The sequence below is a fragment of the Methylobacterium sp. AC690 genome (assembly GCF_979256535.1).
This window is the reverse complement of sequence record NZ_CEEDOX010000011.1, coordinates 1-56,211: the sequence shown is the minus strand read 5'-3', so window position 1 is coordinate 56,211 and position 56,211 is coordinate 1. Positions and strand designations below refer to the sequence as shown.

Below are 56,211 nucleotides of genomic sequence, written 5' to 3'. Positions count from 1 at the left end.
GATCTGGCTCGGCATCACCTCCTTGAGGAGGTCGGCATGGTCCTTCGAGACCTCGCGCAGGAGCTTCTGGACCTCGACATGGTTCAGGAGCTCGGAGACGTGCGCCTTGATGATCTCGGTGAGGTGGGTGGAGACCACCGTGGCGGCGTCCACCACGGTGTAGCCCTTGAGCTGGGCCTGGTCGCGCAGGGAGGCGTCGATCCAGGTGGCGGGCAGGCCGAAGGTCGGTTCCAGCATGTGCTGGCCGGGCAGCTGCACCTGTCCGCCCATCGGGTCCATCGCCATGAACTGGCCGGGGAAGATCTGTCCCGTACCGGCCTCGATCTCCTTGACGCGGACCACGTAGGCGTTCGCGTCGAGCTGGACATTGTCGAGGATCCGGACCGACGGCATGACGAAGCCGAGTTCCGCGGCGAGCTGGCGGCGCAGGGCCTTGATCTGGTCCGTGAGACGATCCTGTCCCTCGGGGCCGTTGACCAGGGCGAGCAGGGCGTAGCCCATCTCGAGCTTGAGGTCGTCGAGCTTCAGCAGGTCGGTGACCGTCTCCTCCTTGGCGGCCGCGGCGGCGGCCACCGCGGAGGCATCCATCGGCGCACCGTCGGCATCCAGCGGCGGCGCCTCGCGGGCGACCTTGGCGAAGTGCCAGGCGGCGTAGCCTGAAGCCCCGGCCAGGGCGAGGAACGGCAGCATCGGCATGCCGGGCAGGAGGGCGATCAGCACCATGACGCCCGAGGACATGCCGAGCGCCTTGGGGTAGTTCGCGAGCTGCTTGCCCAGCGCCTTGTCGGCCGAGCCCTTCACGCCCGCCTTCGAGACCAGGATGCCGGCCGCCGTCGAGACGATGAGGGCGGGGACTTGCGAGGCGAGGCCGTCGCCGATGGTCAGCAGGGTGTAGGACTTCGCCGCCCCCAGGAACGGCATGCCCTGCTGGGCGACGCCGATGATGATGCCGCCGATCACGTTGATGAAGGTGATCAGCAGGGCGGCGATCGCGTCGCCGCGGACGAACTTGGAGGCACCGTCCATGGCGCCGAAGAACGAGGATTCCTCCTCCAGGGCGGCGCGGCGGGCCTTCGCCACCTTCTCGTCGATGAGCCCCGCCGAGAGGTCGGCGTCGATGGCCATCTGCTTGCCCGGCATCGCGTCGAGGGTGAAGCGGGCGGCGACCTCGGCGATGCGGCCCGAACCCTTGGTGATGACGACGAAGTTCACGATGATGAGGATCGCGAACACGATGATCCCGATGACGAAGTTGCCGCCCATCACGAAGTTGCCGAAGGCCTCGATGACGTGGCCGGCGGCCGCCGTGCCCTCGTGGCCGTGGCCGAGGATCAGGCGCGTGGAGGCGAGGTTCAGGGCGAGGCGCAGCAGCGTCGCCACCAGGAGCAGGGTCGGGAAGACCGTGAACTCGAGCGGATTGTCGATGAACAGCCCGGTCATCATGATCAGCACCGAGATGATGATCGAGACCGCGAGCAGCAGGTCGAGCAGGAAGGCCGGCAGCGGGAAGATGAGCACCGTGAGGATGCCCATCACGGCGGTGGCGAAGAACAGGTCCGTGCGCTTGGAGAGCGCGTTCAGGTTCGCCCGGTTCGGGATCGCGAAGCTCGCGAACTGTGCGAGGCTCCCCCCGGAACCCCCCGCCGGAGCCGGCGCGGCGGCAGCCGTCTCGCTCATCGTCACCCTCAATGCCCCCGAGGTGCGGGGGCCCGGCAAGTTTTGCCGAGTGCAGGGTTAGCGAAGGGTTAACACTGGGCCGCCGGCCGCCCCCGCGGGCGGCCGAACCGCCTCAGGCGAAGTATTTGCGGGTGACCACCGCGAGCGCGAACGCCAGTCCGGCGCCGCCGGCGATGAGGCTGATCATCAGGAGGCGACGGGGCTCCTGGGAGGATTCGGGCTTCACCGGCTCCACGATCATGCTGAAGAACTCGATCTGGCGCTCCGCGATGATGCGCGCGCGCTCGTTCGCGGCCAGCACCTTGGTGAAGTACTTCTCCGCGTCCGCGCGGTCGGCGTCGTAGGCCTCGAACCGGGTGAGCGCGTTCGCCAGGATGCGGCGCTGCTCCGGGTCCTCGCTGGCGGATTGCCGCTCGATCCGCGCGATGTTGTCGTCGAGGTCCTTGATCTGGGCCTTCATGTCCTGGATCCGGCGGGTCTCCGGCGAGAGATCGCGCTGGCCCTGGATGAGCTGGACCGCCAGGTTGATGCGGGCCGTCCGCAGCTCGGAGAGCACCTTCAGGTTGCTCTCGTTGGTCTTCTGCGCATCGAGGACGCCGTCGCGGTTGCGCAGGGCCGCCACCTCGGTGCGAATCTTCAACATCCGCTCCTCGGCCCGCTTGAGCTCGCGCTGGCTCTCCAGCACGGCATCCTCACGGGCCCGGCCGCTCAGCGCGTTCACCATGCGCTCGCTCTCGGCCAGGATCGCGTTCGAGAGGTTGAGAGCATCCTGCGGGTCGAAGGCGTTCACCGTCAGGAGGATGATGCCCGATCCGGACTCGATCTTGGTATGGACCCGGTCATGCCAGTACTTGACCAGCTTCTCGATCGGCTTCTCGGGATTGAAGCGCGAGAAAAAGTCGATCCCGGGCCGGGAGAACATCTCCCGCAGGGGATAGGTCTTCTCGATGGCCTCGATCATCGGCCGGCTGAGGATGTAGTTGGTCGCGATCAGGCTGTCCTGCGCCACCATCTGCTTCAGCGGCGAGCCCGAATTGGTGCCGACCTGATCGGGCGAGGCCTTGTCGACGTTGCCGAGGGCCGGCCGCAAGGCGAAGCGCGACTCGATCACGAAGCGGTCCGACGCGATTAGGCCGTAATAGACGACGGCCGCCAGGGTCGGGAGCAGGAAGCAGACCACGAACAGGACCGGGATCAGCGGATCCGTCTTCACGTGGCTCTGGTAGGATTGGATGCCCTTCTTGCGGTCGGCGAAGCGCGAGACGCGGGCGATCTGCTTGAGGGATTCGGCGACCGCATTCGAGCGATCGGCCGTGGTCAGCGGCTGTCCCTGCGGGTTGCGGATTTCGATGCTCATGCGCCCCGGTATTCCATGTCGTCCGGCCACCAGGCCGCCCCATCAGACCCTTTGCACCGCCGCCGCGGCAAAACCGTGGCCGCGGTCAGGCCGGCGCATCTCACGCGTTCAGACGGCGATAGACCTCGATGGCGTCGTCGATGCTCTCGTAGACGATCGCCCGCCCGTTGATGATGACGATGCCCTGCTGGCACCAGGTGCGCAGGGTGTCCATGCCGTGGGAGACCATGATCACGTCGGCATTCTCGCGGCGCGCCGCGAAGGCCTCCTCGCAGCGCTTCTGGAAGCGGGCATCGCCCACCGCCGTGACCTCGTCGATGAGGTAGCAGTCGAACGGGATGGCCATGCTCATGCCGAAGGCCAGGCGCGAGCCCATGCCGGACGAGTAGGTCCGGATCGGGACGTCGAGGTAGCTGCCGAGCTCGGAGAAATCCTCCACGAACTCCAGCACCTTGCGCGGATCCTCGCCGTAGATGCGCGCCACGAAGATGATGTTGTCGCGCCCCGTCATGGCCGGGTGGAAGCCGCCGGCGAAGCCCAGGGGCCAGGACACGCGCGTGGTGCGGACCACGCGGCCCTTCGTGGGCATCTCGGTGCCGGCCAGGAGGCGCAGGGAGGTCGACTTGCCGGCGCCGTTGATCCCCAGGATGCCGTAGCTGGTGCCCGGCTTCAGCGTGAAGGAGACGCGCTCGAGGATCGTCCGGCGATGCCCGTCCGTCCGGTAGACCTTGGTCACGTTGTCGAAGCGGATCACGGCGGAGAACAGCTCCCGGGGCCCGAAGGCGAACCCCTCGCGCATCGGCTGCAAAAGCGGCGAATCTGAGAACGACGGCCCGGGTCCGCGGCGGCGCGGGTGGGCCCCGCGCCGAAATCTCGCGCGAATCGCCAGCTTTGCCGTTCTGAGGCTTGCACCCGGCCAAGGCCGCTTGTACACGACGCCTCCCGGCGCAATCGCGAAGCCCGGCCGCCCCGGCGGCTGCGAGACGCGGCGACGGGACCGGAGGGGTGGCCGAGTGGTTGAAGGCGCACGCCTGGAAAGTGTGTATACCGGAAACGGTATCGCGGGTTCGAATCCCGCTCCCTCCGCCAGATCCTGACATTCGACATCTCGGATTGTGCGAGGGCGCCGCGTGGGCGCCGCGCGGTACCTTTGATTCATCTGCGCCCGGTCCGTCGAGGGCTGCGCCCACGCTTCCGCGATCCACCGGGCACCCTGCCATCTGCCATGCCAGCGCATCAGCGCCGCCCGCGACTTAGGGGCCCGCTCATCCTCGTCGCAGGCGGGTGCGCCGGCGCCCCGGGCCGCGTGAGCGCGCAGCGCGCGGCCGAGGCCGGCTGCCGCGCTCGGGGCGGGGCTCCCATTCCAAAATTGGACTCGTCTTGCGCAAAGTCGGTCGCTAAAGCTGCGCTCGTCTGAATTAGCGCGGCTAATTCAGTTCTTCCGGCGCTTACGCAGCCACGCGTCAGGTCCAGGCCCATGCAGCTGACCTATCTGTTCGATCCCCTGTGCGGCTGGTGCTACGGCGCCGCCCCGGCGCTGGCCTGGATCGCCCGGTCGGAGACGGTCAGCCTGCAGCTCGCGCCCACGGGCCTGTTCGCGGGCGATGGCGGGCAGCCGATGGACGCCGCCTTCGCGGAATATGTCTGGCAGAACGACCAGCGCATCAGGCTGCAGACCGGGCAACCGTTCAGCGACGCCTATCACGCCCTGATCTTCGGGACGCCCGGCGTCGCCTTCGATTCGGCCGCGGCCACCCTCGGCCTCGTCGCCATCGGATCGACCCAGACCGGCCGGGAGGTCGAAGGGCTGAGCGCGCTCCAGCACGCCCTCTACGTCGAGGGCCGGGACACCGCGGATCGCGCCGTCGTGGCGGATGTGCTCGCCCGCGCGGGCTTCGCGGAGGCCGCCGCCCGGCTGGCGGAGCCCGACGCGGCGCTGCGGGCGGCGAACCACGCTCGAATCGAGGACGCGACCCGGATGATGGCCCGGTTCGGTGCCCGGGGCGTCCCCACCCTCGTCCTCGCCGACGAGCGGGGCGCCCGACGCCTGCCGGGCGGCATCCTCTTCGGCGACCGGGACAGACTTGCGGCCGAGCTTCGGGCCGGATCGGGGGAAACACCATGACGCAGATCAGCCTCGACGCGACCAGCGCGCTGCCGCCGGTCGGGATGCCCGCGCCCGGGCTGGCCTGGACGCATTTTCCGGCCGGCCCGAACGGCTTCTTCCGCGCCCCGGTGCTGCTCGAAGGGCCGACCGAAGCGATCCTGATCGACGGCGGCTTCACCTTCGCCGACGGCCGGGACGTCGCGGCGGCGATCGCCGCGACGGGCAAGCGACTGACGACGATCTATGTGAGCCAGTCGGATCCCGACTATTATTTCAGCCTGAAGCCCCTCTGCGAGGCCTTCCCGGAGGCCCGGGTGCTCGCCGCGTCCGAGACCGTGTCAGCCATCGCCCGCTCGGTCGACGCGAAGATCGCCGCCTGGGCTCCGCGGCTGGGAGACGAGGGTCCCCGGTCACGGGCCGACGTGGTCATGCCCACGGCCTTCGACGGCGCCGCGCTGGCGGTCGACGGCGAGACGGTCGAGATCCTGACCGCGGCGGGCCTGCCCAACCGCCGCACGCTCTACCTCCCGGCGCTGGACGCGATGTTCGGCGGGGTGCTCGTCTTCTCCGGCGTTCACGTCTGGACCGCCGATATGCCGAGCCCGGACGCCCGCGCGGCCTGGATCGCCGAGCTCGGCCGGCTCGCCATGCGCAGGCCCTCCGTCGTCGTGCCGGGCCATCTCGCCGTGGAGGCCGCCACCGACGGCTCGGCCCTCGCTTTCACCCGCGATTACCTGTTTGCCTTCGAGGAGGCCCTCGCGGCGGGCGGGGATGCCGCCGCGCTGAAGGCGACGATGCAGGCGCGCTTTCCGGGCCTCGGCATGGACATCGCCCTCGACATCGGCGCCAAGGTCGCCACGGGCGAGAGGGTCTGGGGCTGAGACGGGGGCAGCCTGACCGGACGGACCGGCGCCCGACGAAGGCCGGGCGCCGGCCGGTTCAGAACGCGTACCGCACCGTGCAGTACGGCATGCGCTCGGCCAGCAGCGCCTTGAAGCGGGCGAGCCACTTCCCCTTCCAGCCGGTGCGGTAGCGCAGGTTGGCGCCGCCGCCCTCGGAGACCTTCGCCTCCTGGATGTCCGGCCGCCAGAGCAGGTCCTCGGCCTTGGGGTGCCAGCCGAGATTGACCGCGTGCAGGTCGGCGTTGTGGGTCAGCAGGATGATCTCCGCCTTGAGCTGCGCCCGGGCCGCCGGTCCGATCGCATCGTCGATGGCGGCGAACAGGGCCGTCCAGTCGGCCTCCCAGCCCTCGTAGAGGATCACCGGCGAGAAGTTGACGTGGACCTCGTAGCCGGCAGCGACGAAGTCGTCGATGGCGGCGATGCGCTCGGGAATCGGGGCCGTCCGGACGTCGACGATGCGGGCGATGCGCTCGGGCATGAGCGAGAAGCGGATCCGGGTCTTGCCCTGGGGATCGTAGGCGAGGAGATCGCGGTTCACCGCCTTGGTGGCGAAGGACGCCTTGGCGTTCGGGATGTCCCGGAACAGCGCCACGAGGTCCCGCACCGTGTCGCTCACCATGGCGTCCACCGAGAGGTCGCCGTTCTCGCCGAGGTCGTAGACCCAGAGGGCGGGATCGATCGAATCGGGCTCGGGCAGGGGGCCCTGGCGGGCGGCGTGCCGGGCGATGGCGGCGGCCACGGCCTCGACGTTGACGAAGAGCGAGATCGGGTTGGCGAAGCCCTTGCGCCGGGGCACGTAGCAGTAGGCGCAGGCCATGGCGCAGCCATTCGAGGTCGAGGGCGCGATGAAGTGGGCGCTGCGCCCGTTGGGCCGCATGGCAAGACCCTTCTTCACCCCGAGCACCAGGGTCGAGCGCTTGATCCGGACCCAATCCTCCACCGAGCCGGCATTGCCGTGCAGGCTGGGGATGTTCCAGTGCGAGGGCACGACGATGCGCTCGGCCTGCGGGAAGCGGTCGAGGATCGCCTGACCGCGCGGGTAATCCGGCACGGCGGGCTCGTGGTAGATCGTCGAGACGTCGAGGAGGTCGCGGGGTCGGGCCATCAGCCTTGCGGGAGCTCTGCCGCGATCCGCGTCCCGTGCGCGGCGTCGGCCCGAGGCCAACGCGCGCGTCCCCCGGGCGATCCACCCCGCGTCGTTCGGAACCGAGGTGGTTCGGAACCGGGGTGAATCCGAATCGGGCGATCAGAGGCGTGCGAGCAGCTCGGCCTTCTTGGCGGTGAACTCGCCCTCGGTGAGGATGCCCTTGCGGCGCATCTCCGACAGGCGCTCGATCGTCGACAGGACGTCGCTGCCGGCCACCGGCGCGGCGCCGCCCTGAGGCGACGCCTCGCCCTGCGGAGGACCGGCCTCGAACGGTTCGGGCGCGAAGGGGCGGGTCTCGCCGCGCTCGGCCTCGTCGAGGCGCTTCAGGCTGGCGAGGTCGACGGGCCCGCCGGGGCCCGAGAAGCGCAGGCCGGTCGCGCTGCCCTGCTGCTGGGAGACGCCGCTGATCGTGTGGTCGCCGGTATCGTAGATCGCGGCCCGCCCCTCGGATTCGACCACGAGGCGCCTCTGGCCCGGAAAGTAGGCGTAGCGCATCCCGTTCTGCGATCCGGCGGTGGCCGGCGCACCCCATTCCAGGGGCCAGGGCGCCCCGGCGCCGCGCGGCACCTCCGACCAGGCCCCGGCCGGCAGCGCCGCGGCCAGGGTGGTGCAGAGGGCGTCCACCCGGGCCTTCAGGTCGGCGTTGAACATGTCGCCGATCATGGTCATGCCGGCGCCGGACCATTGGCCGAAGCCGCCGAGCTCGGGATGGTTGAACTGCGCCATCCGGCCATGGCCGGACTCGAGCGCCTGGGCGAGATGGCGCACGGCATCGAGGCTGACCCGGTAGCGATCGGCGATTCCCTGCAGGCCGTTGGGCTGATCCGTCATGCGCCGCTCTCCTCGCCCCGGGCGGCCCCCGCCGCCCGTCATTCGCACGCTTGCCACACCCGTTCTGCCGCAAGCGCACGCGGCGTGGAAGCGGTTGCGCAGCGTTGCGCCGTGCGATGCAAAAAGATTTGCCCCGTTGCGGACCTTCCGGCGAAGCGTGAGCGTTCCTGTCCAGGTTTCCAAGACGGGGCGACGCGCATCGCCCTGTCTCGACGCACCCATCGATACCGCCCGGAGCGAACATGGCCGACACGACGAATCCCGCGGACCGCTCGACCCCGCAGGGCCGCGCCAAACGTTCGCGCATCAAGGAAGGCTCGCCCTATCCCCTCGGCGCGAACTGGGACGGCCTGGGCGTGAACTTCGCCCTGTTCTCGGCCCACGCCACCAAGGTCGAGCTCTGCCTGTTCGACGATGACGGCGTGAACGAGATCGAGCGGATCGAGCTGCCCGAGTACACCGACGAGATCTGGCACGGCTACCTGCCCGACGCGCGCCCCGGCACCATCTACGGCTACCGCGTCCACGGCCCCTACGAGCCGAAGGCGGGCCACCGCTTCAACCCCAACAAGCTGCTGATCGACCCCTACGCCAAGGGCCTGGTCGGCTCCATCACCTGGAACCCGGCCCTGTTCGGCTACCAGATGGAGAGCGGCGACGACCTGACCTACGACGAGCGCGATTCCGCGCCCTTCACCCGCCGCTCCCGCGTTATCGACCCGGCCTTCACCTGGGGTCGGGACCGCAAGCCGCACGTGCCGTGGGAGAAGACCATCTTCTATGAGACCCACGTGAAGGGCTTCACCAAGCTGCATCCGGCCGTGCCGGAGAAGCTGCGCGGCACCTATGCGGGCCTCGGCACACCGGCGGTGCTCGACTACATCAAGAGCCTCGGCGTCACCTCGGTGGAGCTCCTGCCGGTCCACGCCTTCGTGCAGGACGACTATCTGCAGGAGAAGGGGCTGGTGAACTACTGGGGCTACAACACCATCTCGTTCTTCACCCCCGCGCGGCGCTACTCGGCCGTGCCGGACTTCGCCTTCTCCGAGTTCAAGGAGATGGTGGCGCGCATGCACGGCGCCGGCCTCGAGGTCATCCTCGACGTGGTCTACAACCACACCGCCGAGGGCAACGAGAAGGGCCCGACCCTCTCGTTCAAGGGCGTCGACAACGCCTCGTACTACCGGCTGATGCCCAAGGAGCCGCGCTACTACATCAACGACACCGGCACGGGGAACACCTTCAACCTGTCGCACCCGCGCGTGCTGCAGCTGGTGACCGACTCCCTGCGCTACTGGGCCACCGAGATGCGGGTCGACGGCTTCCGCTTCGACCTCGCCACCATCCTGGGCCGCGAGCCGCACGGCTTCGACGAGGGCGGCGGCTTCCTCGACACCTGCCGGCAGGACCCGGTGCTGAACAGCGTCAAGCTGATCGCCGAGCCGTGGGATTGCGGTCCGGGCGGCTACCAGGTCGGCGGCTTCCCGCCCGGCTGGGCCGAGTGGAACGACCGCTTCCGCGACGACGTACGCGGCTACTGGCGCGGCGACGAGGGCATGCTGCCGGATCTCGCGGCCCGGCTCACCGGCTCGGCCGACAAGTTCAACAAGCGCGGGCGCAAGCCCTGGGCTTCGGTGAACTTCCTCACCGCCCATGACGGCTTCACGCTGAACGACACCGTGTCGTACAACGAGAAGCACAACATGGCGAACGGCGAGGACAACCGCGACGGCCACTCGCACAACCTCTCGAACAACTACGGCGCCGAGGGCCCGACGGACGATCCGGAGATCCGCGCGGTGCGGCTGCGCCAGATGCGCAACATGCTGGCGACGCTGTTCCTCTCCCGCGGCACCCCGATGCTGCTGGCGGGCGACGAGTTCGCCCGGACCCAGAACGGCAACAACAACGCCTATTGCCAGGACAACGAGATCTCCTGGCTCGACTGGGAGGCCGTCGGTCCGGAGGAGCGGGATCTCGCCGAGTTCACGCAGCGCCTGACCCTGCTGCGCGAGGCGCTGCCGATCCTCACCCGCGGCCGCTTCCTGACGGGCTCCTACGACGAGGAGTTCGGCGTCAAGGACGTGACGTGGCTGAAGCCGGACGGCACCGAGATGTCGCCCGAGAACTGGACGCAGGGCGATGCCCGCTCCCTCGCGGTGCTTCTCGACGGACGGGCCCAGGCCTCGGGCATCCACCAGCGCGGCGGCGACGCCACCCTGCTGCTGCTCTACAACGCCTATCACGACCTCGTGTCGTTCACCCTGCCGGAATCGGTGGGCGGCGTCGGCTGGACCCGGCTCCTCGACACGAACCTGCCCGACAGCCAGGACGTGGTGAGCAAGCCGATCGGCGCGACCTACGAGGTCACCGGACGCTCGATGCTGATGTTCGTGCTGAAGCCGGAGGAGATCGACGGCGTCGAGGCCACCGAGATGGAGCGCTCCTACCAGCACGTGATGCAGGCCTTCGAGCGGGCCAACGTCAACAGCGTCCGCTTCGAGACCGAGCAGCGCTGACCCCCCGAGTCGCCGCGCGCATACCTGCGCGCGGCGCACCTCGCCGAATCGTCATGGTGCGCCGGGGATGCGGGGATGGGGACAGGGAACGATGATGGCGCCGGGTGTTTGACCCGTGTTAGGGGCGGCCTGTCAGGTTTCGCCTGCGAAGCCCCGCCGATGTGATTGCGCGACGATGATCGACACGCCCAAGATTCCGCCGAACGGGGCGCTCGCGCAGGACCCGATCCGATCCTCGGCCGAGACCCCGATCTCGCCGGAAGCGGCCTTCTTCTTCAACGCGGTGGCGGCTTCGCGCATGCCGATGGTGGTGAGCGACCCGCGCCTGCCCGACAATCCGATCATCTTCACCAACGACGCCTTCCTGGAGATGACCGGCTACGGCCGCGACGAGGTGCTGGACCGCAACTGCCGCTTCCTGCAGGGGCCGGACACCGATCGCGGCGCGGTGCGTGAGCTCGCCCGGGCGATCGCGGCCCGCGAGAACGTCGCCACCGAGATCGTCAACTACCGCAAGGACGGCACCCCGTTCTGGAACGCGCTGTTCGTCTCGCCGATCTACGACGCGGGCGGAACGCTGGTGTATTTCTTCGCCTCGCAGCTCGACGTCTCCCGCCGGCGGGACGCCGAGGAGGCCCTGGGCCAAGCCCAGAAGATGGAGGCGCTGGGCCAGCTCACCGGCGGCATCGCCCACGACTTCAACAACCTGCTCCAGGTCATCGTCGGCTACGTCGACATCCTGGGCGCCGGCCTCGACGATCCGTCAGCCGACCGCAACCGCCTGCGCCGGGCCACCGACAACATCCGCACCGCCGCCGAGCGCGCCACCACCCTGACGCAGCAGCTCCTCGCCTTCGCCCGCAAGCAGCGCCTCGAGGGCCGCTCCGTGAACCTGAATGCCCTGGTCCAGGGCATGGCCGACATGGCCGGCCGGACGCTGGGCGAGACGGTGAGCCTCGGGTTCGACCTCAGCCCCGACCTGTGGAACTGCCGGGTCGACCCGAACCAGGCCGAGGTCGCCCTGCTCAACGTCTTCATCAACGCCCGCGACGCGATGCCGGAGGGCGGCCGCCTCACGGTCAAGACCGAGAACCACGTCATCACCGGCGACGTGGCCGGTCCCCTGGCACCCGGGCGCTACGTCACCATCAGCGTGACCGATACCGGCAGCGGCATCCCGACCCATGTCCTCGCCCGGGTCATGGACCCGTTCTTCACCACCAAGGAAGAGGGCAAGGGCACCGGCCTCGGCCTGTCGATGGTCTACGGCTTCGCCAAGCAGTCGGGCGGCGCCGCCCGCATCGAATCGATGCTGGGGGAGGGGACCGTGGTGCGCCTGTCCTTCCCGGCCACCGAGACCGCGGTCCTCGAAGCGGCGCCGTCCACGGTCGGCCCCCAGGAGGGGTCCGGCACCGAGACGATCCTCATCGTCGATGACCGGGAGGACGTGGCCGAACTCGCCCGCACCATCCTGCGGGACTTCGGCTACAGCACCCTGATGGCGCAGAACGGCCGCGAGGCCCTCGAGGTGCTGGAGAGCGGGAACCCCATCGACCTGCTGTTCACCGACCTGATCATGCCCGGTGGGATGAACGGCATCGCGTTGGGGCGCGAAGCCACGCGCCGGCGGCCGGAGCTCAAGGTCCTGCTCACCACGGGCTACGCCGAGGCCAGCCTGGAGCGAACCGATGCCGGGGGTTCGGAGTTCGATCTGTTGAACAAGCCCTACCGCCGGACGGACCTGGTCCGCCGGGTTCGGGCGATTCTCGACGGGCCCGCCGCGGTCGGCTGATGCCTCGCCCGGGCCGTCCAGCGGAGGGGGTTCGCGATGAGCCAGGGCGACAAGTTGAAATACACCGACAAGCAGATCCGCAAGGCGGAGCACATCGCTGAATCCTACGAGGGGCGTGGCGTGCCCGAGAAGGAGGCCGAGGCGCGGGCCTGGGCGACCGTCAACAAGGACGATGGCGGCGGCAAGAAGCCCGGCGGCTCCGGGCGCGGCAAGGCCAGCAGCCATCCGGCGGCGCATCGCGGCGGACGGGTCGGGGGGAAGGCCTCCGCCGCCCGGACGCCGGAAGAGCGCTCGGCCTCCGCCAAGAAGGCCGCCGCCACCCGCAAGCGCAAGGCCGAGGCGGCGCGGCCCGCATCGTGACGGTTCGCCAGGGTCGCAGCGGACGAGCTGCCGACGACCGCCCGATCCGAGCGATCTCCGGTGTCAGTCCGCTGGGTCGATCACCGAGGCCACCGCTCCGTCATCCCGGGCTCCGCGCTGCGGCTCCGGGATGACGCGGTGCTCTGCGTCGGTCTTCATCCAATGACGCGTGCGGGCGGCCTCTCCGACGAGCGAGAGCGGGCGACCGGTGCCGACCCGATCGAAGGATAGGCGGGCGCAGCCGCCGAAGGACCCCGGAACGCTCGATCCCGCGCCCTTCTAAGACCGTGCACGCCCGGGCTCCCTCGAACCCTAGGGCTTCGGTGAACCCCGTCAGGCCATCGCGGTCTTGAGGTGCTGGTCGACCTTGTCGAGGAAGCCCGTGGTCGACAGCCAGCGCTGATTGGGGCCGACGAGCAGGGCGAGGTCCTTGGTCATGAAGCCGGCCTCGACGGTGTCGACGCAGACGGTCTCCAGCGTCGTGGCGAACTTGGCAAGCGCCGCGTTGTCGTCGAGCTTGGCGCGGTGGGCGAGGCCACGGCTCCAGGCGAAGATCGACGCGATGGAGTTGGTGGAGGTCTCCTTGCCCTTCTGGTGCTCGCGGTAGTGACGGGTCACCGTGCCGTGGGCCGCCTCGGCCTCGACGGTCCGGCCGTCGGGGGTGAGCAGCACGGAGGTCATCAGGCCGAGGGAGCCGAAGCCCTGCGCCACGGTGTCGGACTGCACGTCGCCGTCGTAGTTCTTGCAGGCCCAGACGTAGCCGCCCGACCACTTGAGAGCCGAGGCCACCATGTCGTCGATCAGGCGGTGCTCGTAGGTGATGCCGGCCGCGTCGAACTTCGCCTTGAACTCGTACTGGAAGACCTCCTCGAACAGATCCTTGAAGCGGCCGTCATAGGCCTTGAGGATGGTGTTCTTGGTCGAGAGATAGACCGGGTACTTGCGGTTCAGGCCGTAGTTCATCGAGGCGCGGGCGAAGTCGCGGATCGAGTCGTCGAGGTTGTACATCGCCTGGGCGACGCCGGCGCTCGGGAACTTGAAGACTTCCCGCTCGATGACGGTGCCGTCCTCGCCCTCGAACTTGATTGTCAGGCGGCCCTTGCCCGGCACCTTGAAGTCGGTGGCCTTGTACTGGTCGCCGTAGGCGTGGCGGCCGACGACGATCGGCTGGGTCCAGCCCGGCACGAGGCGGGGCACGTTCTGGCAGATGATCGGCTCGCGGAAGATGACGCCGCCGAGGATGTTGCGGATGGTGCCGTTGGGCGACTTCCACATGTCCTTGAGGTTGAACTCCTTCACCCGGGCCTCATCCGGGGTGATGGTGGCGCATTTCACGCCGACACCGTGGCGCTTGATCGCCTCGGCGGCCTGGACGGTAACCTGATCGTTGGTGGCGTCGCGGTGCTCGACGCCGAGGTCATAATATTCCAGGTTCAGATCGAGGTAGGGGTGGATCAGCTTGTTCTTGATCTCGCTCCAGATAATCCGGGTCATCTCGTCGCCGTCGAGTTCGACGACCGGGTTCGCAACCTTGATCTTATCCATCTGCAGCACACCTTCCTGGACCGGGGCGTTCACCGACGTCGCACGCCTGCGGAACGCAAGCCGGATGCCGGTCTGGCGCCGTCCTTAGCCCGGGTGGTCCCGGGGCGGAAGCTGGCGGCTCCCCGAAGGGCCATGACAAATGGTTTGGCCTGTCAGGGACCGGCCACGAGGCGCGCCTTCCGGGTCGCCTGATCGAACATGGCGTTCAGCGCCTCCTGGATCTCGCTGGCCGAACTCGCGGTCCGGAAGTAGCCCGACGAGGCGCAGTTCTGCAGCGTCCCGGGCACGCTGGGGATGAGCCCGTTCACCACGACGTTCTCGTAGCCGACATTGCTGTTGAACGGGGTCGCGAGCGGCACGTAGGGGATGTAGAGCACCGAGACGGTGACGCCCTTGTCCTTGAGGGTCTTGCACAGGGAGGGATCGAGCAGCTTGGCCTGCGATCCGGTCCAGCCACTCTTGTTGTCCCAGTACTGGTTGTTGCCGACCCCATCGGTGATGAAGAACACGAACGGCACCGCCTTGGCGGCGCTGGAGCCGTCGCCGACGACCTTGATCTTGGTGTTGATGGTCGCGAAGACGTTCTCGTAGTGGGTCCCGCCGCTGCCGCGCGGAACCGTCGAGTCGCCGATATCCATGTAGTTCTCCAGGTTCACCGAGGAGAGTGAACCCAGGTTGGTGGTGATGTCGGCCGCCGTCTCGAGGTAGCTCACGAACGGGTACAGGCCGATCCGGTACTGATTGACCAGGGTCTGGTTGGTCTGGGCCTTGGCGATCAGTTGCTGGACCGCGTTGCTCACCGTGGCGATGCGCAGCTCGATGTTGTTGCTCTTGGCGATGTTGAAGCCCTTCGAGCCGGTGAAGTGGCAGGCGAAGGCGCAGTTGTTGCCCTTCGCGTCGGCCATGTCGGGGTTCAGCCTGGCGAACTGCACCTGCGCCGTGCTCGAGGTCGGGAAGCCCATCGAGCCCGAGGTATCGAGGAGGAGGTAGAAATCCGTGTAATTGCCGAGGGTCAGGCTCGAGGTCGAGACGCCCGACACCGCGATCGAGGTCAGGTTGCCCATGGCCCGGCTGAAGGGCGACTCATAGCTCGAGGCATAGCTGGCGGACGCCGACACCACGTTGCCGGTCCGGGTCACCGTCAGGTTCGGCGTCAGGGGCAGGCTGTTCAGCATCGGCCCGGCATTGACCCGGAAGGCGGCCAACCCGCGGGTCCTGGCCAGCGCCAGGGCGGAGGCGGTGGGGTCCGCCTCGTTCTTGGGATTGGTGGAGATGTAGTCGCGGGCGGTCGCGATCGCGGTGATCGTGGCCGCGTCGGATGCGCGGTCGAAATGGGTGCGATAGTTGATGCCGCGGACGTAATCGACGCCGAGCCCGGTCAGGCCGATCAGCGGGATCAGCGCCAGGGCGAAGACCATGAGCACGTTGCCGCCGCGCTCATCGCGCAGGCGCCGCAGCAGGCGCCCGGCTGGAGAGATACGGTGCGTGGGGTCGGCGCGCATGGGACATGCCTCGGGGATCAGGGGCAGGCATTGGCGGAGGTGATCCCGCCGCTCGAATCGAAGGTGATGGTCGTGACGTAGCGCGGCGCGAAGTAGAAGGACTTCGCGATGTCGATCGTGCCGACGACGGATTGCAGGATGAGAGGCTTGTAGCTGAAGACCACGTCGGCCACGACGAGGAAGCCCGGGCCGAAGGTGTCGCTGGGCAAGGTCGTGGGGCTCGGTCCCGCCGTGTTGGGCGCGGCGACTGGCGGCGTCGAGCAGGATCGCTTCTGGCCAGAGGTCCAGGTCACCTTCGGCGCATAGGTGCAGTTGGCGGTGCAGCTGGCGACCGTGGGGGTGAACTGGATCCCCGACAGCGACCATTTCAGCAGGCTCCAGACCGAGACGTTGGCGTCCCTGGCGGCCTGCATGGCCTCCGGGAACATGACCAGCTGGGAGCGGGAGATCGCGAGGATGTCGGTCTGGGTGATCTTGCCGGTGTCGTTGCGCGCCACGAGATCCGCCAGGGTGCTGGCCGCAAGCTCGATCTTGCGCATGTAGATGACGTAACGAACGAGATCGAAGGTCACCGCCGAGAGCGTGATCAGCAGCGGCAGGATCAGCGCGAACTCGACGATGGCGATGCCGCGTCGATCCCGTCCGAAGCGCGTGAGGGTCTGGCAGGTCATGGCGGCGTCAGCACCCGGTCGAGACGCTGGCGGTGGTGAACGGCTCGTTCCGGAACGCCACCGCGGCCCGGGCGAACACGACCGAGGTCCCGTTCCAGGTCGTGTTCAGCTTCAGGGCGATCCAGACCGGGCTGAACACCGGCACGGCGTAGAAGACCTGGATGTAGCCGTAGGTGCCGGGGGCGCCGGTGCAGTACGCCGTCTGCGCGTTGTCCATCGGCACCGGCACGAGGCTCTTCTCGTCCGGGCTGACGAAGACCGAGTAGCCGCCGCCCGACCCGGCCAGGGTGGTGGTCTGCAGGCTGGTGACGATGTTGCCGCAGGACAGGCCCGCGATCAGGTTCCGGCAGACCACGGCGCTGCGGAACCCGTTGGCGGTGGAGGCCGTATCGGTCAGCGCGCCGATCATGATCGTCCGGCTGGAATCGGCGGTCGCCTTCTCCAGGGCCGCGTAGCAGAAGACGTACAGGCCGCCCTGAAGAATTTCGATGAACACCAGGATGAAGAGCGGCATGACGAGGGCGAACTCGACTGCCGTCGCCCCGCCCGAAGATCGGCGAAAGCGGCTGAGACAGCCGTTTTTCTGGGCGCCGCAGGACGTGGGGCAGGACATGGGCGTGCCGAAACCGATCGAGTTCTGATGACGCGGGTCGCTTGGCCTTGCCATCACGGTCCGACGGGAAGGTTCCTCTGATGTCGTTTCGAACAGTCGGTGCCGAGATCCCGTATCAGCCAGCGATGCACGCCAAGCCTTAAAGCCGGATTACTGCATTCCACGAAGCGCGCCCGCATCCCCGCTGCCCTGTGTACCGGCCGCCGGCCTCGACCGACCGGGATGGGAGGATTCCGATCCAGGGGGCAGGGCGGGGCCTCATACGGCCACGGGGCTGGACATTGGCGCCGACACACGGATTCTGCCGGCCACGCGGCCCATGCCTTCGCCGTTCCGTCCTTCGCCGTCGTGAGAGAGTCCCGAGAGTCCCATGAGTGAACGCATCATCCTTCGCGCCGGCGAGGCCCTGGTCGCCGGCGGACCGCCGAATACGGCCTCCGAGCCCGAGGTCATCATCGGCGAACTCGACGGTCCGGTCGGTACGGCCCTCGCCACCCTCACGGGTGACCAGGTCGTCGGCCACAGCCGCGTCTTCGCGCTGCTCAACACCGACATCATGGTGCGCCCGGTGACGCTCTGCGTCTCGAAGGTGAGCGTCACCGAGAGCAAATACACCTCGATCCTGATGGGCACGGTGCAGTTCGCCATCGCCAACGGCGTGCTCGACGCGGTGCGTGCCGGCTACATCCCGAAGGAGAAGGCCAACGACCTCGGCATCATCTGCTCGGTCTGGCTCAGCCCGGGCGTGATCGAGGCCGAGACCGTCGATCACAAGGCGCTGTTCGACATCCAGCGCCGGGGCATGACCGAGGCGATCCGCAAGGCCATGACCAACGAGCCCTCGATCGACTGGCTCCTGGAGAACCAGGACAAGATCATCCACAAATACTACCAGATGGGTCTCGACGGAAAGATCTGATCGGTCCGAACCGCGGCTCCGCCGGATCAGCACGAGCGCACACCCTCGAAGTTCGGCGCGATACCACCCGAGCCGATCAGTCCGGGGGCTCCCGTCACTGCGGGAGACATCGACGACAGCGCTCCGGCCCCCGATCGGGCTGTCGGGGCGGCTGTCATGACCGGATCTCTCGCGGGGGCGCCCCGCCTGATCGGGCAGGGGGAGCCGAGGAGGTCGCGCGTGCACAGGCGGCGCATGCGGGCCGTTCCGGGGGGCGTGGCATCGGCCTGACGGGACGCCCCCTTTGCGGAGGCGCCCCGGTCATGCAAGAGGGCGCCGATGAGCCCGCTTTCGTCCGATCCCACCCCGGCAGACCCGATGGACCCGACCCGATCCCCGGCCGGGCCCGTGATCATCCTGGTCCAGCCGCAGCTGGCCGAGAACATCGGCATGACCGCCCGCGCCATGGCGAATTTCGGGCTGTCGGAGCTTCGCCTGGTGGCGCCGAAGAACGGCTGGCCGAAGAAGGGCGTGCGCGAGGCGGCCTCGGGCGCCACCCATATCCTCGACGGCGCGGTGGTCTACGCCACCCTCGGCGAGGCGATCGCCGACCTGCACTACGTGCTGGCGACGACGGCGCGCGAGCGCGGGCAGATGAAGCGGGTCTTCGCGCCGGACGAAGCCATGCGCGACGTCGTGGGCCGGGCCGGCCAGCGGGTCGGCATCCTGTTCGGGCGGGAGCGCTCCGGCCTCGACAACGACGAGGTCTCCCGTGCGGACGCCATCGTGACCTTCCCGGTGGATGCCCGCTTCTCCTCCCTGAACCTCGCCCAGGGGGTGCTGCTGATGAGCTACGAGTGGCGCCGGGCGGCCGGGCTCTCGGTGCTGCCCTTCACCGGCGAGATGCTGTCGCCGCCGGCGACCCGGGAGGCGATGGCCTCGCTGTTCGCGACGCTGGAGGACAATCTCGCCGCCGCCAACTTCTATCCGCCGGAGAAACGGGACATCATCGCCCGCAACATGCGCGACATGCTTCATCGCATGGCGATGACCGAGCAGGACGTGCGCACCATGCGCGGGGCGCTGCGAGCCCTGACGGCCGGTCGGCCACGCCCGGTGAAATAGAGCCAAGCACAGGCAGTCTTAACCCCTGCGCGAGAATTGCATGTCACGGTCGTTCGCCATGACGACCGATCGGCTCATCACGCCTGCAGGCGAATTCGCCACCCGTGCCCACGAGACGGCATTCCGGACGGAGCGGCTGCCGCGAACGCTGCGCCACACCCGGGCCGTCCTCTGCGCCTGCCTCGCGATCGACCTCCTGCTCCTCGTCAACGACCTCAGCCTGATCGAGACCCTCGGCGCGATCCGGGCGCTGCTGGTCGCGCACCTCGCCATCCTCGCGGCGACGCTCGGCGGTCTGGTGGCCCTGCGGTCGGTCAAGACCTTCGCGTCGCTGCAGCGATGGCTCCTGCCGTGGCAGGTCGTCGTCGGCGTGGGCCTCGGCGCCCTCTGCGCCGCGCGCCCCGAAATCCCGGTCCTGGCGGCCCTGCTGGTGCCGACCGTGTTCATGCTGGTCGTGCCCCTCAGCTTCGTCCGGACGGCGCTCACCGGCACCGGTTCGGCCCTGATCCTCGTGGCGGGCATCCTCGCCCTGCGGTCCCCCGGCGAGGTCAGCCTCGGCCTCGCGAGCGAACTCGCCCTCGGCCACCTGACGGTCCTGCTCTACATCGCCCGGACGAACCGCCTGCGCCGCCTCGAATGGTCGGCGGCCGACGTGGAGCGCCGGGCGAGCCTGGAGCTCGCCGAGAGTCGGGAGCTGTTCGAGACGATGTTCCGGGCCGTGCCGGTGCCGATCGTCGTCTCCCTGGCCGCCAACGGGCAGATCGTCAGCACCAACGATGCCGGCGTCCGGTTCTTCGGCCTCGCCCCCGGCGATACCCTGGCGAACTACCAGAACCGGAACTTCATCGGCGCCGCCGACCGCCGCCGGATGCAGGCGGTGCTGGAGCGGCGCCAGGCGATCCGGGACTGGGAGACGAGCATCGTCGTCCTGTCCGGCGAGCGCCGGGACGTGCTCCTCTCGATCGAGAGCGTCCAGATCGACGGCACCGCCTGCCACGTCTCCAGCCTCGTGGACATCACCAGCCGCAAGGCCGCCGAGGCCCAGATCCGCTCGGCCGCCCATCACGACGTGCTCACGGGCCTGCCCAATCGCGCGCTGTTCCAGGCCACACTGGAAACCGCCCTGTCGAAGGCGGAGAGCCAGGCCACGCCGGTCGGCCTGATCCTGCTCGACCTCGATGCCTTCAAGGAGATCAACGACACCCTCGGGCACGATTCCGGGGACGCCCTGCTGAAGGAGGTCGCCCTGCGCCTCTGCGGCGTGATCGAGCCGACCGACCTGGTGGCCCGCCTCGGGGGCGACGAGTTCGTGGTGATCTGTCCCGGTCGCGATGCGGCGGGGCACTCCCGCATCCACGACCTCGCCCGGCGCATCCTCGACGTGCTGCACCCGCCGATGCCGATCAGCGGGCGGATCGTGGCGCCGCGGGCGAGCCTCGGCCTCGCCCTCTATCCCGACCATGCCGGGAACTCGGCCGACCTGTTCACCAACGCGGACCTCGCCCTCTACGCCGCCAAGGCCTCCGGGCGGAACCGCGCGACCCTGTTCGTGCCGGCCCTGCGGGCGGACATCGAGGAGCGGGTGGCGATGACCCGCGAGATGCGCGCGGCCCTCGACGGCGGCGGCGGGCTCGAGCCGCACTACCAGCCGAAGATCAACCTGGTCTCGGGGGCGGTGATCGGGTTCGAGGCCCTGGCGCGCTGGCAGCACCCCACCCGCGGCCTGCTCGCGCCCGGTGCCTTCTCGGCCATCTTCGACGATCCGGAAATCGGCGTCGCGGTGGGCGACGTCCTGCGACGGCGGATCATCGCCGACCTCCTGCACTGGACCAGCCTCGGGCTCGATCCCGGCCGCGTCTTCCTCAACCTCTCCTCGGCGCAGTTCGCCCAGGGCGACCTGGCCGGGACCTTCCTGGACGACGTCGACGAGGCCGGCCTGGCGCGCAGCCGGATCGGCGTCGAGGTGACGGAGACCGTCCTCCTCGGCAGCCACGGCGACCGGGTCAGCGACGTGCTGGCCGCGCTGCACGGCTCCGGCATCCGGGTCGCCCTGGACGATTTCGGCACCGGCTACGCCTCGCTCACCCACCTGAAGCAGTTCCCGGTGGACGAGATCAAGATCGACCGCAGCTTCATCCGCGACCTGGAGCGCGACGCCAACGACGCCGCCATCGTCACCGCCGTGCTGCAGCTCGGCCGCAGCCTCGCCCTCGACGTGACCGCGGAGGGCGTCGAGACGGCGGAGCAGGCCGCCTTCCTCCGGGACGGGGGCTGCACCAACGCCCAGGGCTATCTCTACGGAAAGCCGATGCCGGCGAGTCGCGTCCCCTGGTTCCTGCGCAACCGTCCGGACCTGCTCGGGGATGCGGATGCGGAGCCCGCCCTGCAGACGGCCTGAGTCGGGCCGTCGCCCCATGCACGGTTTGCGCGCCCGCGCGCGGTCGCCACGGGCAGCGCTGGCGCGGCGGCAGGTTCCTGCACAATCGGACACGACCGCGACGCCCGTCGCCCTGGAGCGGGCGGACTTGGCGATGCATCGTCCAGACGTCGCGGCCGGGGGTCGAGACTTCACGGGCCTCTCCGCCCGCCTCGAGGCCGCGGACACTCGAAACGCGTCGCGCGTTCGCGCCCGAATTCACGCGAGCCCGTGGCCTTGCGTGCCGATACCAGTCGCAGTGACTAAAAATCGTCCCGCGATAAGGGTGCTTGTGGGGCGACAACGGAGATTTCAGAAGTAGAAAGGCTGTTTGAGATCAGGAAGAGCCAAATTCGTTCACTTGTGGTTGCATGTATTCGTGCCTCATCTGATTTGCGGACCCGCTCGATTGATGACATTATCATTTGAAAGTTTTAGCGGGCCATGAGGATATGCACGTCGACAATCTCAAGTTCTCTCCAGCCCAGTTTTTAAACCTCATCGAGAGCCACGGTCTGACGGGCACCTGGGGGTGGCATTTCGCCGAGAACCAGCACGTCTGGTAGTCGGGCCTGTACCATCTCCTCGGCGTCGATCCCCGGACCACGCGGCCGAGCTACGACCTACTGGTCGGGCTCGTCCTGCCGGAGGATCGGGGGAAGCTGGAGAGCGGCACCGACCTGATGCAAGGCACCTCCCTCGGCAGCCAGACGGTGCGGTTTCGCCGGCCCGACGGGGCGATGCGGGTGTTGTCGGTGCGAAACGAGATCTACTTCGACCCGGACGGGCACCCGCGCGGGGCCGCCGGCGTCGTCCTGGACGTGACGGACCACGAGAGCCTGCGGCAGGCGCGCCTGGCCGACCAGCGCCGCAGCCGGGTCCTGTTCGGGGAGGGGGGCGCGCAGAACCAGTTTGGCGAGACCGCACGTCCGTTCACCGCGTCGTTGGACTCGAGCCTCGCAGAGCCGGATTGGGCCGGATTCACCCCGCCGCTGGAGGCGACCACGCCGGCGCCCGGCATGCCGTTCGACGAGGGCCTCGACCCGCCGATCGACGGGCGCCACCTGCGCGCCGCCCGCGCCCTGCTGGACTGGTCCATGTCCGATCTCGCCCAGGCGTCCGGCCTGTCCCTCTCGACGGTGAAGCGCATGGAGGAACAGCTCGACGCCACGGCCCAGCAGTCCCGGCAGAAGGCGGTCGAGACCCTGCGCAAGGCCGGGATCCGGTTCTCCCGCCTGGATGGCGGCGTCATCGGCATCGGGCTGCGGGAATCCACGCCCTCCTGACGGTGCCCGGGCGCCGCCGACACGGCCAAGGGGCCCCGGCGCACCGGGCGGCGCTTAACCTTGCGCGAACCATGTCGACAATCGGCATGGAACCATAAGGGACCTGACAGATCGCAGCCGTTAAGCTTGGCCCCAGACAGGCGAAGCGATGCAGATCGATCTCCAAACCCTCTGGTACCTGACGGTCGGGACGCTGCTGGTGTCGACGTCCCTCCTGCTCTGGGAACGGCAGGCCCACCCGGCGCGCGCGCGCGGTCTCGCGATCCTGGCCGCCGGGCTCGTGGCCTTCGTCCTGGGCTGCGTCGTCGCCATGAACCGCCGGCACGTACCCGTCGCCGTCGGCATGGGAGCGACCAACCTCCTGATGATGTCGGGCTACCTCCTGGTCCTCAACGCGGCTGCGAGCCTCGACGGTCGGCGATACCTCCGCGCCTCCCTCGTCGCCCTGGTTGCCCTCGCGGTCCTGTGGGCGGTGGCCGGAGCGCACTTTCCCACCGCCTTCTGGAACCACGTCTCGGCCCTGCCCATCGCGCTGGCCTCCGGCCTGACCGCGTGGCTTCTCCTGCGCAGCCGCACGGCCCGGGGCTTACGATCCCGGCCGGTGGCGGTCTCGATCCTGACCTTCCACGCCGCGTTCTATCTCGGCCGCGCCTTCATCGTGCCGCTCGTGGTCCAGTGGTCCGGGCCGGAGATGCTCGCCATCGTGGCCAAGGCGACGATGTTCGAGGCCGTGCTGTATGCGGTGGCGATGCCGATGTCGTTCCTCGCCCTCGTGCGCGAGGAGGAGAAGCAGCACCTCCTGCGCCTGTCGCACACGGACCAGCTCACGGGCCTGGCGAACCGCCACGCCTTCTTCGACCAGGGGGGGCGGATCCTGCGGGAGCGACAGGGCCGCCCCGTCGCGCTCCTCGCCTTCGACCTCGACCACTTCAAGGCGATCAACGACCGCTACGGCCATCCGGCCGGGGACGAGATCCTGAAGCTGTTCGCCGAGACCGCCCGTGCGGGCGCGGGCCCCGACGCGCTGCTGGTCCGCCTGGGCGGCGAGGAATTCGCGGCGCTGCTGCCCGACTGCGACCGTCACCAGGCGCTGAGCCGCGGCGCCCTGATCGCCAGCCGCTTCACCGCGGCAGCCGGGCGGGCCGAGGGCCCCGGCATCCCCGCGACGGTCAGCATCGGTCTCGCGGCGCCGGACCGCAGCGACCTGAACGCGATGCTGGCCAGCGCCGATGCGGCCCTGTACCGGGCCAAGGGTCTCGGCCGCAACCGAATCGAGGCGGCGGCCCCGCAGGCGCTCTCCGCCGCGGCCTGAGACCCGGATCCAGCGCCAAAACCGCCGCCCTCGTCCGTCGTCCGTGACACCGCCCGGCCTCGGCCGGCGGCCAATTCCTGTCCCGGAACGCGGGACCGGGACCGGGACCGCTCTCAGACGCAGCCGGCATGCCTGGCCGAGCCGCGGCGGCGGTCAGCGACCGGTTTCGCCAGGGCCGCGAGCCGGCGATCGACGACCGCCCCCTGCGCGCCGCGCACGCGCTGGCCTGGTCGATGACCGACTTCGCCGTGGTGGACGCCCCGCGCCGGTGCGGCATCCGCGTCTCCCCCAATGGAGGGCGGCGTCATCGGCGTCGGCGCGACCTGAGGCGCAAGGCCCTCCGAAGGGGAGGGGCCGGCCTCAGCCGAGTGGTGCCAGGGCCTGCTCGACGTCGGCGATGAGATCCTCGACGCTCTCGAGGCCGATCGACAGGCGCACCGTCTCGGGGCCGACCTTGGCCGCTGCCTTGTCGGCGGGGGCGAGCTGGCGGTGGGTCGTGGTGGCCGGGTGAATCGCCAGGGACTTGATCTCGCCGATGTTCACCAGGTGCGAGATCAGCTTCAGCCCCATGATGAACTGGACCGCCGCCGCCTCGCCGCCCTTGAGCGCGACCGTGAAGATCGAGCCCGGACCCTGCGGCACGTAGCGGGCGGCCATGGCTTCGCCCTCCTGGCCCGGAAGGGCGGGGTAGCTGACCCAGGCCACCGCCGGGTGGTCCTTCAGGAAGGCCGCGACGGCGCGCGCGTTCGAACAGTGCCGCTCCATGCGCAGCGGCAGGGTCTCGATGCCGGTGAGCGTCAGGAAGGCGTTCATCGGCGACAGGCCGGGGCCGAGCTCGCGCATGCCGAAGACGCGGCAGGCCGAGGCGAAGGCGAAGTCCGGGAAGCGCTCGGTGAGCACGAGGCCGTCATAGTCGGCCCAGGGCTCGCTCATCAGGTTGTAGCGACCGGGGATCGCGGCCCAGTCGAAGCGGCCCGCATCGCAGATCACGCCGCCGATGGTCTGGCCGGAGCCGCCGAGGAACTTCGAGGTCGAGTGGATGACGATGTCGGCCCCGTGCTCGATCGGCCGGATCAGGGCCGGGGAGGCGAGGGTGTTGTCGACGACAAGCGGCAGCCCGTGGCGGCGCGCGACCTCGGCAATCCCGGCCAGGTCCATCACGGTGGCGCAGGGATTGACGATGGATTCGCAGATGATCGCCCGGGTCTCCGGGGTGATCTCGGCCTCGAAATCGGCCGGGGTCAGGCCCTTGGTGAATTGCGGCTTGAGGTCGTAGCGCCCGTCAAGGCGGTTCATCAGGCCGAGCGAGCCGCCGAAGAGCCGCGAGGAGGCGACGTAGGCCTCGCCGCTCTTCATCAGGGTCATCAGCACCATGAGCACGGCCGACTGGCCCGAGGCCACCGCCACGGCGGCCTTGGCGCCTTCCAGGGCGGCGACGCGGCGCTCGAGGGCGGCCACCGTCGGGTTGGAGCCGCGCGAGTAGGAGAACCCGGTGCGGCGCATGGCGAAGATGTCCGCCGCCTGCTGGGTGTCCTCGAAGACGAAGCCGTTGGTGAAGTAGATCGGCTGGGCCCGGGCGCCGGTGGCGGGGTCGGGGGCGGCGCCGGCATGGATCGCCTGGGTCGCGAAGCGATGGGTCTGGGTCTCGGTGGCCATCGGGGCCTCCCGTCTGTGAAGGTCGGGGGAGTGGTCAGGCGGCGCGGCGGGCGAAGGCGCGCAGGGTCCGGACCAGGGTCGAGGGCTCGTAGGGCTTCGGGATGAAGCGCGCCCCGTCGGGCATGTCGTGCGGGCCGGGCGTGCCCATGCCGGAGACGACGAGGACCGGGATGCCGGGCCAGCGATGCGCCACGAGGCGGGCGAGGGCGAAGCCGTCCATGGAGCCGCGCGGCATGTCCACGTCGGTCATCAGCACGTCGACGTCGCCGCGGCTCTCCAGCACCGAGAGGGCGTTGTCGGCGTGGCTCGCCTCCAGCACCTCGAACCCGGCATCCACGAGGGTGTCGGCGGCTTCCATCAGAAGCAGGCCGTCATCTTCGACGAGGAGCACGACGGGCAGGTCTGTCGACGCCTGCGGCTCCGGGGAATCTTGCCTCTCTGGCGGGTTCTGCGTCATCGGCGGCCGGACGATCTCGCGACAGGGGTGAGACGGGGGCCTATGCCCCGCCGACGGTGTCGTCAATAACGGCCGGTGTCGCGCGTCCGTTTCACCGGGGCGGCCAGGCGCCGCTCCGGCATCCCGGGGGCGAAGGCCACCGCGAGCCCGACCAGGGCCGCCAGGATGGCCAGGAACGCCAGTCCGTCGTTGATCTGTTCCACGTACGCCCAGTCCATCGAAGCCAAGGCCGACATCGCCACCTCCGGTGATCGCGACCCGAGCCTCGGCCCAACGTGGTAAAGGGAAGGTTAACACGGCCCCGCTCAGGCGTTGAGCGCGGCGTCGAGGTCGGCGATCAGATCCTGTGGATCCTCCAGGCCGACCGAGAGGCGCACCACCTCGGGCCCGGCGCCGGCGGCGATCCGCTGCGGATCGGTGAGCTGGCGGTGGGTGGTCGAGGCCGGGTGGATGATGAGCGAGCGGGTGTCGCCGATATTCGCCAGGTGCGAGAACAGGGTCAGGTTCGAGACCAGCTTGACGCCCGCCGCGTAGCCGCCCTTCAGCCCGAGGGTGAACACCGCGCCGGCGCCGTGCGGCGTGTAGCGCCGGGCGAGCTGATGATACCTGTCGGTCTCCAGCCCCGGATAGCTGACCCAGGCCACCGCCGGGTGGCTCTGCAGGAAGGTCGCCACCGCCAGGGCGTTGTCGCAATGGCGCTGCATCCGCAGCGGCAGGGTCTCGATGCCCGACAGGAGCAGGAAGGCGTTGAAGGGCGCCAGCGCCGGCCCGAGGTCGCGCAGGCCCAGCACCCGCACCGCGATGGCGAAGGCGAAGTTGCCGAAGGTCTCGGCCAGCACCTTGCCGGCATATTCGGGCCGGGGCGCCGACAGCATCGGGAAGCGCGCGTCGCCCGCCCACGGGAAGGTACCGCCGTCGACCACGAGGCCGCCGATGGAGTTGCCGTGGCCGCCGAGGAACTTCGTCGCCGAGTGCACGACGATGTCGGCCCCGTGCTCGAAGGGGCGGATCAGGTAGGGGCTGGCCATCGTGTTGTCGACGATGAGCGGCAGGTTGTGGCGCTTGGCGATCTCGGCGAGCGCCGCGATGTCGGTGATGACCCCGCCCGGATTGGCGATCGACTCGCAGAAGATCGCCTTAGTGCGCGGCGTGATCGCCCGCTCGAACGAGGACGGGTCGTCGGTCTGGGCCCAGACCACGTTCCAGCCGAAGTTCTTGTAGGAATGGTTGAACTGGTTGATCGAGCCGCCGTAGAGCCGGTCGGCCGCGATGAACTCGTCGCCCGGCTGCATCAGGGCGTGCATCACCAGGAACTCGGCGGCGTGGCCCGAGGCCACCGCCACGGCGGCGGTGCCGCCCTCCAGGGCCGCGACCCGCTCCTCCAGCACCGCGTTGGTGGGGTTGGTGATGCGCGAGTAGATGTTGCCGAAGGCCTCGAGCCCGAACAGCGAGGCGGCGTGCTCGGCATCGTCGAACACGAACGAGGCGGTCTGGTAGATCGGCGTGGCGCGGGCGCCCGTGGTCGGGTCGGGCACCGCGCCGGCATGGATGGCCCGCGTGTTGAAGCCGGGCAGACGATCGGTCATCGAGAAAAACCTCCCGGGCCCGCCGGCCCGCACACGCCTGTGGTCTCGTGCCCGTCCTCTACGCCCCGCCGGACGGCGGCGGAAGAGGACAGTATCCGCTGAAACGAACGATGGTTCTTTATGCCGGACGTGCCGGAGGGTCAAGGCGCGACGGGCCGGCGCGACGCCGCGTCCCGGGCACGGAAGCGTCCGCTTTCACACGGTCATCGTGCTGCAATGCAAAAGCTTTGCCGCAGAACGAATACAGTCCTTCATTGATCTATTTTAATATTCGGCGCGAACAGAGGTACAAAACATCGCAGCGGAATAGAAACCACGCGAAAACAGCCATAGGTTAATGCGGGCCACAGGGTGGGTAAATCTAGTGACTCCTCCCGCATGGAGGAAAGCCCATGGCAACGAATACTCAGAACAACACAAGCTCTGCCATAAACGCCGCCCTGATCGACGAACAGAACCTGCTCTCCCTGCTCGCCCCCTACACCCTCGCGCCCACCGGCACCGGGCCGCTCGCCCCGGAGAACCCGGCGATCAACGCCCTGGCGGAGGCCACCGGGACGGTGGTCGCCCAGCTGGTGCCGTCGAACAATTCGGGGGTCAGCGGCGAGGCGATCCTCCACCTCGACCGGGCGGCCGGCCGCGTCAGCCTCGACGTCATCGCCAGCGGCCTGACCCCGGGCCAGATCCACCCGCAGCACATCCACGGCTTCGACAACGACGCGCCGTCGCTCCTGCCCAACATCACCCTCGATGCCGACCGCGACGGCTTCGTGGAGGACCCGGAGGGCGCGCCGGTGGTGGCGCCCGCGCTCCTCAGCGGCACCGCCTCCGGGGCGGTGACCGACGTGGAGATCTCGCCCGACTTCCCCACCGCCGACGCCAACGGCAACCTGCGCTTCCACCAGGACTACCAGTTCAACCTCGCCGACCCGAACCAGGCGGCGATCTTCGAGAACCTGGAGCAGCGCCTCGCCGGGCGCGAGTTCCAGATCCACGGCCTCGCCGTGGCGGCCGGGGAGGGCGCCGGCACCGGCAACGAGGTCGACGGCAGCGCCGGCTACAAGATCGCCCTGCCGGTGGCCAACGGCATCTTCCTGCCGCTGGCGGCGGTGGAGCAATCCGTCGCCGACCTCAGCGAGACCTACCGGTTCTACAACGCCACCAGCCAGGACCACTTCTTCACCAACAGTGCGGCCGAGCGCGACCAGCTCCTCCTCGGCGCGTCGGGCTACCGCTACGAGGGGGTCGCCTGGGAGACGCCCGCCGACGGCCTCGGCACGGTGGACGTGTTCCGCTTCTACGACACGCAGAACGGCACGCACTTCTACACGGCGAGCACCGCGGAGCGGGACCAGCTCCTCGCCAGCGCGCCGAGCTTCCACCTGGAGGGCGTCGCCTTCCAGGCCTATGCCGACCCGGCGGTCGCCGGCGCCGGGGCCGAGACCGTGGAGCGCTTCTACAACACCGGCTCGGGCGCCCACACCTTCACGGCGGACCCGGGCGAGATCGCCGCGATCCGCGGCGGCCAGGCTGGGGCGAACTGGGTCGACGAGGGCCAGGCCTTCACGGTCCACGCGCCCCTGAGCGAGCTGCACGCCTGAGCGCCGATCCGGCGGGCGGACCCGTCCGGGCCCGCTCGCCCCCGGAAGGCAAGTGTTCCGCGCCCGATCCCCAGCATTCGGCGCTATCCTGCCGGTCGAAGCTGAGCTATGGCCCCACGCCATGAGCCAGACCGCGACCCGCCCGACCCTCGCCAGCCCGACCGCGGCGCCCGAAACCGTGCCGGCGGCGCGGATTCTCATCGCCAGCTTCGTCGGCACCGCGATCGAGTTCTACGACTTCTACGTCTACGCCACCGCGGCCGCCCTGGTGATCGGGCCGATCTTCTTCCCGCCCGGCGATCCGGCGGTGCAGACGCTGGCCGCCTTCGCCACCTTCTCCATCGCCTTCATCGCCCGGCCCCTGGGCGCAGCCTTCTTCGGCCATTTCGGCGACCGGGTCGGGCGCAAGGCGACCCTCGTGGCCTCGCTGATGATCATGGGCCTGTCGACGGTGCTGATCGGCTGCCTGCCCTCCTACGCCACCGCGGGCTGGTGGGCGCCGCTCGCCTTGTGCGTCCTGCGCTTCGGCCAGGGCGTCGGCTTCGGCGGCGAGTGGAGCGGTGCGGCCCTGCTGGCGGTGGAGAACGCGCCGCCGGGCCGGCGCGCCCTCTACGGCATCTTCCCGCAGCTCGGCGCCCCCGTGGGCTTCATAACCGCCAATCTGGGCTTCCTCGGCCTCGCCCTGGCCCTGAGCCCCGCCGACTTCCAGGCCTGGGGCTGGCGCATCCCGTTCCTGGCCTCGGCCGTGCTCGTGGGCGTCGGGCTCTATGTCCGCCTCAAGCTCACCGAGACCCCGGTCTTCAAGGCCGCCCTGGCGAAGGCCGCCCCCGAGAAGGTGCCGCTGGCGGTGATCTTCACCAAGTACCTCCGCGCGACCCTGCTCGGCACCTTCGCGATGGTGGCCTGCTACGCGGTGTTCTACCTCTCCACCGTCTTCGCCCTGAGCTACGGCGTCTCGACGCTCGGCTTCACCCGGCCGACCTTCCTGCTCTTCGAGTGCGTGGCCGTGCTGTTCATGGGCCTCGGCATCCCGCTCTCGGGCTGGGCCGCCGACCGCTTCGGACGCCGCCCCATCCTGCTCTCCGGCCTCGTCTTCACCGCCAGCCTCGGCCTGCTGATGGGCCCGATGCTCGGCAGCGGCCAGGGCGGCCTCGTCCTCGGCTTCCTGTGCCTGGGCCTGTTCGCCATGGGCTGGCTCTTCGGCCCCATGGGGGCGCTGCTGCCTGAACTCTTCCCGACCCGCGTGCGCTACACCGGCGCCAGCGTGACCTACAACCTCGCCGGCATCCTGGGCGCCTCCGCCGCGCCTTACTTGGCGCAGCGGCTGTCGGAATGGGGCGGTGTGGGTTGGGTGGGGCTGTACCTGGCCGTGGCGGCGGGGATTAGCTTTGTGGCTGTGGCGTTGATGGCGGAGACTGGAAGGTCGGCAAATATTACAGATTAGGATCCCGCCTGAGATCGAACGTTAAGCAAGTCTCCCAATGTGTTGATAGAGGATTTATTTATTGCAAGAAGACCATTGATGTCAGCTACGAATCTCTGATGAAAATCTCCGGGTAATTTACCCGCTCGTACAAGATATTCTGAGGTTGCGAATAAAAACTGCCTTGCCCGATTGTTTTTGATAAATAAGTCTGTGATTCTTATCTCCGCGAAAGCATTTGGGGTTTGCGAAACAGATCGGAAAGCAAGCTCTTTGGCTAGAAACGAAAGGCTTTTAAGCGCCTCCGGCGCATCAAGCATACTGCGTACCAAATGCAGAAACTTTTCCCACTCAGGTAGCTCGAGCTGAACATCTTCAGCATCCCCACGAGATCTTTGTATGGCTGCCCTCATACTCTTTCTGAGATAATAGTTTTCCTTGCCGTCCCAGACATAGAACCGGAGCGTACGCTCGAAGGTTTCTTTAGTCATAGAGAAATCGAAGACATCTTTCATGCCGTTAATCGTTATCGACATAGAAATTAGGAAGCTAGACAAAAACACACCAAAGAGCAGCCGGTGGTTCGATTTGCTCGGATTCAGTTCGGGAGAAGCTTTTAAAAGTGCAGACAGGCCATGCCGCAAAGATTTAGGACCGGAATCTTCCATCGCTGCATAATTTGAAACATAATATAAGATGTCTTTGCAGGGAACGATTGAGCCAGTTTTTGATAGACTATCCCACGCCTCTAAATCATCGAGATATGTACTACCTTGCGCAAAGAGACTTGAGGTACTCTCGGCATATTTGACGAACGAACTTTCAGAGTGAATATGGACGCCCATCGTGTTCGCAGCAAGTTTATGACTATATACAGCTTCTTTTTGTTGGATAATATATGCGCTGTTTGCTTGCACAAATTTACAAAGACCACTAGCCCAAAGCGCCCGATTCACGGGACTCATTTGCTTAGTGCCACTTTTGCAGTCAAATAGGGTTCTTATAGGAAGCCCCGAACCTCCCAAGTCATGACCAAGAACATCTATATCAGTTATATCGACTGAAACTTCCTCTAAACCAGTCTCAGAGTGAACGAGGACCTCCATAAACGGCACAATTTCCTGTGCAGCACAGAAACGTACAGCCAACTTCTTTTGCGGAAGATCTTTCATCATAGCTTCAACATATATTGATCAATTTCAGCTTCTGCTCGCGAGGATAATACCGTTTTTGGTTTTCCGATACGCATCTTCTGAGAAGCAAGGTGTGATTTTACATAATTTTCATCGTGATTGAATAGCAGGCGTGCGGATTTATCCAATTCGAGATCTTCTGGACGCTCGCCTGCTAGAAGCTTCTTAGCGATATCAACGGCCTCCAAATTTTCCGGAACATCAATCAAATGAAATCGGAACTGATCTCCTGAAATATGCTCAAGCCGACCCAAACCTAACACCGCAAGATTTTTGTACTGATGGGACGCCTCACTATTTGCTCCAATCCATTTTCGGTCTCCAAGTCTATAAAGGAGTGCTTGTGGATTCTTGATTCGATAAGCCTCTGGTAGTAGTTGCCCTTTTCTGACAGCAGCGGCGAGGGCCATACCTTTTTCGTAAATTTCACGATTGGCGGCACTCATACGGACTCGACCGGGGGCAGGCGTGAAGATGAACTGTTCACGCGTCTTATTGGGTCGATCGATTCCTGGAGGCTTTATGATTCCCTCCTCGGCTAACTTTTGCAGCAGATCGACCTCGTGGGGAGTTATTGAATTTCCTCCAATATTCCCGCCGGAGACAATCGATGAGAAGGGCATCCCTTGGTTCTTTTGAACAAGAGTAAGAAGCTTATGAAGGCTCGGCGTATCGCCCCGAGCAGCAATATCGATTAGATTGTCTAAATTGCCACTAAAATACATTGGACTCGCGATAATATCTTTTCCTCTGCTTCTCTGATCCACAATCAATCCTGCGCCCTGGCCTATTTGTAGACAAGTTTCAAAATCGTCTTTGTTAATTCCCAGCTTCGAAATAAGAGAATCTCGATTTACGGGAGTTTCGTAAAGTTTATTCAATATTGTAATCGTAGTCATCTCAAGTTCATTGAGTGGCTTTTGCTCGACATACTCGCCGACTTGATCGTAAACGTTTTCAAAATGAGGAACGTTTGGGATAACACTGTTGATGGTCGATCCAGTACTAGCCAATCTAATTAATTCAAGATCAGCAAGTACAGTTAGAACATTATCGATTACATCCGACCTTATATGAAAATATCGAGAGGAGACAAGCTTTAGGACTTTATAGTCTACCTCGCCAAGTCCCCGAAGATTTGTTGCCAGTACGGCTGCCATCCCTAGCGTTTTCGCAGCATCATACTCAGGGACATCAGCACCTTCCAATCCAACTTGAATATCGAAAGAATACTCAGCAATTTCCTTCTTCGTTACCATCAATTTATACTCCAAACGTATTTATTTACTGCAAACAATCTTTATGGTCGAACCATCCTTCGATTAGGACTTCAATCAGACCATGCATTGGTCAACGCTAAAACAACTTTTGGAGGAAATCTACCGTTTTGATTTAAAGTTGCAGAAATTATCAATTGATATTTTGTGTTTAAGACCTGCAATGCGAGCGCTGCAGTATTCCTTTTCAGACGATTTACCGAAAAATCTCGATCTTTGGACATCGGTCCATCACCACAACCAATCCCGCCGCCTCAGCACGCGAGGCGGCGGAATCATCCCGCACCCCGATCTGCATCCAGATGAAGCGCGGCGGCTGGGGGAGGGCGAGGGCCTCGTCCACCACCCCACCCGCCGCGTCGGAACTGCGAAAGATCTCGACCATGTCGACGGGCTCGGGCAGGTCGGCGAGGCGGGCATAGACGGGCTGGCCCTGGAGCGTCTGTCCGGCGAGCCCGGGATTGACCGGGATCACGCGGTAGCCGCGCGCCAGCAGGAAGGCCATGACGTGGTGGCTCGCCCGAGCCGGGTTGGGTGAGGCGCCCACCAGCGCGATGGTCCGGGTCTCGGTGAGGACCCGGCGGATCAGGGCGGGGTCGTAGGCATCGTGGGACTGGCGCATTCATGATCTTGTCGGGCAAGCGGCGGCGTGCTGCAAGGCTTCGCGGGTCGTCGATCAGAGTCCCGACCAAGATGCGCCGAGCGTCCGCAAGTCGTCGCGCGGTCGTCCCGCCGCATCGGGGCGGTGGCGGCCCGGTGAACCGGAGTGTCCGTCCATGTCCAAGACCCTGCCGCAGACGCTCTCCCTGGAAGAGACCGTGGCCTTCCTCGAATCGGCCTTCCCGCAGATGGAGGCCGGGGGCCGGACCTACCACCTCGTCGAGGTCGGCCCCGGCCTCGCCCGGATGCGGATGGACCACCACGAGCGCCACCTGCGCCCGGGCGGCACGGTCTCCGGCCCTGCCATGATGGCTTTGGCCGACTACGCCCTCTACGCGGCGATCCTCGCCAGCCTCGGCCCGGTGGCGCTCGCCGTCACCACCAGCCTCAGCTTCAACTTCCTGCGCAAACCCGGCCCCCACGGGCTCCTCGGCAGCGCCCGCCTGCTCAAGCTCGGCCGGCGCCTCGCCGTCGGCGAAGTCCACATCACCGGCCCGGACGGCGACCCCCTGGTCTGCCACGCCACCGGCACCTACGCGATTCCGCCCGGCGCCTGACTCCGTTGCCGGCTCGGCGCACGGACCTTCGCGGGTAGCGCGGCTCCCCCGTCCCGGCCGGAGCGGGCGCCCGTCGCGTCGGGCCCGAGTTCGCCGGAGCCCCCATCCGGCGACTCGCGCCGCCTCACGGCTGCGCCAGGACCCGGCACAGGCGCTCGGTCATGGTGTCGAGCCGGCGCCGCAGCCGGGCCGTCTCGGCGGGGTCCCCGGTGGCCCCGAGGGCCAGGGTCAGGGCCCCGACCTGGAACGCGAGGTAGCACGGGGTGAGGCACGCGATCAGTTCGGGGTCGATGGCCCGATCCCCCGCGACCTCGACACGACCCGCGAGGTATACACGGGCGTTCTCGGACAGCCCGAATTCCTCCGCGGCGCCGACCACATCCCAGGCGATGTCCTGGCAGCCCACGAGGTCGTGCCCCGCCGCATGGTCGAGGGCATCGGCCTTGAGGAGCCGCCCATCGGGCAAAGCCAGCCATTTCCAGGGCTGCATCCGGTTGTCGGTCTCGACCCGGCGCACGCTCCGCTCCAGGGCCGCGAGCCGCCCCGGGGTCCAGCGGTCGAGGGTGGCCGCAGCGGGTTTTCCCAATGCGGTCAGCACGTTGTGCCGGGCCATCGCCATCAGGGCCTGCAAATTTGCCCCGTTCTCCGCCCCATCCTCAGCCCCTGCCGGGAACGTGCGGGCCCGGTACCCGAGATAGTCCCCGATCCGCTCGAGCCAGGCAGACCCGTCCGCCGCCTGCAGGGGCATCGCCGTCCCGTGCCAGCGCTCCACCAGGAAGCCGTGCCGCAGGCCCACCACCGCGGGGATGAACCCCGCCGCCGACAGCGTCCGGGCTCGCGCCAGCTTGGCCTCGGCGGGGGCCCCGAGCCCGGCGAATTTCAGATACCAGGTGCGATTGTCCTGCCGCCACAGGAACTTGCGCCGCTCCTGCCAAGCGTTCACCGGCGGCCACTCCGCCGTGTCGGCATAGAGGCGCCGGCGCCACGCGCCGCCGGAGACCCCCTCCAGCGCCGCCCCGGCCCCCTCCGAGACCCAGGCCGCGAGCCCCTGCTCCGGCGCGCCGATCACCGCGTCGGCGCTCACGATGTGCCGCCGCATCCGGTCCCAGCGCCGCCTCTGCGCCGCTCCCGCCTGCGCCCCCGGCGCCCCGTCATGGCTCGGGAACAGGGTGATGCGCTCCTCCACCACCCCGAGCCGATCCAGCGCGTCCAGCACCGCCCCGAACGAACTGCCCGACTGGCCCGGCCCCTCGTCGACCACCGCCACCGGCCCCGTCCACGCCCGGATCTCGGCCGCCAGGGCCTCCGACAGGGCGAGTTCCCGCCCGAAGGGGTGCCCCACCGGCCGAACGGTGATGATGCGCCGGCTCCCCAACCCCGCCGCCACCATCGCGGCCAGGGGCGCGCCGATGCTGCGGATGCCGATCACCAGGGTCTCGGGCCCGAGGCCGGAGCGCCGGGCCGCCATCGCGTAAGTCTCCGGGTAGGTTGCGTAAAACGCGAAGCCCTCGCACCAGCGCGCGGTGATCCGCGCCGGCAGCGCCAGGGCGGCGAGGGTGGACATTGCCGGCTCGCCATCCGGCACTGGCCCGCGAAACCCGCTCACCCAGGAGGCATCGACCGCCTCCGCCAGGGCGAGCATCAGCGCCGTCGCGGCGTCCTGGTCCGGCGCCGGGGCATCGGCGCCGGCTTCGGAAAACGCCGCATCCGCAAGGCCTTGCAGCAGCATGCCGGCCGCGATCAGGGCCGCCGCCAGGGCCTCGTGCCGGGTCCGGTCCCGGCCCGCCGCGGCCGCCCGCAGCCGGGCGGCGACGTCGCCCAGGAGATCGCGCGGGTCCGTCGCGCGGTCCCGCTTGCCGAAGACGATCACGCGCCGGGGAGGCTCCCGCCGGGGGCGTAGCGGCGCACCATGGCGGCGCAGAAGGCCGCGTATTCCGCGGGGTCGATCGGCGGGCTGGTGTGGTGCGGGGACAGCCCGCGATGCTCCGGCGTGAAGCAGAACGTCACGGTGACGTCGAACGCCTCCAGCGCCCGCATCTGCCGGTCGAACCAGTCCAGCGCGTTGGGCCGGAAGCTGTCGGCCCAGGACAGGCCGGTGCGCAGGTAGGTGACGCCCAGGCGCTTCATCCAGGCCACCGCCTCCTCCAGCCGATGGTCCTCGTAGTGGAACCACTGGCACAGGCCCAGGGCCGGTGTATGCCGCGCGAACGCCTCCAGGGCGCGCTTGGGCGTGCCGTCCTGGTTCAGCAGCCCCATGTGGAAGTGGCGGTAGTAGGAGGAGCCCTCCGCCTCCCGGTGCCGGGTGGTCGCCTCCCATTCCCGGGGCAGGTCGTAGAGGCTGTACCAGTGGATGCGCGGCGTCTGCCCGATCAGCAGTTCCGCCGTCCGGTCGACGCCCCAGAGCTGCACCTCCTCGGCGCCGAAGGTCGAGATGCCGACCTCCGAGACCCAGACCGGCAGGTTCGTGACCGCGCGGATCTCCGCGATCTTGGCCGGCCATTCGTGGATCTGCCAGAGATTCCAGTCGAGGGGAAAGCCGTGCACCGCCACCGCGTCGACGGCGTCGAGGGCGCCCGCCCGCTCCATGCGCTGGATGAAACCGGGGTCGATCGGCGAGATGCCGCCGAGCACCCGCGGCAGGGTCGGGTTCTCCGCCCGGATGGCGCGGCCCGCGGCCGTCACCATCGCGGCGAAGCGGTGCCAGTCGGGGTCGAGTTCCGGATCCCAGTGGGATTTGTTGTTGGGCTCGTTCCAGAGCATCACGGCTTCGATCACGCGGGCATCTCCTGGGCGCGCGGCGGCGCCGGATAGACGGCCCCGGGCTCGGGCTTCTCGGCACAGCGGCAGAGATAGACCTCCTCCTCGGGGTGGCCGACGATGGCGAAGCCGCTGGCTCGCAGCATCGCCTCGGTGCAGGCGCGGTTGGGCACCCACCAGTTGGTCGGGTCGCCGGAATACCGGTGCTCGATGAAGTGCAGCTTCGGGTAGCCCGGCTCGGCGAAGGGCGCCGTGGCGAAGAAATCGTAGTCCTCCGCCACCGGGGCGACCGTGGACGCCCCGCGCTGCATCGACTGGAAGACCAGCAGGTCCCCCGCCACCGTCTCGCGAATGAGGTCCAGCGCCAGCAGCGGATGGCGCAGGTGGTAGAGCACGCCCATGAACAGCACGATGTCGAAGCGCTCGCCGAGCGACCCGACGTCGTAGACGGAGCCCTGCACGAACGCGATGTCCTGCCCCGTCACCTGCGCGGCAAAGCGCGCCTGGGCGAGGTAGCGCTCATCGGAATCGAGGCCGAGCACCCGTGCCGCGCCCCGGCGCTTCATCTCGATGGCGTAGAATCCGCCGTTGCAACCGATGTCGAGGACGCTCCGGCCCGTCAGGTCGGCTGGGATCGCGTCGGCGAAACCCCGCCACTTCACGGCCGGGTAATCGCCGAGAAAGTGCTCCGGGGCGGTCCAGACGCCGTCGAGGTTCATGTTGTGGAACCAGGGACCGAGCGCCTCGATCTCGCGGCGCAGGGCATCCGTCCCGCCGCGCGGGTGTTCCTCGGGTCTCATCATGGCGAACCCTTCATCGCAGGTGGGCCGTGCCGTTGACGCTGCAGACTCGGCCGCCCCCGGGCCAGAACTCGACGACGCTGATCGAGGCCGGCTCGACCACGAGGCGATCGTAGGCGGAGACGGAGAGGCCCAGGATGCCGAGGAGGACGGCCCGGATGACATCGCCGTGGCTCACCGCGATCAGGCACTCCTCCGGTCGCGCCAGGAGGGTCGCCAGGGCGCGGGCCTGCGCCTCGCCCATGCTCTCGCCCCCGGGGGGCCGATGGTCCGCCCGGTGCGTATTCCAGGCCTGCCAGGCCGGGTCGCCGGTGAGGTCGGGCAGGGCCAGCCCGGTCCAGTCGCCGAAGTCGATCTCGTCGAGGCCCGGCTCCTCGCTCAGTGCCAGCCCGAGCGCCGCGGCGATCGGCGCGGCGGTCTCCCGGGTCCGCGACTGGGGACTCGACAGTAGCGCGGCAGCGCCACGGCCCCGCAGGGCCTCGGCGAGCCGATCCGCCTCGTCACGACCCTGCGCACCGAGGCTGACGCCGGGCATGCGCCCGCACAGGATGCGGTTCAGCCGGTCGTGGCTGCCGTGGCGGACCAGAATGACCCGGGTCACGGGGCGCCCACGGTCGAGACTTCGGGCTCGCCGGTGATGAAGGCCCGCGTGCGCGCCCGCGCCTCCGCGTCGGTGAACTGCTGGGGCGGCGCCTTCATGAAGTAGCTCGAAGGCCCGACCAGCGCGCCGCCGATCCCACGGTCGAGGGCGAGGCGGGCGCAGCGTACGGCATCGATGACGATGCCGGCGGAATTCGGCGAATCCCAAACCTCCAGCTTGAGCTCCATCGACAGGGGAACCCCGCCGAAGGCCGTGCCCTCCAGGCGGATCTGCGCCCATTTCCGATCGGTCAGCCAGGGAACGTGGTCGCTCGGGCCCACATGGATGTCATCGGGATCGAGGGGTACGTCGAGCTGGCTCGTCACCGCGCGGGTCTTGGAGATCTTCTTCGATTCCAGCCGCTCACGCTCGAGCATGTTCTTGAAATCGGCGTTGCCGCCGAAATTCAGCTGGTAGGTTCGATCGAGGCGCACCCCGCGCTCGCGCATGAGGTTGGCCAGCATCCGGTGCACGATGGTGGCACCGACTTGGCTCTTGATGTCGTCGCCGAGGAGCGGAAGGCCGCGCTGCTCGAACCGTGCCCGCCAGGCGGGATCGGAGGCGATGAAGACCGGGATGCAATTGACGAAGGCACAGCCGGCTTCGAGCGCGCAGCGGGCATAGTGCTCGGTGGCCGCCTGCGATCCCACCGGCAGGTACGAGACCAGCACCTGCGTTTGCGTACGCTCCAGTTCCGCCGCCACGTCGACCGCCGGGCCGTCCGCCTCGCGGATCTCGGCGCTCAGGTAGCGCCCGAGACCGTCGAGGGTCGGCCCCCGCTGTACGATGATGCCGGTGCGGGGCACCTCGGCGAAGCGGATGGTGTTGTTGGGCGGGGCCGCAATCGCGTCGGCGAGGTCGCGCCCGACTTTCTCGGCGTTCACGTCGAAGGCCGAGACCACCGCGATGTCGCGGACGTGGTAGCCGCCCAGCGACACGTTCATCAGCCCCGGCACCGTCTCCGAGGGGTCGGCGTCGCGGTAGTAGTGCAGACCTTGCACGAGGGAGGAGGCGCAGTTGCCGACCCCGACGAGGCCGACGCGGATCGGGCCTGTGCTCATGCGCGAGCCTCCGCCAGGGGATGCAGCTCGGCCGCCGCGCCCTGCATGGCGATGGTGGCGCGCAGGATCTCCTCCAACTCCAGGGCGCGTTGCACGGCGCTGTGCCGGTCCAGCACCCGCGCGCGCGCAGCCCCGCCGATGCGCCGGCGCGACGTCTCCGGCTGCCGTCGCAGGATCGACAGAACCTCGTCGGGCGCCTCGGCGGTGATGATCTCGGAGCCCGGAGTCAGGATCGTGGCGAGGCCATCCCAGCTGTCGCTGATGATCGGCGTGCCGACGCAGGCGGCCTCGAACAGGCGCACGCTCGGACTGTAGCCGGCGCGGATCATGTCGGCACGCGTGACGTTCAGGGTGTAGCGGCTCGCCGCGTAGAATTCCGGATGCTGGTCCGGTGGACAATGCGCGATCCGAGTGACGTTGGCCGGCCAAGCGATGGTGTCCGGGTATTGTGGGCCGGCGACGCAGAAGCGCAGCTCGGGCGCGCGCCGCGCCGGCTCCAGCAGCAGGCGCTCCAAGGTCGGCTGTCGGTCAGCACTGTAGGTGCCGAGATACGAGAGGTCGTAGGCCGGGGCGCGCTCCAGCGGCGGGTAAGCCTGCGGGTCGACGGAGCAGTAGAGGGCGCGGGCCGCCGGCGAGCCATAGGCCTCCTCCAGTAGGCGCAGGGTCGGACCACCCGTGAAGGACAGGTAGAGGTCGTAATCCGCGATCTGCCGCCGTGCCAGGTAGGCGCAATCCTCCGCTTCGAGGCGCGCCAGGGTGACGGGCGTATCGATGTCGTAGAAGGCGGCGCGGCTCTCGGCCCAGGCCAGCACGCGATCTCCGACCGCGATGCCGTCGGGCACGTAGGACCCGACGATGACGGCGTCGGCTCCTGCGATCTCGTCGCGCCAACCGTCGAGGGCCGCGAGATCGGGATAGAGCGCGAAGCGGCAGAAGCCGGGCTCCGGCAGATCCCGATGCTCCGCGTACCAGGGCACATCGCGCTCGAGGAACAGGACGTCGTGGCCACGGGCAGCGAAGGCCTTGAGCAGGGCCCGATAGGTGGTGGCGTGCCCATTGCCCCAGGACGAGGACAAGCTAAGGCCGAGTACGACGAGGCGTAGGGGGCGGTTCATGCAACGCTCCGGACCGGGGCAAGGGTCCCCTTGCGAGCGGCCTCCTCCTTCAGGATCAAATCGACCTCGGCCCCTCGGCGGGCGTAGGTGTGGTCGGAGGTGATGCGCGCGCGCGCCGCCTCGCCGATCCGCCGGGCCCGCTCCGGCGTCAAACTCGCGAGGTGCTCGGCGACCTCGCGACCGTCCCGGGCGACCAGCACCTCCGCGTTGGGCGCAAGGAACAATTCGATTCCCTCCCAGGCATCCGTGATGAGGCAGGCTCCGGCCCCCGCCGCCTCGAACACGCGCGTCGCCGGCGAGAACCCAACGGCTGCCATGCTGTCGCGCGCGATGTTCAGCACCGCCAGCGGCGAGGTGTTGAAGGCGTTGTGCTCGCGCGTATAGACGTGCCCGAGATGGTGCACGTTGCCTGACAGGCTCCGGCTCTCCCAGCCGCTGCCGCCGATGAGGAACCGACGCTCCGGCAGGCGCGCCGCGGCATCGAGGAAGAACGCCTCCACGCGCGCTTCACGGTCCGGCAGGCGGTTGCCCAGGAAGGCGAGGTCGGCGGCGAAGCGCGGTTCCGGCGGCACCGGGTGATGGGTCGCTGGATCGAGGGCATTGTAGATCGGGATGCAGCGACGGACGCCGAACCCCTCGTAGGCGGTGATCACCGGGGGGCCGCCACCGTAGGTGAGAACGAGGTCGAGATCCGGCATCGCCCGGTGCAGGACGTGCTGCGGATCCGCGCGCATCTCCGCCAGGGTCGCGGGCGCATCGACGTCCCAGAAGATGCGGATCGCCTCCGGGCGCGCCGCGGCCAGGACGCCGTCGAGGAGTTCGTCGTCGAATACGCCGACGCCGCTCGCCTTGACGACGACGTCGGCTCCGGCGGCCTCCGCCACGACGGCGCGCATGGCCTCCACGGTGGCCGGATAGACCTTCACCTCGGCATAGGCGGGCGGGTCGATGTCACGATGCTGCTGCCGGTCGAAGGCGTCCGGCTCGTAGAAGATCACCTGATGCCCGCGGGCGGCCAGATCGCTGAGGAGGCCGCGATAGTAGGTCGCCGCCCCGTTCCAATAGGAGGACAGCAGGCTGGAGCCGTAGAAGGCGATCTTCATGCGGATCTCTCCAGGGATTCTGTGCGGCGTTCGGGGGTCCGAAGGGCTGCGACGATGCCGAGCAGTTCGTTCGCCCGGTGCGCGCAGGTGTGACGGGCCGCGATGGTCGCAAGCCCCTGCGTACGCAGGTTTGTGCGCAGGGCATCGTCCTCCCGCAGCGCCCGCAGGTGACGCTCCATCTCGGCTCCGTCGCGGGCGATGAGGTAGTCGATCCCTGGCCGGAAAAGTCCCTCCGCATCCTCCCACGGCGCAGAGGCCAGTGGGATGCCGCAGGCCAGCGCCTCGAACACCCGGATCGTCGGGATGCCGGGCAGGAGGCGGACGTAGAACCGGCGCGGCACGTGGACGGTGGCGAGATGCTGCGCGAACAGGGTGGGTGCAGCGGCGTTCGGCGCCCAGCCTCGATAGCGCGCACCGTAGCGTGCCAGGGTTCGGATCGCCGCCTCGGGATAGCGTACGCCGAAGATGTCGAGATCGAGCCCTGCGGCGCGCGCGGGCGCGAAGAGGTATGTCTCCAGCTCCTCGCTGCGCTCGTCGTCGCCCCAATTGCCGATCCAGATCAGTCCCGTGCGAGCGCCTTCGGTGGCAGGCGGACGGAACAGGCGGGTGTCGGCGGCTTCGTGCCAGACGAAGGCGCGCCGACCCCAGCCCCAATCGCGGTAAACCGCCGCCAGGGTCTCGCCGAACGCCAGGATGCCGTCGAAGCCGGAGAGATCGAAGCGACGCATCTCGTCCGGCGCGCTGACGGCCCGGTGATGCGTGTCATGAAACAGCAACGTGTAGCGCGCGCCGGCCTTCCGTCTCGCACCGAGGGCCGCGGCGAGGGCGGGGTCATTCCATTCGTGCACGATAACGACGTCCGCGTCCGCGGTACGCTCGACCACGGCATCGATCGCGCCGTAGGGATCCGACGTCAGGTCCGGATAGGCCTCGCGAAAGCGATCCAGGCCCGCAGGTCCATGGTCACGAAGCAGATTCTCCAGGCTCCAGGCCCCCTCCGGCTCGTAGGCCTCGACGGTGTGGCCGAGGGCGATCAGCTCGCGGAGGACGCCACGCAGGAAATGCGCGTTGCCGTGGTTCCAGCACGAGGCCAGGGAGTGGGTGAAATAGGCGATCCTCATGCGGCCGCCCCGGCCAGGGCACGGACAGGCGTGTCGGTCCAGCATGCGCGAAAGACGGCGAGGACGCCGTCGGTCATCGCGTCGACGCCGTAGAGCTCGGCGCGGGTCCGCGCCGCCCGGCCTCGGCGGACCCGCTCGGCGGGATCGTCGGCCAATTGACGGATCGCCGCCGCGGCGCCCGCAGCATCGGAGGAATCGACGAAGAGCGCCACGCCCTCCCAGAGTTCGCGAAAGCTCGCGAGGTCGGAGAGAACGAGGGCGCAGCCGACGCTCGCTGCTTCGAGCACGGCGAGCCCAAAGGGCTCGTAGCGGGCCAGCGAGAGGAAGACCGGGCGCGCGCCGAGTTGGGCGGCGACCCCCGCATCGTCGAGACGCCCGAGGCAGTCGAGATGCGGCGCCAGCACCCGCTCTCCCGCCGGGCCCTCCAGCGGACCCGCCGCCCGCAAGGGCCAGTCGATGCGTGCACCGACCTGATCGAGGGTCGCCGCGTTCTTGGCCCGATCCCAGAGGCGCCCGGCGGTAAAGACGTAGGATGCCGGCGACGTCATCTGTGTCGGCGCCGCCGGGGTCCGACGCCCGTTGCGCACCACCCGGGGTGGCTCGGCCAAGCCGTAGACCCGCTGTGTCGCAACGGCGAACGCCTCCGTCGGCGCCAGCAGGGTATCGACCTGGGTGCACCCCTCGGCCACGCGGTCGCGACGCCAGGCAAGGTCTCGCGGCAACGGACCGGTCTCGACCGCGTCCCACCAGGTGCCGACGCAGGAATGGCACACGGCCACAACGGGCACCGGAAAATGCGCGGAGGCGAAGGCCGGGGAGTGGAGATGGACGATGTCGGCCTTCAGGCTCGCGGCGAGGCGTACCAGGGCCTCCGCGGCGGCCCGTACTTCCGCCGGGTCCTTCGCCAGCCATTCGAGGGCCAGGTCGGTGGCATGGATGCGGGCGCCGCTGGCGCTCTCGGCGGCGGCGATCTGCGCGGGGCGCGGCGCCGGCCCGAGCACGGCGATGGTCACGGTCAGCCCGCGTCGCACCAGGCCCTGCGCGAGATCGAGGCTGTACTGCCACACCCCACCGAGCGCATCGGCCGTCATCAGGACATGCGGATGGGTCTTCACCGGCAGCCGCATGCGGCCTCCAGTTCCCGGAGTGGTAACGGACGCTCCTCCTGGATCTCGCTGAAGCGCTCGAATTGTCCGAGGTAATGGGCATGGGCGCGTTCCCAGGCCTGATCGTCCGGCTCACCCCAAAGGCGGCGATAATCCGGTGAGCTGGGGTAGGGGTAGAGTGGGACCGGATCGTTGGCCCAGACCCCTTCCCGACGCAGGCGGTCGCGCCACTCGGCGACCAGTGCGGGGTCGTCACCCGCCATGGCGATAAGGTTGGCTTGGACGAAGGGCACGCTCCGCCGCGCATAGACGAGACGCTCGGCGAGATCGTCGGTGGACGCACGGCATTTCTTGTCGAGGGCAGCCCGCCCGGCTTCCGTCAAGCTCTCGATCCCGGCTTCGATAGAGACGCATCCGGCGGCGCCGAGGAGATCGAGCATCTCGGGCTTCCACAAGTCGATGCGCGTCTGAACTCCGAAACGGACGTCCCGGGTCACCAGCGCTTCGAGGAGAGGCTTCTGCGGCAGGAAGATCTCGTCGATGAAGTACAGGTAGGTGGCCCCCTGGGCGATCAGCCCGTCGATCTCGTCGAGGACGATTCCGAGGTCGCGGCGGCGGTAGGCATCGCGGAAGTCGATCTTCGCGCAGAAGCTGCAATGGTACGGACAGCCGCGCGAGGCTTCGACCTCCGCTCCGGGTCCGTCGGGGGCGGTATCGAAGCGATGATGGTGGTGTGAGTGTCGCGCGATCCACCGCTCCGGCCAGCGCAGGGCAGGCAGATCGGTGAACCGGCTGGCATGGGGCGGGCCGGTGACGACGAGAGCCCCGTCCTGCCGGAGGGCGAGGGCCGGCACGGCCTTCAAGTCGTCGCTCTCGGCGAGGCGCGCGACGATCTCCTCGCACTCGCCGCGCACGACCACGTCGCAGGCGAGCTTGTCGAGGGTCGGGCCGGGGGTCGCGGAGCCGTGCGGGCCGACCGCGACGGTGCGGCCGCCACGCCCCGCGAGGGCGTCGAGAAACCCGCGCGGGATGCGCAGTTCCGGCGGGGCGCAGCGCCAGAACAGGTAGGTCGGCGCCGTCGCCACGACCGTCATACTGGGTGCGAAGGCGGCGACCGTCTCGGCCGCCTGCGCCATACTCAGGGCGTCGAGATGCGCGTCGACGATCAGCGTCGCGTGGCCGGCCGCTTCAAGCAGTGCTGCGCTGTAGGCGAGCTCCAAAGGAAGGTGCGGGGAGCGGCACCCGAAATAGATGCTGTTGCGGTAGTCCCAGGGCGGGTTGACGAGGGCGACTCTCATTCCGCAGCGCCGGCCCAAGGGGCGGCTCCCGACGTCAGCCCTCGCTCGCTGGCGAGCCAGGTGGCGAGGTCTGCCACGCCCTGGCGCCAGTCCGTGGCGGGGCTGAGGCCGAGGGCGGCGCCCGCCGCCCGGGTGTCGGAGACATAGTAGCGCTGATCACCCGGTCGCCACGCGCGAAAGACGCGTTCGACGGGGCGGCCGGTCAGCGTGGCAATGTGGTCGAGGACCTGAAGCAGGCTGACGGCATTGGCCGGTCCGCCCCCGAGATTGAAGGCGCGCCCGCGGATCGTATCCATGCGGGCCAGCGCGGCGCGATAGGCTGCCACCGCGTCGCGCACGTGGAGGATGTCGCGCACCTGAGCTCCGTCGCCGTAGAGCGTGATCGGCTGGCCCTCGAGGGCCCGGATAAGGAAATGGGCGACCCAGCCCTGATCCTCGGTTCCCATCTGCCGCGGCCCGTAGATGCAGCTCATGCGGAACACCGCCGTCGGCATGCCGAAGCTTCGGGCGTAGTCGAGGACGTACTGGTCCGCCGCTCCCTTGGAGCAGCCATAGGGCGTGTGAAAGTCGAGCGGTCGGTCCTCACCGATGCCCCGTTCGCGAAGGGTCGCGTCGGCGGGGCGGTAGGCGTCCCCCGCACGGTCCAGGGCGATGTCGGGCAAGTCGCCGTAGACCTTGTTGGTCGAGGCGAAGAGGAGAGGGATGGGCCGGCCCTGCGCCCGCACCGCCTCGAGAAGGTTGATCGTTCCGACGAGGTTGATCTCGGAATCCGTCCGGGGCGCCTCGAGGCTGGTGGTGACAGCCACCTGGGCGGCGAAATGGAACACCGCGCCCGCCTCCGCGACCGCGAGGTCGAGGCTCCCGGTATCGCGGATGTCGGCCACAACCGTGGTGATCCGATCGGGATGGCGGCCTTCCAGCCAAGCGAGGTTCCGGGCGACGCCGGGCCGGACCAGGGCGTCGTAGACGATGACGTGTTGCCCGTCCCGAGCCAGAGCATCAGCGAGGTTGGCACCAACGAACCCGGCACCGCCGGTGATGAGTACGGGACGGTTCGTCACGCCACGAGACCTCGCGCTTCGAGTTCACGCCGCGCCTCCGCCACGCGATCGACCGCTTGCTGCTGGGCGACCCAGCCGGCGAGTTCCGCCAAACCTTCGGAGAAGTCGCGCTGAGGCCGGTAGCCAAGTTCGCGTTCGATGCGCGTGATGTCGGCGATGCAGTGCCGGATATCGCCTGCGCGCGCCCTGCCGGAAACCTCCGGCGCGATATCCGACCGCCCCATGGCATCGGCGAGGAGCCGGGCGACCTCACGCACCGAGCGGTCGGCTCCGCTGCCGACATTGTAGACCCGGCCGGCCGCGGCGGGATGTTCGAGGGCCAGCACGAAGGCCCGGGCGACGTCCTCCACGTGCACGAAGTCGCGACGCTGCTCGCCATCCTCGAAGATCATCGGCGGCTGCCCGTTGTGGATTCGTGCCGCGAAGATCGCCAAGACGCCCGTGTAGGGATTCGAGAGCGCCTGTCCGGGCCCGTAGACGTTCCACAGCCGCAGAGCCACCCCCTCCATCCCGTAGGCGGGCGCGAGCGTGAGGGTCAGTCGCTCCTGCATGTACTTCGTCAGGGCGTAGACCGAGGCGAGCGACGGAAGCTTGGTTTCCGGCGTGGGAACCGGCTCCAGGGCTCGCCCTGTGGTATCGACGGGATCCCAGGGCTCGTCGGCGCGGCGAGGACGCCGCTCGGCGTTCTCGACAAGGTCGCCGTCGGCGGTTCGATAGAGGCCTTCGCCGTAGACGCTCATGGAGGACGCGACGACAACCCGTTTCACCGGGTGGTTGATCAGCGCCTCGAAGAGCACGGCCGTCCCGCAATCGTTGACCGAGACGTAGCGCTCGACCGCATACATGCTCTGGCCGACCCCCACCTCGGCAGCGAGGTGGACGACGCGATCGACGCCCTTCACGGCCATCGCAACCGCCTTGGCATCGCGGACATCGCCGATGATCACCTCGACGTCGCGGGGCAGCTGGTCCGGCTTCGCACCGGCTCCGTGTACCTGCTCGATCAGACTGTCGAGCACCCGTACACGGTAACCCCTGTGCAGGAGTGCTTGCGCAAGATGGCGGCCGATAAATCCGGCTCCGCCGGTAATCAAAATGGTTTCCGTCACTAAGCTACCTGGCTCCAATCTAGGAATTCAAGCATTAACTTGCGTTAATTAGGCTGAATAACATAGGTTGTCGGTGTCGACGGCTGAGTTTATGTCTCGGTGTTCAGTCGAAAGCCTATTCGACCCGAGAACCGTAGGTTCTCAGCTTTGTTCCTCGAAAAACGAAGGTCTCCCGATGTGACTGGCAGGCACGGCCGTCGGCTCATATCCGTCGGCTGGCCGCACGGCTTCCAAGACGGGTTCGGTGTGGCCCGGTACGCGCGTTGCTGGTAGAGATCCGGCGCTGACCAGAGGAGACGACGATTTCCGACGATGTATGGGTGACCGGCCTGGGCCTCCTCGCCGTTTTTGCCCTCGTGCTCGCCAACGGGTTCTTCGTGGCGGCCGAATTTGCCCTCGTCTCCGTGCGCAAGAGCCGGGTCGCCGAACTGGTTTCCGAGCGACGGACCAATGCCCGATCTCTCCAGCGCGCCACGGATCAGCTCGACGCCTATCTGGCCGCGACGCAGCTCGGCATCACGATCTCATCCCTGGCCCTCGGTTGGGTCGGTGAACCGGCCCTCGCGCACATCATCGTGCCGGCGCTCAGCTTCCTGCCGGATCCCGTCGGCACCACGGCAGCCCACACCATCGCGGTCGTCATCTCGTTCGTCATCATCACGGCGATGCACATCGTCCTGGGCGAGCTCGCCCCGAAGAGCCTCGCGCTTCAGCGCAGTGAACGAACCTCCCTCGCGGTGGTCCGGCCCCTGGGCGTCTTCCTCTTCGTGTTCCGCCCGGCGATCCTCTTCCTCAACGGCCTCGGAAACGGCGTCGTCCGGATGTTCGGCCTGCAGACCGGCCACGGCGAGGGCTCGCTGCACTCCACCGCCGAGCTGAATCTCCTCGTTCAGGCGAGCCAGGAAGCGGGCCTGATCCGGGAGGCGCAGCAGGAGGCGGTGCAACGCATCTTCTCCATCGGCGAGCGTCGCGTGCGGGACATCATGACCCCGCGCCACGAAGTCGAATGGGTCGATGCCGACGAGGAGCCGGAGGCGATCCTGAAATCCGTGCGCGAATGCGATCACGCTCAGCTGGTGGTGAGCCGCAGCGAAGTCGACGAGATCGTCGGCGTCGTCCGCAAGCAGGACCTGCTCAACCAGTTGCTCGACGGCAAGCCGGTCAACGTCCTGGCTGTGACCCAGCCGCCGATCGTCGTGCACGAGAGCATGTCGATCCTCGCCGTGTTGGAGACCTTCCAGGCCAAGCCCGTGCGGATGGCGGTAGTGGTCGACGAGTACGGCAGCCTCGAGGGAATCGTGACCCAGACCGATCTCCTGGAAGCGATCGCTGGAAACATCCCCGAGGTCGGCGACGAACCGAGCGTCATTGAGCGAGAGGATGGATCGCTCCTCATTGATGGCATGATGCCGGCCTCCCAGGCCTTCGATCGACTCGCCTTCGCCGAACACCCCGATTCAGATGATTTCACGACGCTGGCCGGCTTCGTGATCTTCCGCCTCGGGCGTATCCCCGGGACGGGCGACCACTTCGAATCCCACGGCTGGCGTTTCGAGGTAGTCGATATGGACGGGCGCCGTATCGACAAGGTTCTGGCGACTCCCCTGTCCTAAGGCTCGGGCGGCTCAGGTGGCCGCCGCGCACGGTCGACGGATATCCGTGGATCCCGGAGCGGACCGCCGGACACCCAGCAGACCGCAGTGACGTCCGAGTGCCGCCTTTTCCACGAAGACTCGGTGGATTCACCGCTTGCGTGAGCGACCGGCAGGCGCCCGCCCGAAGCGTCCGAAGTTAACGCGGATCTTGCGCGGTCTCCCGCTCGGATCGCGAAAACCCAGGCTCGGTGCGCGGGCAGCGCTCGGACCGAAGGCCGATCGACGACGACAACACCCGAGCAGCGTTGGGGGGCTAAACCGCCACGCTGAGCCCCACACCGGCGCGAGCAGGACACCGGTGGACTCTCCGCCGGGCCCGCGAAACGAAACCGGGAGAGCGCCCGCCCAGAACGCGACTCCAGGCGGACGCGATGGCTGAAGGAAAGAACGCGTACCTCGCCATCGCGAGCCTACGGCGCCCTCAGCGCTCTGCGACCCATGCGGATGAGCCCTGCGGACGATCCACGAAGGCGCACGCGCGTGAGCGCACAGAAGCGGCCTGACAGCAGGATTGTCGGCGGTTTTGTCGGGGCGGAGCGGAGTGCTTCCTGCATGACGCCACAGCAGAGCTGCAGCGGGCCGATGACGGCGCAGCACACGCCAAACGACCAAGTGCCAATGATCAGCGACTGGAAACCAGACAGACCCGTGCCGCGGCAATGCGGCTGCAGCACCATGCCTGAGATGGGTGGTCGAGCGATCGCTCGCTCAAGACACACCCGCATCGGAACGGCTGACAACGTAAGCGTCGACGCAAGTGTTGCCGAACGGGTGTCACCCCGGACGACGCACACTCTGCATCGAAAGCAATCTTGAAAGTGGTCTGCACGTACCTGGGTGCGTGCAGACCTAGTAGAAACCTAGGCGTCTGCCTTCTTGCGCGGACCGCGACGCTTCTTCTCTGCCTGCGGAGCCTCGGTGGCCGCCTCCTCGGGCGGCGCAGCGGACACGGTCTCCTCCGGCGCGGTCTTGGCCACGCCCTTCCGGCGCTGCTGACCAAGGCCGAGGGCGCGGGCCAACTCGGAACGCTGCTCCGAGTAGCTTGCCGAGGTCATCGGATAGTCGGGCGCCAGGCCCCACTTGGCGCGATACTGCTCCGGCGTCAGGCCACGCAGGGTCAGGTGGCGGCGCAGCGTCTTGTACTGCTTTCCGTCCTCGAAGCTGATCAGATAGTCCGGCGTGATCGAGCGGCGGATCTCCTGGGGCGTCGCCTTGGGCGGCCCGGCCTCGGCCGCCGGCGTGCCGCTGGCAGTGACGCCACGGATCGCCTCATGCACATCACTGAGCAGCTTAGGAAGCTCCGCGCTCTGTACATGATTGTTGCTAACGTAGGCCGAGACGATGTCGGCGGCCAGGGTGATGAGTCGAGCTGCGTCGTTGTCTGTTTCGGTCATGTTTCGTGGCCAATCTGCATAAGTGCCGATGTTGTCTTCAAGCGTAGGCTGAGATCTTTTTGCAAGCAAGATGATACATCACAGGATCAGCGATTTTTCATCGTGTCTGTGTGGATCATTTATCAATTTTTCGCGTATCGCCTGCAGAGTTTGCAACAGTCGCGTTCCGGTTGCCCAACAAGACCGTCACCGATCGTGCAGGCGTGGAAATTTATGGGTGATTCAGAGAACGATGCTGGAAAAACCACCTCGTTAGCGCAGCAAGATCAGCCCTGAACCGAATCCGCTCTTCCGATCGACCGTCATTCCTGGCGTAACCGCCATCGGAGGCTTCACCCAAACGGACCGAAGGAAACTCGCGCCTCTTCATGAGCATCAAATGCTGCCTCGATCGCCTCCGACTAGATTCGGGCCGATCATCGGACATAACATTGCGTTCGATAGAACAATTTTATGGTGTTCGCAATGAATGGACGAGAGTTCGTACAGCATCAACGAGAAATGCTTGGGGAAGGCGGTGCGAGCGCTCTGACCGGAGGTCATTGGCGAGGAAGCTGGGTCGCCATTTTCTGGTTTGCCCATAGCTCATCTTCGCGAACGCCTCTGCGATCGCGATGGGAGGAGAACCGAGCTATGATTTGTGGGACGTTTTGTCGATCAAGGCTTCGGTACAGCGTCGCACCGCTCAGTGCAGGGACGTCTGTCGGTGCTCGATCGCGGTGTCGACACGCGCACGCATCACGTGTCGGGCAGGGCACCCTCGACGGACCGTCCCATATCGAAGAGCACCCCCACCAAACAGGGCGGGGGCGCAAGGGCGGGTGATCAGTCGAGCCCAAGCATCAGGGTGATATTTTGTACGGCAGCCCCCGATGCGCCCTTCCCGAGATTGTCGAGGCGCGCGACGAGGACCGCCTGACGATGCGCGTCTTTGCCAAAGACCCGTAATTCGAGCCGGTCGGTTTCGTTGAGGGCTTCCGGCTCGATCCGCTCCTCTTCAGCGGCGGGGATCACCCGGACGAGATCCTGTCCCTCATAATAGGCACGCAAGACGTTCTCGAGATCCGCGACGGTCGGTGAGCCCGGCAAGGTATCGAGGTGGAGCGGCACGCTCACCAGCATGCCCTGCCGGAAGTTTCCGACCGACGGGATGAAGATCGGGCGACGCGTCAGGGCGGAATAACGCTGGGTCTCGGGCAGGTGCTTGTGGCCGAGACCGAGACCGTACAGCAGGAAGGGCTCCCCCTGGCCTGCCTCGTAAGTCTCGATCATGGACTTGCCGCCACCACTGTAGCCGCTGACCGCGTTGATGCTGATCGGGTAGTCCGACGGAATCAGACCGGCCTCCACCAGGGGGCGAAGCAGGGCGATGGCGCCGGTCGGGTAGCAGCCGGGATTGGCCACGCGCCGGGCCTCCCGGATCGCCTGCGCCTGCGCGGGTTCGAGTTCAGCAAAGCCGTAGACCCAGGACGGATCGACCCGGTGGGCCGTGCTGGCGTCGAGGATGCGGGGGCCGCCGCCCGGCAAGGTGTCGGCGAGGGCCACAGTCTCCTTGGCGGCGGCATCGGGGAGGCACAGCACGACGAGGTCGACCGCCTGCAGGAGCTCGCGCTTGACTGCGATGTCCTTGCGGCTCTCATGCGGAATGCTCTTCAGGGCGACGCGACCGTCGCGCTCGAGGCGCTCGCGGATCCCGAGACCGGTGGTCCCTGCCTCGCCGTCGATGAAGACCGTGGGCTTCCGCCCGGCACCGTTCTCGCTCATGGACACCTGACATCCTTTTCGGCGGATCGACGAAGACGCATCCCGCATCGACCCGTGCGCGCCACGTGGCCGGGACGCTTCCTCAAGTCAATGTCTTCGCGATGCACGAATAAGGCCTGATGACGCTCGATCAAGCCTGTGTATCGTTTCCGCTCGCCTGGAACGGCGCCGTTGACTGGCCGGTTATGGCCCGAAGAGAGCTGCAACACAGACCTGCAGCACAGACCCGCAAATGAGGAACAGCGGATGTCAGCCAGCGCGGAAAAGACTGATCCCAAGCTCTGGGAGAAGGTGAAGAAGGAGGTCACGGCCTCCGACAAGGGCGGCAAGCCGGGGCAGTGGTCGGCACGCAAGGCCCAGGCTGCGACCAGGGCCTACAAGGATGCCGGCGGCGGCTACGAGGGCAAGAAGACGGACGACAACCACCTGAAGCAGTGGACCGAGGAAGAGTGGGACACCAAGTCCGGCAAGAAGAGCGGCGAGACCGGTGAGCGTTACCTGCCGAAGAAGGCCCGCGAGTCGGTGTCAAAATCCGAATACGATCGTTCGACGAAGAAGAAGCGTGACGATTCGGCCAAGGGCAAGCAGTTCTCGAAGCAGCCCGCCGACGTCGCCAAGAAGACCGCCGCCGCGCGCAAATCCGGCTCCGGGACGACGAAGGCCGACCTGCTGAAGGCGGCGCGCGCGAAAGACATCCCGGGACGCTCCAAGATGTCGAAGGGCGAACTCGAGCGCGCCCTTCACGCCTGACCCGTCAGGCGGTCAGCGTACCCCAGGAGGGCTTCCACAGGTCCTGCGGGTCGATCACCACGATCTCGCGGTCGCTCTCGTTGGCGAGATGGACCGCGATGCCGAAGGCCTGGGCGATGGGAAGCACGCCGGTGGTGCTGAAGAGGCGACCATCGGCGAGCTTCACTTCCCCCGTCGTCGCGCCGTCCGCCTGCGCGAGACAGAGGGTCACTGCGGAAGCGTCGGGTTCGGTGACGCGTCGGAAGGGCTTCGCCATGGGAACTCGTCTCTCTGCAGCCGAAAAAGGAAAGGGCGGCCGAAGCCGCCCTGTCCAGACATAGATCGAAGGAGGCGCTTAGCGCTTCGAGAACTGGAAGCTGCGGCGGGCCTTCTTGCGGCCGTACTTCTTGCGCTCGACGACGCGGCTGTCGCGGGTGAGGAAGCCCTCACGCTTCAGCGGCGAACGCAGCTCGGGCTCGTAGTAGGTCAGCGCCTTCGACAGGCCGTGGCGCACGGCGCCCGCCTGACCCGAGAGACCACCGCCATGCACCGTGACGGTGATGTCGTACTGGTCGACGCGGTTCGCGATCTGCAGGGGCTGACGCAGGATCATGCGCAGGACCGGGCGGGCGAAGTACGTCTCGACGGCGCGACCGTTGACGACGACTTTGCCGGTGCCCGGCTTGATCCAGACGCGGGCCACCGCGTCCTTGCGCTTGCCGGTGGCATAGGCGCGACCCTGGGCGTCGAGCTTCTGCACGTGGACCGGGGCGGCGTTCTCCGGCGACTCGACGTTCGCGCGGTTCAGGTCGGAGAGGGACTGAAGGGTCGCCATGATCAAGCGCTCACGTTCTTGCGGTTGAGGCTGCCGACGTCGAGCGCCTGCGGCTGCTGGGCGGTGTGGGGATGCTCTGAGCCCTTGTAGACCCGGAGATTGCCCATGATCTGGCGGAAGAGCGGGCCGCGCGGGAGCATGCGCTCCACGGCCTTCTCCACGACGCGCTCGGGGAAGCGACCGTCGAGGATGAACTTGGCCGTGCGCTCCTTGATGCCGCCCGGGTAGCCGGTGTGGTGGTAGTACACCTTCTGCTCGCGCTTGCGGCCGGTGAACTTCACCTTCTCGGCGTTGATGACGATGACGTTGTCGCCGCAATCGACGTGGGGCGTGTACGCGGCCTTGTGCTTGCCGCGCAGGCGCATGGCGACGATGGAGGCGAGCCGGCCGACGACCAGGCCCTCCGCATCGACGATGATCCACTTCTTGTCGACGTCGGCGGGCTTCAGAGAAAAGGTCTTCATCCCGTGGCGTTCCGTATGGTGTCTGGACAAAACGATGCGCCGCCGCGTGCAGGACGCGACGGCGTTGCCGGCTCCATTAGGCCGACGGGTGTGTTTCGTCAAGCCGTAAAGGCACAGTTCGGCGATGCGCGGACGCCAGAAAGCGCAATCCGTTGAACCGTTTCGTGCCTACGGTATCCAGATACCGTAGGCACTTTCGAGGGTGTGGGATCGCGGCGTTTCCCTCATCGCGAAAGCCGACAATCGACCGAATCGTCGACGGGATGACACGGATGTCCTCGTCCGGACGCGCCCCGCGCGACCAGATCAGCGACCGTTCCGGGCGATCGGTACGCTCAGACGAGCGACCCGGTAGATCCGGATCAGCGATCGGCCTTGTCGCCGGCGGTGGTCAGTTCGACGTAGCGCAGGGTGGTCGGACGCACGAGTTCACGCACCTTGCGCGCCATCGCCTCTTCCTCGCGCAGGGATTGCTGGAAGCCCGTGAGCGCCGTCTGCTGACCGGCCGCCTCCGCGATGGCGAGAAGCGACTCGTAGGCCGCAATCTCGAAGTTCTCGAAGGCGTGGTTGGCGTAGGCGTTCTTCAGGATCTCGTCCTGGGCGGGCGTATGCCCGAGCGCCATCATGTTTCCGACGAAGCCGAGCACACCTTCCTTGAGGGTCGAGGGGCTCTCCGAGAGGCTGTGCAGGGCTTCCTCCAGGCGGGTCCTCTGTCCGTGCGTCTCCTCGATGTGACGGCGCAGGGCCGCTTCCATCTCGGGGTAGCGCTGCAGGCGCTCGACCTGCCGCTCCATGATCTGGAGCGCCTGCATCTCGAGTGCATGCGTGTTCTTCAGAGCCGTCACATAGATTTCACGAGTCTCAATAGCCACGTTTCTTCTCTCCTGATCGGTAGCGAAGGGGTTCGCTGTCGTCACGAGAAGGTCTCCGTGCCGGGTCATGTTCCGGTGCAGCCTGCGACATCTATGGGTGCTACGGCCGCGACATAGCAGCACCGAGGCACGCCGCTTCTGCAAGGTGCTGACTTCAGGGCAAGCCGAGAACGGCCGGGCTCAGCGTCGCTTCACCTGTTCCAACTCCGCCTCGGCGGCCAGCGCCCGAGCCTTCCACGTGTCGCGATCGGCCTCGGCGGCCCGCGCCGCGGTCTCGGCACGCTGCGCGCGCGCCGCCTGGGTCGCAGCCAGGGCCTGAGCCCGTTCGCGGGCACGGGTCTCACCCGCCATCTGCACCTTCAGGTCGCGGGGCGTGGCCATCGCGGCAATCCTTCATCCGGGTCCGTCGGGCTGCCTTCCCGCGCCGGCGACGCCGGGTCAAGGTCCACGGGACGGCCACGCCAAGCTGAGACGTTCATCGCGGTAAAAGGCTGAGGCAACCGCGCGGATCAGCAGGTTGGCCAGGAGCCGCCGAGGCACCAGCGTCGGCCAAACACAGCGTCTGACGATGCCCGACCCCGCTCCAGCGGCGCGAGGCCGAGTTTCGGCACGGCAACCCTGCAGGACAGCAAAGCGGGATCCCGCGCGAAGCACGAAGCCGGTACCACCCGTTCGTCGGCGGCGTGAGCCCCGGGGGCGTCCGGGTGATCAGTCGCTCGCGTACCGGGCCAGGCCCCCGCGCGCCGGGCGGGCTCCGACCACCAATCGCTGCGACCCGAGTCGATGCCGCCGATCGGCCCCGCGCCGACAGAGGCACAGCCCAAACACGCCGTCGAAGGAGGGGGGAAGTGGGAGGG

Annotated in this window: 50 protein-coding genes and 1 tRNA gene (1 of these 51 only partly in view); 16 read left to right on the top strand and 35 right to left on the bottom strand. The window is 67.7% G+C overall.

What is annotated here, in order from left to right:
- The 3 genes from flhA to AC0IY1_RS14095 all read right to left on the bottom strand — a co-directional run.
- Positions 1–1,677, bottom strand: the 5' portion of a protein-coding gene (gene flhA / locus AC0IY1_RS14105) for a flagellar biosynthesis protein FlhA (RefSeq protein ID WP_471770288.1). Its footprint begins 489 nt before the window's first position; the window shows 1,677 of its 2,166 coding nt (coding positions 1–1,677); it begins with the start codon at positions 1,675–1,677; its stop codon lies beyond the left edge, outside the window.
- A gap of 112 nt (positions 1,678–1,789) precedes the next feature.
- A complete protein-coding gene (locus tag AC0IY1_RS14100; protein ID WP_055952056.1) occupies positions 1,790–3,034 on the bottom strand; it encodes a KpsE/RkpR family capsule polysaccharide export protein in 1,245 nt (414 codons plus the stop codon).
- Positions 3,035–3,134: 100 nt separating this feature from the next.
- Positions 3,135–3,788: an ABC transporter ATP-binding protein gene (locus AC0IY1_RS14095; protein ID WP_055953674.1), complete on the bottom strand. Its 654-nt coding sequence runs from the start codon at positions 3,786–3,788 to the stop codon at positions 3,135–3,137.
- Between the two features lie 245 nt (positions 3,789–4,033).
- Here AC0IY1_RS14095 and AC0IY1_RS14090 point away from each other — a divergent pair.
- From AC0IY1_RS14090 to AC0IY1_RS14080, 3 genes are all read left to right on the top strand, one after another.
- Positions 4,034–4,123, top strand: a tRNA-Ser gene (locus AC0IY1_RS14090).
- Positions 4,124–4,511: 388 nt separating this feature from the next.
- A complete protein-coding gene (locus AC0IY1_RS14085; protein ID WP_471770286.1) occupies positions 4,512–5,159 on the top strand; it encodes a DsbA family protein in 648 nt (215 codons plus the stop codon).
- Positions 5,156–6,022: an MBL fold metallo-hydrolase gene (locus tag AC0IY1_RS14080; RefSeq protein ID WP_471770285.1), complete on the top strand. Its 867-nt coding sequence runs from the start codon at positions 5,156–5,158 to the stop codon at positions 6,020–6,022. Before AC0IY1_RS14085 ends, AC0IY1_RS14080 begins: the two co-directional genes overlap by 4 nt.
- A gap of 58 nt (positions 6,023–6,080) precedes the next feature.
- Here AC0IY1_RS14080 and AC0IY1_RS14075 read toward each other — a convergent pair whose 3' ends face one another.
- Entirely contained in the window at positions 6,081–7,148 is a 1,068-nt protein-coding gene (locus AC0IY1_RS14075; RefSeq protein WP_471770284.1) for a spore photoproduct lyase family protein, read from the bottom strand.
- A gap of 141 nt (positions 7,149–7,289) precedes the next feature.
- The gene (locus AC0IY1_RS14070) at positions 7,290–8,021 is read right to left on the bottom strand and encodes an SHOCT domain-containing protein (protein ID WP_471770283.1); all 732 of its coding nucleotides are present in this window, start codon (positions 8,019–8,021) and stop codon (positions 7,290–7,292) included.
- 242 nt (positions 8,022–8,263) lie between these two features.
- On the opposite strand from AC0IY1_RS14070, the gene glgX reads away from it, so the two are divergent.
- The 3 genes from glgX to AC0IY1_RS14055 all read left to right on the top strand — a co-directional run bounded on the left by glgX (position 8,264) and on the right by AC0IY1_RS14055 (position 12,692).
- Positions 8,264–10,540 (top strand): glycogen debranching protein GlgX, encoded by a 2,277-nt coding sequence (glgX, locus tag AC0IY1_RS14065; protein ID WP_471770281.1) that lies wholly within the window; start codon positions 8,264–8,266, stop codon positions 10,538–10,540.
- A gap of 175 nt (positions 10,541–10,715) precedes the next feature.
- A complete protein-coding gene (locus tag AC0IY1_RS14060; protein WP_471770279.1) occupies positions 10,716–12,332 on the top strand; it encodes a histidine kinase famiy protein in 1,617 nt (538 codons plus the stop codon).
- A gap of 36 nt (positions 12,333–12,368) precedes the next feature.
- On the top strand, positions 12,369–12,692 hold the full coding sequence (locus AC0IY1_RS14055; protein ID WP_471770278.1) for a plasmid stabilization protein: 324 nt from the start codon (positions 12,369–12,371) through the stop codon (positions 12,690–12,692).
- A gap of 333 nt (positions 12,693–13,025) precedes the next feature.
- On the opposite strand, the gene AC0IY1_RS14050 is transcribed toward AC0IY1_RS14055, so the two are convergent.
- From AC0IY1_RS14050 to AC0IY1_RS14035, 4 genes are all read right to left on the bottom strand, one after another.
- On the bottom strand, positions 13,026–14,237 hold the full coding sequence (locus AC0IY1_RS14050; RefSeq protein WP_471770276.1) for an NADP-dependent isocitrate dehydrogenase: 1,212 nt from the start codon (positions 14,235–14,237) through the stop codon (positions 13,026–13,028).
- Between the two features lie 152 nt (positions 14,238–14,389).
- Entirely contained in the window at positions 14,390–15,739 is a 1,350-nt protein-coding gene (locus AC0IY1_RS14045) for a pilus assembly protein (protein ID WP_471770275.1), read from the bottom strand.
- Between the two features lie 17 nt (positions 15,740–15,756).
- Positions 15,757–16,410, bottom strand: coding sequence for a TadE/TadG family type IV pilus assembly protein (locus AC0IY1_RS14040; RefSeq protein ID WP_471770274.1), 654 nt, complete (start codon positions 16,408–16,410; stop codon positions 15,757–15,759).
- A gap of 7 nt (positions 16,411–16,417) precedes the next feature.
- A complete protein-coding gene (locus AC0IY1_RS14035) occupies positions 16,418–17,023 on the bottom strand; it encodes a TadE/TadG family type IV pilus assembly protein (protein WP_471770273.1) in 606 nt (201 codons plus the stop codon).
- A 370-nt stretch (positions 17,024–17,393) separates the two neighbouring features.
- On the opposite strand from AC0IY1_RS14035, the gene AC0IY1_RS14030 reads away from it, so the two are divergent.
- The 5 genes from AC0IY1_RS14030 (at position 17,394) to AC0IY1_RS14010 (ending at position 24,060) form a co-directional block, all read left to right on the top strand.
- Positions 17,394–17,942 (top strand): formaldehyde-activating enzyme, encoded by a 549-nt coding sequence (locus AC0IY1_RS14030; RefSeq protein WP_055952093.1) that lies wholly within the window; start codon positions 17,394–17,396, stop codon positions 17,940–17,942.
- Between the two features lie 357 nt (positions 17,943–18,299).
- Entirely contained in the window at positions 18,300–19,046 is a 747-nt protein-coding gene (locus AC0IY1_RS14025) for an RNA methyltransferase (protein WP_471770438.1), read from the top strand.
- 40 nt (positions 19,047–19,086) lie between these two features.
- On the top strand, positions 19,087–21,444 hold the full coding sequence (locus tag AC0IY1_RS14020; RefSeq protein ID WP_471770272.1) for a putative bifunctional diguanylate cyclase/phosphodiesterase: 2,358 nt from the start codon (positions 19,087–19,089) through the stop codon (positions 21,442–21,444).
- 590 nt (positions 21,445–22,034) lie between these two features.
- The gene (locus tag AC0IY1_RS14015) at positions 22,035–22,748 is read left to right on the top strand and encodes a PAS domain-containing protein (protein WP_471770436.1); all 714 of its coding nucleotides are present in this window, start codon (positions 22,035–22,037) and stop codon (positions 22,746–22,748) included.
- 148 nt (positions 22,749–22,896) lie between these two features.
- Positions 22,897–24,060, top strand: a complete 1,164-nt coding sequence (locus AC0IY1_RS14010) for a GGDEF domain-containing protein (protein WP_471770270.1) — start codon at positions 22,897–22,899, stop codon at positions 24,058–24,060.
- Between the two features lie 360 nt (positions 24,061–24,420).
- Here AC0IY1_RS14010 and AC0IY1_RS14005 read toward each other — a convergent pair whose 3' ends face one another.
- The 4 genes from AC0IY1_RS14005 to AC0IY1_RS13990 all read right to left on the bottom strand — a co-directional run bounded on the left by AC0IY1_RS14005 (position 24,421) and on the right by AC0IY1_RS13990 (position 27,759).
- Complete coding sequence (locus tag AC0IY1_RS14005; RefSeq protein ID WP_055952109.1) at positions 24,421–25,716, bottom strand: O-acetylhomoserine aminocarboxypropyltransferase/cysteine synthase family protein; 1,296 nt, start codon at positions 25,714–25,716, stop codon at positions 24,421–24,423.
- 34 nt (positions 25,717–25,750) lie between these two features.
- Positions 25,751–26,173, bottom strand: a complete 423-nt coding sequence (locus AC0IY1_RS14000) for a response regulator (protein ID WP_055952112.1) — start codon at positions 26,171–26,173, stop codon at positions 25,751–25,753.
- A 62-nt stretch (positions 26,174–26,235) separates the two neighbouring features.
- Positions 26,236–26,409 carry a hypothetical protein gene (locus AC0IY1_RS13995; protein WP_471770268.1) on the bottom strand — a complete coding sequence of 58 codons (174 nt, stop codon included), beginning with the start codon at positions 26,407–26,409 and terminating at the stop codon, positions 26,236–26,238.
- A 69-nt stretch (positions 26,410–26,478) separates the two neighbouring features.
- The gene (locus tag AC0IY1_RS13990; RefSeq protein ID WP_471770267.1) at positions 26,479–27,759 is read right to left on the bottom strand and encodes an O-acetylhomoserine aminocarboxypropyltransferase; all 1,281 of its coding nucleotides are present in this window, start codon (positions 27,757–27,759) and stop codon (positions 26,479–26,481) included.
- Between the two features lie 392 nt (positions 27,760–28,151).
- Between AC0IY1_RS13990 and AC0IY1_RS13985 the strand changes: the two genes are divergently transcribed.
- Together AC0IY1_RS13985 and AC0IY1_RS13980 are read left to right on the top strand one after the other, a co-directional pair.
- The gene (locus AC0IY1_RS13985) at positions 28,152–29,360 is read left to right on the top strand and encodes a hypothetical protein (RefSeq protein WP_471770265.1); all 1,209 of its coding nucleotides are present in this window, start codon (positions 28,152–28,154) and stop codon (positions 29,358–29,360) included.
- 121 nt (positions 29,361–29,481) lie between these two features.
- Positions 29,482–30,804: an MFS transporter gene (locus AC0IY1_RS13980; protein ID WP_471770263.1), complete on the top strand. Its 1,323-nt coding sequence runs from the start codon at positions 29,482–29,484 to the stop codon at positions 30,802–30,804.
- On the opposite strand, the gene AC0IY1_RS13975 is transcribed toward AC0IY1_RS13980, so the two are convergent.
- From AC0IY1_RS13975 to AC0IY1_RS13965, 3 genes are all read right to left on the bottom strand, one after another.
- Complete coding sequence (locus AC0IY1_RS13975) at positions 30,801–31,958, bottom strand: hypothetical protein (protein ID WP_471770262.1); 1,158 nt, start codon at positions 31,956–31,958, stop codon at positions 30,801–30,803. The genes AC0IY1_RS13980 and AC0IY1_RS13975 overlap by 4 nt on opposite strands.
- Positions 31,955–33,235 carry a hypothetical protein gene (locus AC0IY1_RS13970; protein ID WP_471770261.1) on the bottom strand — a complete coding sequence of 427 codons (1,281 nt, stop codon included), beginning with the start codon at positions 33,233–33,235 and terminating at the stop codon, positions 31,955–31,957. The genes AC0IY1_RS13975 and AC0IY1_RS13970 overlap by 4 nt, the downstream gene beginning before the upstream one ends.
- Before the next feature lie 214 nt (positions 33,236–33,449).
- On the bottom strand, positions 33,450–33,875 hold the full coding sequence (locus AC0IY1_RS13965; protein WP_471770260.1) for a CoA-binding protein: 426 nt from the start codon (positions 33,873–33,875) through the stop codon (positions 33,450–33,452).
- A gap of 154 nt (positions 33,876–34,029) precedes the next feature.
- Here AC0IY1_RS13965 and AC0IY1_RS13960 point away from each other — a divergent pair, with 154 nt between their 5' ends.
- Entirely contained in the window at positions 34,030–34,470 is a 441-nt protein-coding gene (locus AC0IY1_RS13960) for a PaaI family thioesterase (RefSeq protein WP_471770259.1), read from the top strand.
- A 124-nt stretch (positions 34,471–34,594) separates the two neighbouring features.
- On the opposite strand, the gene AC0IY1_RS13955 is transcribed toward AC0IY1_RS13960, so the two are convergent.
- From AC0IY1_RS13955 to AC0IY1_RS13900, 12 genes are read right to left on the bottom strand one after another with little or no spacing between them, the layout of a single operon-like run.
- Positions 34,595–36,340: a hypothetical protein gene (locus tag AC0IY1_RS13955; RefSeq protein ID WP_471770257.1), complete on the bottom strand. Its 1,746-nt coding sequence runs from the start codon at positions 36,338–36,340 to the stop codon at positions 34,595–34,597.
- Positions 36,337–37,245, bottom strand: a complete 909-nt coding sequence (locus tag AC0IY1_RS13950) for a glycoside hydrolase 5 family protein (RefSeq protein ID WP_471770255.1) — start codon at positions 37,243–37,245, stop codon at positions 36,337–36,339. The genes AC0IY1_RS13955 and AC0IY1_RS13950 overlap by 4 nt, the downstream gene beginning before the upstream one ends.
- The gene (locus tag AC0IY1_RS13945) at positions 37,242–38,027 is read right to left on the bottom strand and encodes a TIGR04290 family methyltransferase (protein ID WP_471770434.1); all 786 of its coding nucleotides are present in this window, start codon (positions 38,025–38,027) and stop codon (positions 37,242–37,244) included. The genes AC0IY1_RS13950 and AC0IY1_RS13945 overlap by 4 nt, the downstream gene beginning before the upstream one ends.
- A gap of 13 nt (positions 38,028–38,040) precedes the next feature.
- Positions 38,041–38,628, bottom strand: a complete 588-nt coding sequence (locus AC0IY1_RS13940) for a histidine phosphatase family protein (protein ID WP_471770253.1) — start codon at positions 38,626–38,628, stop codon at positions 38,041–38,043.
- Entirely contained in the window at positions 38,625–39,728 is a 1,104-nt protein-coding gene (locus AC0IY1_RS13935) for an inositol-3-phosphate synthase (RefSeq protein WP_471770251.1), read from the bottom strand. The genes AC0IY1_RS13940 and AC0IY1_RS13935 overlap by 4 nt, the downstream gene beginning before the upstream one ends.
- A complete protein-coding gene (locus AC0IY1_RS13930; RefSeq protein WP_471770250.1) occupies positions 39,725–40,843 on the bottom strand; it encodes a CgeB family protein in 1,119 nt (372 codons plus the stop codon). The genes AC0IY1_RS13935 and AC0IY1_RS13930 overlap by 4 nt, the downstream gene beginning before the upstream one ends.
- Complete coding sequence (locus AC0IY1_RS13925) at positions 40,840–41,946, bottom strand: CgeB family protein (protein ID WP_471770249.1); 1,107 nt, start codon at positions 41,944–41,946, stop codon at positions 40,840–40,842. Before AC0IY1_RS13925 ends, AC0IY1_RS13930 begins: the two co-directional genes overlap by 4 nt.
- Entirely contained in the window at positions 41,943–43,067 is a 1,125-nt protein-coding gene (locus AC0IY1_RS13920) for a CgeB family protein (RefSeq protein ID WP_471770248.1), read from the bottom strand. The genes AC0IY1_RS13925 and AC0IY1_RS13920 overlap by 4 nt, the downstream gene beginning before the upstream one ends.
- Positions 43,064–44,194: a glycosyltransferase family 4 protein gene (locus tag AC0IY1_RS13915; RefSeq protein ID WP_471770247.1), complete on the bottom strand. Its 1,131-nt coding sequence runs from the start codon at positions 44,192–44,194 to the stop codon at positions 43,064–43,066. Before AC0IY1_RS13915 ends, AC0IY1_RS13920 begins: the two co-directional genes overlap by 4 nt.
- Positions 44,179–45,471 carry a TIGR04295 family B12-binding domain-containing radical SAM protein gene (locus tag AC0IY1_RS13910; protein ID WP_471770245.1) on the bottom strand — a complete coding sequence of 431 codons (1,293 nt, stop codon included), beginning with the start codon at positions 45,469–45,471 and terminating at the stop codon, positions 44,179–44,181. The genes AC0IY1_RS13915 and AC0IY1_RS13910 overlap by 16 nt, the downstream gene beginning before the upstream one ends.
- A complete protein-coding gene (locus tag AC0IY1_RS13905; protein WP_471770244.1) occupies positions 45,468–46,532 on the bottom strand; it encodes an NAD-dependent epimerase/dehydratase family protein in 1,065 nt (354 codons plus the stop codon). Before AC0IY1_RS13905 ends, AC0IY1_RS13910 begins: the two co-directional genes overlap by 4 nt.
- The gene (locus AC0IY1_RS13900) at positions 46,529–47,641 is read right to left on the bottom strand and encodes an NAD-dependent epimerase/dehydratase family protein (RefSeq protein ID WP_471770241.1); all 1,113 of its coding nucleotides are present in this window, start codon (positions 47,639–47,641) and stop codon (positions 46,529–46,531) included. Before AC0IY1_RS13900 ends, AC0IY1_RS13905 begins: the two co-directional genes overlap by 4 nt.
- A gap of 320 nt (positions 47,642–47,961) precedes the next feature.
- Between AC0IY1_RS13900 and AC0IY1_RS13895 the strand changes: the two genes are divergently transcribed.
- Positions 47,962–49,254, top strand: coding sequence for a hemolysin family protein (locus AC0IY1_RS13895; RefSeq protein WP_244477295.1), 1,293 nt, complete (start codon positions 47,962–47,964; stop codon positions 49,252–49,254).
- Positions 49,255–50,156: 902 nt separating this feature from the next.
- Here AC0IY1_RS13895 and AC0IY1_RS13890 read toward each other — a convergent pair.
- Both AC0IY1_RS13890 and argC read right to left on the bottom strand, forming a co-directional pair.
- A complete protein-coding gene (locus AC0IY1_RS13890) occupies positions 50,157–50,690 on the bottom strand; it encodes a Ros/MucR family transcriptional regulator (protein WP_055952162.1) in 534 nt (177 codons plus the stop codon).
- A gap of 825 nt (positions 50,691–51,515) precedes the next feature.
- On the bottom strand, positions 51,516–52,454 hold the full coding sequence (gene argC / locus AC0IY1_RS13885) for an N-acetyl-gamma-glutamyl-phosphate reductase (RefSeq protein ID WP_471770239.1): 939 nt from the start codon (positions 52,452–52,454) through the stop codon (positions 51,516–51,518).
- 246 nt (positions 52,455–52,700) lie between these two features.
- Between argC and AC0IY1_RS13880 the strand changes: the two genes are divergently transcribed.
- Complete coding sequence (locus tag AC0IY1_RS13880) at positions 52,701–53,204, top strand: hypothetical protein (RefSeq protein WP_471770238.1); 504 nt, start codon at positions 52,701–52,703, stop codon at positions 53,202–53,204.
- Between the two features lie 4 nt (positions 53,205–53,208).
- Here AC0IY1_RS13880 and AC0IY1_RS13875 read toward each other — a convergent pair whose 3' ends face one another.
- From AC0IY1_RS13875 to AC0IY1_RS13855, 5 genes are all read right to left on the bottom strand, one after another.
- Positions 53,209–53,460, bottom strand: coding sequence for a hypothetical protein (locus AC0IY1_RS13875; RefSeq protein ID WP_471770236.1), 252 nt, complete (start codon positions 53,458–53,460; stop codon positions 53,209–53,211).
- A 78-nt stretch (positions 53,461–53,538) separates the two neighbouring features.
- A complete protein-coding gene (gene rpsI, locus AC0IY1_RS13870; protein ID WP_055952176.1) occupies positions 53,539–54,018 on the bottom strand; it encodes a 30S ribosomal protein S9 in 480 nt (159 codons plus the stop codon).
- 2 nt (positions 54,019–54,020) lie between these two features.
- Positions 54,021–54,482, bottom strand: a complete 462-nt coding sequence (gene rplM, locus AC0IY1_RS13865) for a 50S ribosomal protein L13 (RefSeq protein ID WP_055952181.1) — start codon at positions 54,480–54,482, stop codon at positions 54,021–54,023.
- 362 nt (positions 54,483–54,844) lie between these two features.
- Entirely contained in the window at positions 54,845–55,354 is a 510-nt protein-coding gene (locus AC0IY1_RS13860) for a ferritin-like domain-containing protein (RefSeq protein ID WP_055952184.1), read from the bottom strand.
- Between the two features lie 180 nt (positions 55,355–55,534).
- The gene (locus AC0IY1_RS13855; protein ID WP_471770234.1) at positions 55,535–55,735 is read right to left on the bottom strand and encodes a hypothetical protein; all 201 of its coding nucleotides are present in this window, start codon (positions 55,733–55,735) and stop codon (positions 55,535–55,537) included.
- Between the last annotated feature and the right edge of the window lie 476 nt (positions 55,736–56,211).

Excerpts from the sequence above, each read along its gene's own strand:
- AC0IY1_RS14100 (WP_055952056.1), bottom strand. The coding sequence starts at position 3,034 with ATGAGCATCGAAATCCGCAACCCGCAGGGACAGCCGCTGACCACGGCC.
- AC0IY1_RS14085 (WP_471770286.1), top strand. The coding sequence starts at position 4,512 with ATGCAGCTGACCTATCTGTTCGATCCCCTGTGCGGCTGGTGCTACGGC.
- AC0IY1_RS14080 (WP_471770285.1), top strand. The coding sequence starts at position 5,156 with ATGACGCAGATCAGCCTCGACGCGACCAGCGCGCTGCCGCCGGTCGGG.
- AC0IY1_RS14075 (WP_471770284.1), bottom strand. The coding sequence starts at position 7,148 with ATGGCCCGACCCCGCGACCTCCTCGACGTCTCGACGATCTACCACGAG.
- AC0IY1_RS14070 (WP_471770283.1), bottom strand. The coding sequence starts at position 8,021 with ATGACGGATCAGCCCAACGGCCTGCAGGGAATCGCCGATCGCTACCGG.
- glgX (WP_471770281.1), top strand. The coding sequence starts at position 8,264 with ATGGCCGACACGACGAATCCCGCGGACCGCTCGACCCCGCAGGGCCGC.
- AC0IY1_RS14060 (WP_471770279.1), top strand. The coding sequence starts at position 10,716 with ATGATCGACACGCCCAAGATTCCGCCGAACGGGGCGCTCGCGCAGGAC.
- AC0IY1_RS14055 (WP_471770278.1), top strand. The coding sequence starts at position 12,369 with ATGAGCCAGGGCGACAAGTTGAAATACACCGACAAGCAGATCCGCAAG.
- AC0IY1_RS14050 (WP_471770276.1), bottom strand. The coding sequence starts at position 14,237 with ATGGATAAGATCAAGGTTGCGAACCCGGTCGTCGAACTCGACGGCGAC.
- AC0IY1_RS14045 (WP_471770275.1), bottom strand. The coding sequence starts at position 15,739 with ATGCGCGCCGACCCCACGCACCGTATCTCTCCAGCCGGGCGCCTGCTG.
- AC0IY1_RS14040 (WP_471770274.1), bottom strand. The coding sequence starts at position 16,410 with ATGACCTGCCAGACCCTCACGCGCTTCGGACGGGATCGACGCGGCATC.
- AC0IY1_RS14035 (WP_471770273.1), bottom strand. The coding sequence starts at position 17,023 with ATGTCCTGCCCCACGTCCTGCGGCGCCCAGAAAAACGGCTGTCTCAGC.
- AC0IY1_RS14030 (WP_055952093.1), top strand. The coding sequence starts at position 17,394 with ATGAGTGAACGCATCATCCTTCGCGCCGGCGAGGCCCTGGTCGCCGGC.
- AC0IY1_RS14025 (WP_471770438.1), top strand. The coding sequence starts at position 18,300 with ATGGACCCGACCCGATCCCCGGCCGGGCCCGTGATCATCCTGGTCCAG.
- AC0IY1_RS14020 (WP_471770272.1), top strand. The coding sequence starts at position 19,087 with ATGTCACGGTCGTTCGCCATGACGACCGATCGGCTCATCACGCCTGCA.
- AC0IY1_RS14010 (WP_471770270.1), top strand. The coding sequence starts at position 22,897 with ATGCAGATCGATCTCCAAACCCTCTGGTACCTGACGGTCGGGACGCTG.
- AC0IY1_RS14005 (WP_055952109.1), bottom strand. The coding sequence starts at position 25,716 with ATGGCCACCGAGACCCAGACCCATCGCTTCGCGACCCAGGCGATCCAT.
- AC0IY1_RS14000 (WP_055952112.1), bottom strand. The coding sequence starts at position 26,173 with ATGACGCAGAACCCGCCAGAGAGGCAAGATTCCCCGGAGCCGCAGGCG.
- AC0IY1_RS13995 (WP_471770268.1), bottom strand. The coding sequence starts at position 26,409 with ATGTCGGCCTTGGCTTCGATGGACTGGGCGTACGTGGAACAGATCAAC.
- AC0IY1_RS13990 (WP_471770267.1), bottom strand. The coding sequence starts at position 27,759 with ATGACCGATCGTCTGCCCGGCTTCAACACGCGGGCCATCCATGCCGGC.
- AC0IY1_RS13985 (WP_471770265.1), top strand. The coding sequence starts at position 28,152 with ATGGCAACGAATACTCAGAACAACACAAGCTCTGCCATAAACGCCGCC.
- AC0IY1_RS13980 (WP_471770263.1), top strand. The coding sequence starts at position 29,482 with ATGAGCCAGACCGCGACCCGCCCGACCCTCGCCAGCCCGACCGCGGCG.
- AC0IY1_RS13975 (WP_471770262.1), bottom strand. The coding sequence starts at position 31,958 with ATGATGAAAGATCTTCCGCAAAAGAAGTTGGCTGTACGTTTCTGTGCT.
- AC0IY1_RS13970 (WP_471770261.1), bottom strand. The coding sequence starts at position 33,235 with ATGGTAACGAAGAAGGAAATTGCTGAGTATTCTTTCGATATTCAAGTT.
- AC0IY1_RS13965 (WP_471770260.1), bottom strand. The coding sequence starts at position 33,875 with ATGCGCCAGTCCCACGATGCCTACGACCCCGCCCTGATCCGCCGGGTC.
- AC0IY1_RS13960 (WP_471770259.1), top strand. The coding sequence starts at position 34,030 with ATGTCCAAGACCCTGCCGCAGACGCTCTCCCTGGAAGAGACCGTGGCC.
- AC0IY1_RS13945 (WP_471770434.1), bottom strand. The coding sequence starts at position 38,027 with ATGAGACCCGAGGAACACCCGCGCGGCGGGACGGATGCCCTGCGCCGC.
- AC0IY1_RS13935 (WP_471770251.1), bottom strand. The coding sequence starts at position 39,728 with ATGAGCACAGGCCCGATCCGCGTCGGCCTCGTCGGGGTCGGCAACTGC.
- AC0IY1_RS13930 (WP_471770250.1), bottom strand. The coding sequence starts at position 40,843 with ATGAACCGCCCCCTACGCCTCGTCGTACTCGGCCTTAGCTTGTCCTCG.
- AC0IY1_RS13925 (WP_471770249.1), bottom strand. The coding sequence starts at position 41,946 with ATGAAGATCGCCTTCTACGGCTCCAGCCTGCTGTCCTCCTATTGGAAC.
- AC0IY1_RS13920 (WP_471770248.1), bottom strand. The coding sequence starts at position 43,067 with ATGAGGATCGCCTATTTCACCCACTCCCTGGCCTCGTGCTGGAACCAC.
- AC0IY1_RS13915 (WP_471770247.1), bottom strand. The coding sequence starts at position 44,194 with ATGCGGCTGCCGGTGAAGACCCATCCGCATGTCCTGATGACGGCCGAT.
- AC0IY1_RS13910 (WP_471770245.1), bottom strand. The coding sequence starts at position 45,471 with ATGAGAGTCGCCCTCGTCAACCCGCCCTGGGACTACCGCAACAGCATC.
- AC0IY1_RS13890 (WP_055952162.1), bottom strand. The coding sequence starts at position 50,690 with ATGACCGAAACAGACAACGACGCAGCTCGACTCATCACCCTGGCCGCC.
- argC (WP_471770239.1), bottom strand. The coding sequence starts at position 52,454 with ATGAGCGAGAACGGTGCCGGGCGGAAGCCCACGGTCTTCATCGACGGC.
- AC0IY1_RS13880 (WP_471770238.1), top strand. The coding sequence starts at position 52,701 with ATGTCAGCCAGCGCGGAAAAGACTGATCCCAAGCTCTGGGAGAAGGTG.
- AC0IY1_RS13875 (WP_471770236.1), bottom strand. The coding sequence starts at position 53,460 with ATGGCGAAGCCCTTCCGACGCGTCACCGAACCCGACGCTTCCGCAGTG.
- rpsI (WP_055952176.1), bottom strand. The coding sequence starts at position 54,018 with ATGGCGACCCTTCAGTCCCTCTCCGACCTGAACCGCGCGAACGTCGAG.
- rplM (WP_055952181.1), bottom strand. The coding sequence starts at position 54,482 with ATGAAGACCTTTTCTCTGAAGCCCGCCGACGTCGACAAGAAGTGGATC.
- AC0IY1_RS13855 (WP_471770234.1), bottom strand. The coding sequence starts at position 55,735 with ATGGCCACGCCCCGCGACCTGAAGGTGCAGATGGCGGGTGAGACCCGT.